The organism is Streptosporangium oxazolinicum (genome assembly GCF_039537505.1).
In the GTDB taxonomy this organism is placed as follows: domain Bacteria; phylum Actinomycetota; class Actinomycetes; order Streptosporangiales; family Streptosporangiaceae; genus Streptosporangium; species Streptosporangium oxazolinicum.
On the sequence record NZ_BAABAQ010000005.1, the window covers coordinates 115,344 to 171,776 of the forward strand.

The window sequence follows — 56,433 nt, forward strand, 5'->3', positions numbered from 1 at the left end:
GCGTCTCGGCCCCGCCCTCGCGGTTCCACACCGGCTTCCTCGGCACCGCCGACTGGCCGCCCAACAGCGTCGCCTGCGAGGAGCTCCGCGGCCTGGGGGCCGTCACCGGCTACAGCCACCCCTTCCACAATCCGTTCGCCGACACCGACGCTCCGGACAAGGCGCTGCAGTGGGGGCGCAACTGCTCCTCCCGGGAGATCGTCGCCGACGCGGCACTCGGCCTCGTCGACACCCTGGACGTGCTCAGCCAGACCTCGATCACCGCGACCGCCGCCGTCTACCGGCGCCTGATCGGGGCGGGCAACCGCGTCGCGGTCACCGCGGGCACCGACGCGATGGTCTCCTTCGCCCGGCGGGGAAACCAGTCCAACCCGCCCGGCTGGGCGCGCGTCTACGCCAGGGTGGACGGGCCGCTGACCGCCGCGTCGTTCGCCGAGGCGGTCAGGCGGGGCCGTACCTTCGGCACCACGGGACCCTGGCTGGAGCTGTCGGTCGCCGGTCACGGCCCCGGCGCCACCCTGGACCTGTCACCGGGCGAGCGGATCACGATCACCGTCAGGTCGGTCGGCCCGGAGGTGGAGCGGCTGGAGATCCGCACCGCCGACGGCGTGCTGGCCGAGGGGCCGCCCGGTGAGCTGACCGCCGAGCTGACCGTCGGCGACCCCACCTACGTCGTCGCCGTCGCCACCGGCGGCCCGCACGAGCGGTCCTTCACCGGCGAGGTGTACGCCCACACCAGCCCGGTCTACCTCGACGTGGGCGGCCGTCACGTGGCCAGGGCCGAGGACGTCGGCTGGTGCCTGGAGTGGCTGGACACCCTGGAGACGCTGCTGCGTGAGGAGGGCACCTTCGAGACCGCCGGGCAGCTCGACGACCACCTTGTCCTGATCGGCCGGGCCAGGGAGATCTACCGGGGCCGCCTGGCCTGACGGCACTGCGGCGGGTACGGACATGCGAGGCTTGTCGGCATGAACCGCCTGTCTGAGGTCGACCTTTCGCAGAAGCTCTCCAAGAAGGACGCCTCCGAGCGCCTCGACGCCGCGCTGGACCGCCTGCTCCGCCTGCGGCTCACCCTCGGCGGCCAGGTCGGTGAGCAGCGCATCGGCCCGCCGCTGTGCGTGGTCTTCGAGGGCTGGGACGCCTCGGGCAAGGGAGGGGCCATCAAGCGGCTGGTGCGCCCGCTGGACCCGCGCCACGTCCGCGTCTCCCAGTTCGCGGCGCCGACGTACGACGAGAAGCGCCACCACTTCCTGTGGCGGTTCTGGCCGGTCCTGCCCGGCTGGGGCGGGATGGCGGTGCTCGACCGCTCCTGGTACGGCCGGGTGCTGGTGGAGCGGGTCGAGGGCTTCGCCACCGAGGAGCAGTGGTCCCGCGCGTACGGGGAGATCGTGGAGTTCGAGCGGACCCTCGCCGCCGAGGGCATGATCATGGTCAAGTTCTGGATGCACGTCTCCGAGGAGGAGCAGCTCAGGCGCTTCCAGGATCGGGCCGGTGACCCGCTCCGGGCCTGGAAGCTCACCGACGAGGACTGGCGCAACCGCGAGAAGCGCCCGCAGTACGAGGCCGCGGTGGAGGAGATGCTCGCCCGTACCGACCACGAGAAGGCGCCGTGGTACGTGGTCCCCGGCGACGACAAGCGCCTGGCCCGCGTCACGGTCGCGGAGACGGTCTGCGCCGCGATCGAGGCCGAACTCGCCGCGAGGGGCCACCGGCCGGTGGCCCCCTTCCCGGCGGGCGGCGCCGCGGACGAGTAGCGGGGCGCGGCGGGCGTCGTCGGCGCCGTTCCGGTGAGAACTATGGGAGCGGCGGAAACGCCCCGGGCGCGGGGGTACGCGGCAGAATCGAATGGCTGTCCGCGCGTTCGTCGTGGCGGTTGGCCGTTGTGGTTCGTCATTGCTTTTTGTCATTGCTTTTTCGTCATCGCAGGAGGGTGCGGCGCATGCGGTTGGGCTCGCGGCTGAGCAGGCTGGACCGGCGGGTGTTCGCCATGGTGGCGGGCGCGAGGTTGCCCGGTCTCGAACGTGTCGTCCCCGCGCTGTCGCGCGCGGCCGACAACTCGCTCCTGTGGGCCGGGGTGGCCGGGGCGCTGGCGGTCAGCGGGCGGCGGCCCCTGCGCCGGGCCGCGACCAGGGGACTGCTCGCGGTCAGCCTCGCCAGCCCGCTGGTCAACCTGGTCGGCAAGCAGGCCTTCCGCAGGAACAGGCCGTCGGCCGAGGGGCTCCCGCTCGCCCGGCTGATCAAGATGCCCGCGTCGGCGTCGTTCCCCTCGGGACACTCCGCCTCGGCCGGAGCCTTCGCCGCGGCCGTGGCCCTGGAGGCGCCCCGCACGGTCGCGGTCCCCGTCGCGCTCCTCGCGGCGGCCGTCTGCTTCTCCCGCGTCTACACCGGCGTGCACTATCCCGGCGACGTGCTCGCCGGAGCCGGGATCGGGGTGGCGGCGGGGCTGATCACCCGTCGCATCTGGCCCGACGCCGGTGAGGCGGGGCAGGCGCGCGCCGCCCTCACGGCACCGTCCGCGCGGCTCGACCCGGAGGGCGAGGGGGCGATCGCCGTGGTCGACGGCTCCGCCGACGCCGTCACGGGAACGGCCGAGGCGCTGCGCGCGGCCTTCCCCCGGGCCGAGGTCGTCGAGGTGGCACCGGGCGACGACCTCGGAACCGCCGTGCGCGACGCCGCCTCACGGGCCAAGGTGCTCGCGGTGGCCGGGGGAGACACCGTGGTCAACCTGGCGGCCCAGGAGACGGCGGGCGGGGCGACCCCGCTGCTGGTCGTTCCCGCGAGCACGCACGGCCAGTTCGCCCGCGCGCTCGGGGTGGAGACCCCGGACGAGGCCGTGACGGCCTACCACAGCGGCGACCTCGTGGCCGTCGACGTCGGTGAGGTCGCGGGCCGGACGTTCGTCAACACCGCCAGCGTGGGCGTCTACCCGGCGCTGGTGGAGCGCAGGGAGCGGCGGCAGAGCCGGATCGGCAAGTGGCCCGCGCTGTTCTGGGCGATGGCCGAGGTGCTCGGCCCGGGGGGCGCGCAACCCGTCGATCTCGTCGTGGACGGTGTGCCCCGGCGCGTCTGGATGGTGTTCGTGGGCAACTGCCTTTACGAGGCGCGCGGCGGAGCCCCCGCCAGGCGGCAGCGTCTGGAGGACGGCCTGCTGGACATCCGGGTGCTCGGCGCCGCCGACCGGCTGCCCCGGCTGCGGGTGTTCCTCAGCCTGCTGGCGGGACGGGTGAAGCTGTCACGCCACTACCAGCAGTGGCAGGCCGACACGCTGCGCGTCTCCGCGCCCTCGGGACGGCTGCCGCTGGCACGCGACGGTGAGACGTTCACGGTCACGGGCGAGGTGGAGTTCACCAAGCGCCCGCGGTCGCTCCTCGTGATCCGACCGGCCGGCTGACCTTCCGGGTGACGTCCCGGCCGCGTCCGCCGTCGGCCGTGGTCTGTCGTTTCGATGTCCCGGCCGTGTTCGCCGTCGCTCCCGGTCTGTCGCTCCCGGTCTGTCGCTCCCGGTCTGTCGCTCCCGGTCTGTCGCTCCCGGTCTGTCGCTCCCGGTCTGTCGGTCCCGGGATCGATCGCGTCACCCGGCGGTTGCGCGCGGGCCGGGAGGGGGCGCTGTCAGAGATTGCCGATTCTCCGGCACTGTTTGACGCCCAGTGATCGATCCGGCGATAGTTGTGCAGGTGACTTCCCCCCGTTTGCTCGCCTGTGCCATGGTCACCCTGGTGGCCCTGACCGCCTGCACCTCGTCCCCGGGTGAGCCCGTGGTCGGCCCGGCCACCGCGGGTGGCACGGTGGGGACGGGACAGAGGTCCGGCGGCCCGGTCTCCTCACCCGCCGCCGCGACGCTGACGCCCGACGAATACCGGGCCGAGCTGGAGGAGGCGCGCGGCCCGGTGCGCGCCGAGGTGAAGAAGCTGGCCGCGACCGGCGGGCTGAAGACCCTCGGCAAGCAGTTGCAGAAGACCTCCGGCGCGGTGGAGGGCGCGGTGACCCGGCTGTCCGCCCTGGCTCCTCCCGCCGAGGTGAAGGCCCAGCACGACAGCTACGTCGAGGCCCTGGGCCGGCTGCGGACCTCCTTCGACACCGCCCTTCAGGACGCCGAGGAGCAGCGGGTGTGCACCGGCCCGGCCGTGCTGACCGGCATGGCCCAGGCGGACCAGCTGTCCGACGTGGAAGACGTCGCCAAGACGCTGAGCGGGTATCCGGCGAGCGTCATCCCGGTCAAGGCGGTGAAGGAGCGCGACCGCCGGCTGTCCAACGGCAGCTTCATCGCCTCCGAGGGGCGTCCGGGCCGCGCCTACCTCGAACTGCGCAACGGCACCAAGCAGGACGCCGTCGTCGTCCTGGTGCGCGGCAAGAAGAAGGCCATCACCGTGTACGTCCGAAGGAAGTCCAACTTCAAGATCCGGGGCGTGCGGGACGGCAGCTACAAGATCTACTACACCCTCGGCGAGGACTGGGACGCGAAGGCACGCACCTTCACCCGGTCGTGCACCTTCGAGCAGTTCGGCAAGACCGTGCGGTTCAAGACCACCCACACCGCGACCCAGATCCGCTGGACCGACTGGACGATCACCCTGCACGCGGTGAGCGGGGGCACCGTGAAGCCCAAGAAGGTCAAGCCGGGCGACTTCCCCACCTGACGCGCTCCTCGCCGGTGGCCGGGCGGAGGGGCGTCCTTCCCGTCGGGGCGACGCTCCTCCCGCGAGGCCGCGAGGCCGCGAGGCCGCGAGGCCGCGAGGCCACGAGACCGCGGGGTCGCGGGGTTGCGAGACCGCAGGGTCGCCAGGCCGCGGGGGCGCCGCGAGCCGGGGGCGCCGGGAACGCGAAGACCGCGACCTCGTGACGAGGCCGCGGTCTCGGTGTCGCCTCGGTCGATCAGGTCGAGACGTAGGTCGAGATCAGGTCGAGATCAGGTCGAGAAGAGCATCCCGACCCAGCTGCGCTGGCGGTGGTGACCGTAGTGGCCGTGGTGCTGTGCACCCCAGGCGGGAGCGCCGTAACCGGGAGCGCCGTGCACGGGCGGCGGCGGGGGAGGCGGCGGAGCTGCGTGGGACTGCTGCGACCACTGGCTCTCCATGCGGGTCAGCGTCTCGAGCTCGCCGTAGTCCAGGAAGATTCCGCGACAGCTCTCGCACTGGTCGATGTGGACGCCGTTGCGCTCATAGGTGCGCATGGCGCCCCGACACTTGGGGCACTGCATCTGGCTGGTCTCCTTGTTCTGGCGTGGTAACCGAGTAACCACAACCTACTGCGTGGGCACACTATGGCAGGCGCTTCGATGCCGGACAATCCTCAGGCAGGACTCGACCAGCATCTCCTCCACCTCGTCCAGCGCACGCCCCGCCCGTTCCGCGGCGGCCACCGCGGCCGCCGCGAGCTGCACGGTCATCGCCTGCGCCGGAATCTCCAGCCGTCCCCACGGGTCGCCGTCCGGCGGGACGGCGACCCCGCCCTCGGCGCGGTAGGCCCCGAGGAAGCGGTTCCACACCTCGGGCTCCAGCAGTCCGGCCGCGAACCAGGCGGCGGGCCTGGACAGATCCCAGGCCTGGTCGCCGAGGCCCAGGTCGTCGACGTCGATGAGGATCCACCTGTCCGGCGCGCGGACCATCTGGCCCATGTGCCAGTCGCCGTGGGTCAGGCCGGGAGCAGCCGTACCGGAAAAGTCACCGGGAGCCGTACCGGGGGAGCCATCGGGAGCCACGACGGCGGAGTTCGTACCGGCGGGTGAGGAGGGGGAGGGCAGGCAGGTGAAGGCCCGGCGCACCGTCAGCGCGGCGGCGGAGCGGTCGCCCAGGCGGGCGACGGTCGAGGCCACCCGCGCCGGTCCTCCCGCGGCCCGCAGCGGGGGCAGCGCCCGCGCCGGTACGGCGTGCAGCCACGCCAGCAGCCGGGCGGCGGCCTCCCAGGGCGCCGCGTCCGGATCCGCGTGGTCCACCGGCGTCCCGGCCGGCCAGACGGTGACCAGCCGGTCCCCGGCGGTCATGACCTCCTCGGTCACCGGTTCGAGCATGATCCCGCGCAGCGCCGGGTGCGCGGTGGCCCGCATCCGCTCCACCAGCGGTTCCCGTTCCGCGCCCGGCGCGTGCGCCTTGACCACCACGGAACCGGCCCGCACGATGATCACGTCCGGCCTGGTCGGCAGGACCGTGCCGGGCACACCGCCGTACCGGGCGCCGATCCGGCGCAGTTCGTCGATCAGGTCCTCGCTGTCCATCCGGCAAGTGAACCACCGGTCGGCGCTCCCGCCCACCGGCGGAATAAAGTGCGAGGTATGAGGATTGGTTTCGCGGTGCCGATGTCGGGGTCCTGGGCGACGCCGGGCAACATGGCGCGGGTCGCCCGAGGCGCCGAGGATCTCGGCTACCACGAGCTGTGGACCTTCCAGCGCCTGCTCTACCCGCAGGGCCATCCCATGGGCCCGGCCTACCGCGACGTGCACGACCCGGTGGTCACGCTCGCCTACCTGGCGGGCCTGACGAGCCGCGTCCGGCTGGGGGTGGCGGTGCTCAACCTGCCGTTCGCCTCGCCCGCGCTGATGGCCAAGCAGCTGGCGAGCCTGCAGTCGGTCTCCGGCGGGCGGCTGGACGCGGGGTTCGGGCTGGGGTGGCTGCCCGAGGAGTTCGTCGCCTCCGGGGTGCCGATCGAGCGGCGCGGGCGGCGCGCGGAGGAGTACGTCCCGCTGCTGCGGCGCCTGTGGACGGAGGAGACCGTGGAGCACAAGGGCGAGTTCTACGAGCTGCCCCCCGCGCACCAGGGCCCCCGGCCGCCCGTCGCGCCGCCGATCCTGCTGGGCGGTTCCGCCGACGTGGCGCTGAGGCGCGCGGGGCGGCTGGCGGACGGCTGGATCAGTTCGAGCCGCGAGGACCTCGGCCGCATCGGCGAGAGGATCTCCATCGTCAAGGAGGCGGCCCGTGCCGCCGGGCGCGACCCCGAGGCGCTGCGCTTCGTCACCCGAGGCGTCACCCGGGTCCGCCCGTCGGGAGCGCCCGGCCGCGAGCCGCTGACCGGCTCGTTCGAGGAGATCAGGCGGGACGTCGACGAGCTCGCGGCCAAGGGGGTCACCGAGGTCTTCCACGACCTCAACTTCGACCCGGAGATCGGGTCGCCCGACGCCGACCCCGGCGAGTCGATGTGCAGGGCGGAGGTCGCGCTGGAGGCACTCGCGCCCTGACCTGGGCCCCCGGCCACGGCCCCGGCGTGCGGGAACCGGTCAATGAAGGGCCGCGCGGTGGCCGGAGGCCCGCGTGGACGACCGTTCATCTCCGCGATGTTCTGATGTACGGATCTGATGACGCGTGTCCGGCCCGGCCCTGTCATCCTTGTTCCGGTACGTACCCGGCCCAAACAGGGGAGAACGGTGGACGAGCGCAAGCCGATCGAGTGCTGGCTGTCGGACATGGACGGGGTTCTCGTCCACGAGGGACATCCGGTGCCCGGTGCCGACGAGTTCATCCGACGCCTGCGCGAGTCGGGCAAGCGCTTCCTCGTGCTGACCAACAACTCGATATACACCCCGCGCGACCTGGCCGTACGGTTGCGCGCGGCCGGTCTGGAGATCCCGCCGGAGTCGATCTGGACCTCCGCGCTGGCCACGGCCAGATTCCTGGACGGCCAGCGCCCCGGCGGCTCGGCGTACGTGGTGGGGGAGGCGGGGCTGACCACCGCGCTGCACGAGATCGGCTACGTCCTGACCGACATCGCCCCCGACTACGTGGTCCTCGGCGAGACCCGCACGTACAGCTTCACCCAGATCACCCGGGCGATCCGGCTCATCGAGGGCGGTGCCCGGTTCATCGCCACCAACCCCGACCCGGTCGGGCCGTCGAACGAGGGGTCGCTGCCCGCCTGCGGCGCGGTCGCCGCGATGATCACCAAGGCGACCGGGGTGGAGCCCTACTTCGTGGGCAAGCCCAACCCGATGATGATGCGCAGCGCGCTGCGGGCCATCGACGGCCACAGCGAGAGCACCGCCATGATCGGCGATCGGATGGACACCGACATCGTCTCCGGCATGGAGGCCGGGCTGCACACGATCCTGGTGCTCAGCGGGGTCGTCAGCAGGGACCAGGTCGATCGCTACCCGTTCCGCCCGTCCATGGTGGTCGACTCGGTGGCCGACCTGATCGAGCTGATCGACTAGGCCGCCTCTGTTCTCCACATGTCGAACCGGCGGCGCGGTGAGGAAGATTCAAACGCTCGGCACATCCGGGCGCTCTAACCGGACTTCGCCTGTTATGAGTTTTTGTGCGTTCTTCTTTGATTCCTGTTGCCGCGCTTTGGTGATCTTCCGCCTACGTTGGGGACCATGGCCGAGAAAAATGTCACCTTTGTGCTGGACAAGAACCTTGGGCTTCCGACGGACCAGGAACCCCTGAAGGGCATTCTCACCGCTGCGGGCGTCACGGCGGAGGCCACGACCGACCTTGTCGCCATCGACGAGCGGCTCGCCGGTGACGGTCCCGACATCGCCTACGTACCCGGGGCGGACTTCTGCAGGCTCATGCTTCAGGGAAACCAAGCCTATCTCGGCCTGGTGATCGCGACATCGAAGTTCACGGGCGAACCGGGCCAGCGCACGCTGCTCGTCGTCCGCAGGGACGATCCTGCAAGCGGTATCGGTGATCTCGCCGGTGCGGAGTACGGATACATGAACGAGTCCTGCTCGTCGAGTTACTTCCCACCCGCCATTCTCCTGAACAAAATGGGCGAGAGGCTGGACGAGTTCTTCACGATGAAGGAGGTAGCGGGCTGGCAGGAACGGGTTGACGCCGTCGTGTCCAGGGAAATCCGGGCGACAATGATCCTCCAGGACGTCTGGAAGATGACACCGCGCAACCCTGAGAACGCCAAGGTGATCGGTGAGTACGCGCCGAGCCCGCCGGCGATCCTGGTCGTCAGAAAGGAGCTCGACGGCAGGGTCGTCAGTGCGCTTCGGGAGCACCTCCTGCTGTGGAGGCCGGACTGGAGGAATATCTACGGCGCGTTCCGCCCGTACTGCTTCGCGGACGTGCAGACCTTCTACCATGACCTCGGCGAGCTTCCCGCCGACATCCGATCCCCTCGGTCCTTCGACCACCGGTGAACCTTCCCCGTGATCGTCGATCACGCCGCACGGCCCCCGGGTCGTCCTCGCCCGGCTCCGGCCTCTGCCGGAGCCCACGGATCCGGCCGGCCGCGTGGTCACCGCTGGTGCGCCGCCCATTCGTTGTCATCATACGGTGTGGGTGACGACGTTTCTCGTTTGTCCGCCATATCCGTATCGATGCTATTTAAGGCTAACAACAAGACAAATCCACTTTCTGTGGATTAATTATTGTTTTCGATGCAGCGCTGTTGGCTTGCTCCTTTCTTTGTCGTGGAACCGTTTTGCGACTCTGTCCATGTGGGTATTCCTGGCCTCGTATGCCTATTCCGGTGATTCAAGTAGAAGAATCTCACCCATATGACGAGTCAGGAAGCCCAGTGGTCGTTCGAAGCAACCGTGGATTCGAGCAGGCGGACAGGTGGGCGCGCACCGCCGTGGATGACCCCCGCCGGGCGCCTCGACGATGTGGTCCCGGATCTTCGCGAGGCCCGCCACCACCGTGAGACCCGGGGAGACAGGGATTCCCGGGTCGCCCATGCCGGGACCGGCCTTCGTGGCGGCGATCGCGCACGTGGTTTCCCGGAACGCCGACGTCGGTCGCACCGCGGGCGCGACACCCGGCCGGACGGCGGCGTGGGTCTTCGTACCTGGCTGTCCACCGCCGCCCCCCGCTGTTCCGTCATGCGAACGAGGGTCCTTGCGATGCACGACGACAGGTCCGACGCGGATCGTCCCCCGTACGAGATGGTGATTCCCGTTTCCCTGCCCAGGATACGGATCAGATTTTTCGCCTTCGCCGTTCTGGCCGTCGGCTCCGCGTTCTCCGGCGCGTCCATCTGGCTTCCCCTGGCGTTGACGCTCACATGTGTCGCGATTCTCCTCGCCGTGGCGGCTACGGGGGGAAGGCGATTGGTCCACTCCCTTTTCCTGATGCCGTCGAAGCAGTGATCGAAAAATGATTCGAAAGGATGACCTCATATGACCAGATCCACGCGGTCGGAAATTCCACAGCCGCAGCGCGACGGCAAGGGTGGCACCGACACCGGCCCGCGGAACATCGACCTGGACCTGCAGAACCCCGACATGCTCACTCCACCGGAAACCGACCACGGCACCATCCCGAACATGAAGTTCTCCTTCGCCATGACCCACACCCGGATGGAGGAGGGCGGCTGGACCCGTGAGATCACCCAGCGCGAGCTACCGATCGCCACCACGCTCGCCGGTGTCGACATGAAACTCAACCCTGGCGCCTACCGCGAGCTGCACTGGCACAAGGAGGCCGAGTGGGGCTATGTGCTGGAGGGAGGCTGCCGGATCGGCGCCGTCGACCAGGAGGGCCGCAACTTCCTCGAAGACGTGGAGAAGGGCGACCTGTGGTTCTTCCCCAAAGGCGTGCCGCACTACATCCAGGCGCTGGAGGAGGGGGTGGAGTTCCTGCTGGTCTTCGACGACGGCGGGTTCTCGGAGAACTCCACCTTCATGATCAGCGACTTCTTCGCCCACACCCCGAAAAGCGTGCTGGCCAAGAACTTCGGCTGGACGCCGGAGCAGATGGCGAACATGCCGGAGAAGGAGAAGTACATCTTCCAAGGTCAGGTTCCTCCTCCCCTGGACTCCGACCGGGTCGTCAGCCCCACGGGTGACGTGCCTCGTACGTTCAAGCACAGGATGCTCGCGCAGCAGCCGCAGCGTTTTTCCGGCGGGTCCGTCCGGGTCGTCGACTCCACGAACTTCAAGGCGGCCACCACGATCGCCGCCGCGCTGGTGGAGGTCGATCCGGGCGGCCTGCGCGAGTTGCACTGGCACCCCACCGATGACGAGTGGCAGTACTACATCTCCGGTTTCGGCCGGATGGGGGTGTTCGCGAGTTCGGGGTTGGCTCGTACGTTCGACTTCCGGGCGGGTGACGTCGGCTACGTGCCCTTCGCCTACGGGCACTACGTCGAAAACCTCGGTGACGAGCCGCTGATCTTCCTGGAGATGTTCCGCAATCCCCGGTTCGAGGACATCTCGGCCACCCAGTGGATGGCCAACCTCCCACCCCAGGTCAGCGCCGACACCCTGAACATGCCTCGATCGATGATCGAGGCGCTGCCGCAGGACAAGCGCCCCGTCGTCGCCTGAACCAGAGCCCCGGCGAAGCATGCTCGGCGGGGTTACCCCGGGGCGGTCGTCGGAGAAGGTCAGGTGGTCCGCGCCGAAGACGGGGAGCGCGCACTGGAGCGGCGGGATCGTGGTGGAGCCGCACAGGGGGATCCGGGCCGTCGCGTCGGTCGCGTCAATGGTGTGAAATAGCGCGATGTGATGGGTGTCGTAGAAAAGAACAGGGCCCGGTCCCGCCTGCCGGAGGCGATCCCGGCGGTGGCGGCGGTGCTGATCGGGCTCTGGGGCATCACCACGCCCTCGTTCTGGCGCGACGAGTCGGTCAGCACGCTGGCCGCCGCGATGCCCATCGCCGACCTGTGGTACCTGCTCGACAGCATCGACCGGGTGCACGCGCTCTACTATCTCCTGCTCCGGCCGGTCGCCGCGTTCTCGACCGGTGAGCTGGCCATGCGCCTGCCCTCGGTCGTCGCCACGGCCGCCGCCGCGTACGGCATCGCGGTCCTGGGCAGGAAGCTCGCCGCCCCGGGGGTGGGTCTTCTCGCCGCGTCACTCTACGTCGTGCTGCCGATGGTGAGCCGGTACGCCCAGGAGGTGCGCAGCTACGCGATCGTGACGGCGGTGGCCGTCCTGGCCACCTGGGTGCTGGTCGAGGCGACGAGGCGATCGAGCCTCCGGTGGTATCTGGCCTACGGGGCCTGCCTGGTGCTGCTCGGCTGGTTCCACGTCTACGCCCTGCTCCTGGTCGCCGCGCACGTGGTGACGGTGCTGTGGTGGTACCGCGCGTCGTCGTCCCGGCCCGATGTCGCGCGGTTCGCCGGGGCGCTGGCCGTGGCCGTGGCCGGGATCGCCCCGCTCGCGCTCCTGGCGGCCGGTCAGCGCGAGACCCAGCTGTCGTGGCTGAAGCCGCCGAATCTCGGCGACCTGCCCTGGCTCGGGGAGCAGGTCGCGGGCAACGTGTGGCCGGCGCTGCTCCTGGTCGCCCTCATGGTCGTCGGGGCGTTCTCCGGGGGGCGGCTGACGGCGGTCGCGCTGCCCTGGGCGCTGCTGCCGTTCGTGTCCATGGCGATCTCTCTGGTCCATCCGGTCTACAACCCGAGATACGTGCTCTTCGCCGTCCCCGCCATGACGCTGCTCGCGGGGGCGGGCCTGAACGCCCTGCGGCCCCGGGCGCTGGGCTGGATCGGGCTGGTCCTCGTCGCGGCGCTGACCGTCCCGACGCACCTGACGATCCGCGAGCCGGACGCGCGGCCCGACAACCTGCGTGACATGGCGGCCACGCTGCTGGCCAGGCAGCGCCCCGGCGACGCCGTGCTCTACGTGGAGGAACGCAGGCGCCTGTTCGTCGCCGTGTACGAGGACGCGTACCGGAACCTGCGTGACCTCACCTACGCGCCCGGCCGGCGTACGCCGAGAACCGCCGCGCAGCTCACGGCGGCCCTGGACGGTGTCGAGCGCGTCTGGCTGGTCACCGGCGGCAGGAAGCACAAGAACAGGGCCTTCGTCGAGGACGACGAGCGCTATCTGGCCCTCATGGCCAACCGCGACTTCACCCTGAAGTCCACCGACGACTTCGGCTACTCGTGGTTCGGCCTCTACGTCCGCAAGCGGCGCTGATCCTCCGGGGCTCCCGTGCGCGGGAAGTCAGGAGGTCAGGAGGTCAGGAGATCAGGGCGGGCAGGCGGGTGACGGTGTCGGCGAGGTAGGCGCCGAGCTCCGGGGGGACGAGGTTGATGGCGGAGATCTCGGCCGGGTCGAGCGGGAGCCGCACCACCTCGTACTCGCCACGGGCGGGGTCGTCGAACTCCGGGCCACAGCGCAGCGCGGGATCCATGGAGACCAGGCGGCAGCCGTAGACGTGCTGGGTCTTGACCCCCTCGTCGCGCAGGCACTCCAGGGTGGTCAGCGGGGTGACGCCGGAGACGACGGCACCCAGCTCCTCCATGACCTCGCGGTGCAGGGTGTGCTCCAGGGAGGCGTCCTCGGGCTCGACGTGGCCGCCGGGGATGGACCAGTAGAGCTCCTTGCCGGGGACCGTGCGGCGGAACACCACCAGCCGGTCGTCGTCGAGGAGGACGGCGCGGACGCTCGGGACGTCGGACATGGGGCCATTGTGCCACCGCCCCGGCGACGCGACCGGCATCCGGGGACCGGGGCCCGGGATTTCGGTGTGGCGCGTACGGGCCGCACCCCCGGGGAGTCCCAGGGCCTGTTTTGTGGATCCTCGCCGTAGCGAGGATCCACAAAACAGGCCCTAGTGGTGGTCTCTGCGCAGGCGCTTGAGGTCGGAGCGCTGCTTCTTGGCGGCGATCCGCCGCTCGACCGCGCCCCTGCTCGGCTTGGTCGGGCGGCGCTTCTTGGGCGGCGGGGCGATCGCCTCGCGCAGGATCTGGGCCAGGCGCGTCTCGGCGGCCTCGCGGTTGCGCAGCTGGGAGCGGAACTCCGAGGCGGCGATGGTGATCACCCCGTTCACCAGGCGGGGACCGAGGCGTTCGAGGGCGCGGGCCTTGAGGGCGGGGCCGAGCGTCTCGGTGGCGGCCAGGTCGAAGCTGAGCTCGACCCGGCTGTCGGTGGTGTTGACCCCCTGGCCGCCGGGGCCGGAGGAGCGGGAGAACCGCCAGCCGAGCTCGGCCTCGGGGACCGAGACCGAGCCGCTGATCTGGAGCGGACCGGGCATGGCGGTGACTTCCTTCGCGAGAGGGGGTGTGTTGCCAGGGTATCGAGGAGCCATCGGCGTCAATCAAATGGTTTTATGCCCAGTTTGATGCCTGTTGATGTTTTTGGGGTTGCCGCCGTCTCCGCGAGAGCCGCCTCGGCCTTGTGGGGCGGGGCTTTCTTCCGCCACAGTTGCCCGGGGGACGTGTTGTCAAACACCCGTGAGAACAGGGCATCCGAAAGCAGGAGGCGGGGGCGCGTGAACACCATCGTCGGCGTGCACGGCATCGGAAAATACCGCTACTACCGCGACGCGGGTAACTCGGTCACCGGCGCCGCCGCCGCGATGCGCGACAAGTGGGACCGCTACCTGCACAAGGGCCTGACCGGCGGCAAGCCGCACGCCAAGGAGCGCTACGTCACCGAGATCGCCTACTACGCCCACCTGCTGGGCGAGAGCAAGGACGACTCCGTACGCGCGGTGCGGAGCATGGACGTCGGCGCCCAGGAGGTCTTCGTCGCCTGGGCCAAGCAGCTCGACGTGGTGGGGGAGGGGCTGACCGGCGCCCTGCACCGGCTCACCGGCTGGCTGCTGGACCGGCTGGAGGTCAACGCCGCCGACTTCGCCAGGCTCTTCTGCCCCGAGGTCGCCGCCTACATGGCCGCCGGGGGCGAGACGCGCGCGAAGTGCCGGGCCGCCGTGGCCGAGGTGATCAGGCGCAACCGTCCCAAGGTGGTGATCGCGCACTCACTGGGCAGCGTGGTGACGTACGAGACGCTCTGGGCCAACCCCGACCTGGAGGTCGACCTGCTGATCACCCTCGGCAGCCCGCTCGGCATGCGCAATGTGATCTTCGAGCGCCTGATGCCCGCCCCGGTCAACGGCTGGGGCGAGCGGCCCCGCAAGGTCAAGCGGTGGGTCAACATCGCCGACAAGGACGACATCGCGGCGATCCCGCCGGGGCTGAGGGGCCGCTTCACCGGGATCGACCAGGAGTCCATGGTCAACCTCGACTGGATCGACTTCCACACCGTGGAGAAATACCTGGGCTGCGGCGCCCTCAACCCCCACCTCAAGCCCTACCTGCGCTGACCTCACCCCCGCTTCCCACCTCACCGCTCCGGGCCGTCCCCGAGTCTCCGGCTCGCCGTCGCCCGCGTTCGTCCCGGCTTTCGTTCACCGCCCCGGGTCATCCTCGAGTCTCCGGCTCACCGTGGTCCGCGTTCGTCCCGGCTTTCGTTCACCGTCCCGGGTCGTCCCCGAGTCTCCGGCTCGCCGTCGTCCGCGTTCGTCCCGGTCCTCGTTCACCGTCCCGGGCCGCCGTCACTCCCGGTGCCGCGTGGCCACCGGCGGGAGGCCGGACCTTCGTCACGATGTCGCCGGAAGGTCGGCCGTTGTTCAATCACCGTGGGTAAGGCACTTGTCTGTGCAACGGCTGTTCATCTCGCCTTGATTCGCAGGCCACGACGGGGAAAGCTGGAACGGTTGCACTGATGACGTGGAGCAGAAGCCGTCACGCAGAGTGTTCCTTTCCGTCGCCGCCGCCGGTACGGGCGGCCTGTTGCTGACCGGGGCGGGGCTCGGCCCCTCCCGGACCCTCGCCCGCGACCCGTTCACCCTCGGCATCGCCTCCGGCGACCCGTCGAAGGACGGGGTCGTGCTGTGGACCAGGCTCGCCCTCGACCCGCTCGGCGCGAACGGCCGGGGTGGCATGCCGGTCAGGGACGTGGACGTCGAGTGGCAGCTCGCCACCGACGAGCGGTTCTCCAAGGTGGTCCGCAAGGGCACCGAGAGCGCGCGCTGGAAGGAGGCGCACAGCGTCCACGTCGAGGTCGACGGCCTGGAGCCCGGCCGGGAGTACTTCTACCGCTTCCGCGCCGAGGGCCACCTGTCGCCGACCGGCCGCACCCGTACGGCCCCCTCCGCGGTGTCCTCGTCGGCCCCGCTGACCTTCGCCGTCGCCGCCTGCGCCCACTACGAGCACGGCTTCTACACGGCGTACCGCAGACTGGCCGAGCAGGACCCGGAACTGGTCGTGCACCTGGGCGACTACATGTACGAGTACGGTCCCCAGGGGTACACGGCGCTGGGCGGGAGCGTCCGGCAGCACACCTGGGGCAAGTGCGCCACGCTGGCCGACTACCGGATGCGCCACGCGCAGTACAAGAGCGACACCGACCTGCAGGCCGCGCACGCGGTCGCGCCGTGGCTGGTGGCCTTCGACGACCACGAGATCGAGAACAACTGGGCGGGGGACGTCTCCAGCTCCGGCGCCCCGGCGTTCGCCCGGCGCAGGGCCAACGCCTTCCGGGCGTACTACGAGAACATGCCGCTGCGCAGGACGAGCGTGCCCGGAGGGGCGTCGATGCGGGTCCACCGCCGGGTGGACTGGGGGCCGCTGGCCCGTTTCCACCTGCTCGACACCCGGCAGTTCCGCGACGACCAGGCGTGCGAGGACGGGCTCAGGTCCGGCTGCGACGACCGGCTCGCGACCGGCCGTACCCTCCTCGGCGAGGACCAGCGGCGCTGGCTGCTGGACGGCCTCGCGAGCTCGGGCGCCCGCTGGAACCTGGTCGGCCAGCAGATCCTGATGGCCCAGCGCGACTCCAAGGTCGGGCCGGGAACCGAGGTCAACATGGACTCCTGGGACGGCTACGCCGCCGAGCGCACCCGGCTGCTGACCGGTTTCCGCGACTCGGGCGCGGCCAACCCGGTCGTGCTGACCGGCGACGCGCACATGCACCACGCGGCGGACCTCAGGCTCGACTTCGACGACCCCGACTCGCCCCGCGTGGCGGTGGAACTCGTCACCTCCTCGATCGCGAGCGACGGCGACGGCTACCGGGACGAGGGCCGGATCGCCGAGACGGTCGCGGAGAATCCGCACATCTCCTACCTCGACCAGCGGCGCGGCTACATCGTCTGCCGGGTCACCCCGGAGGAACTGCGGGCCGACTTCCGCACGCTCGACTACATCAGCAGGCGCGGCGCCCCCGCGAAGACCGGCGCCCGGTTCACCGTGCCGTCAGGACAGGCGTCACTGACCTGAAACGTGAGAGGAATTCCGGAAAATTTAGTGGATGATGCCGCTTATGAGTCCCCTCACCACGAGGCTCACCGCCGCGGCTCTCGCCGCGGCGCTGGGCGGCACCCTCCTCGCCCCGACCCCCGCCACAGCCGCCGGATCCGCGTTACCCGCCTTATCCGCCGCACCCGCGGTCGCGCCCTCCGCCATCGGGTACACGGTCACCTTTCCCGCGCACGTCCGCCGAGGCCAGTCCCTCGTCTACTCGGTCAAGGTCAGCAACAGGAAGGCCAACGGCCAGCGCTACGTGGCGCTCATCGGGGACTTCTCGAACCGCTTCCGCAAGATCAAGGTGGTCTCCAAGCCGCGCAGCGTCAAATGCTCGGTGAAGGGCCGTGACCTGTCGTGCTGGATCACCTCCCTCGACAAGGGCGACTCGACGACCGTGCGGATCCGCGCCTGGGCCGGTTCGCGCCGGGGCACCGCGACCGCCGCGTTCGGCGTGATCGCCACGTCCGACGGGAACGCCGACCTCCGCAAGCTCAAAAAGGAGATCAGCCGCAAGATCAAGGCCACTACGCGCATCCGCTGACCTCGACCCCGCTCCGGAACCGGGCCGGGATCAGATCCCGGCCCGGTTCCGGTGGCGCGGAGAGAGACCGTTCGGCTTCGGGGCCGGGTTCGCCTGCAGGAAATCCTCGATCACGAGGGTGGCGGCGCCCAGCGCGACCGAGTCGACGCCGAGGCGCCCCAGGCCGATGGAGACCGTCTTGTACGGCTGCGCCAGGCAGTTGTCCGCGGCGACCTTCCTGATCCTCGGCAGCAGGTGCTCGCCGAGCAGCACGCCGGCCCAGCCGCCGATGATGATCCGTTCGGGATTGAACAGGTTGATCAGGTTGGCCAGCCCGACGCCCAGGTAGGTGACGGTCTCGTCGATGACCGGGGAGCCCGCGGCCACCAGCGCGGCCAGCGCGGCCTGCTCGTCGACGGTCTCCGTCCAGACCCCGGCGCGTTCCAGGATGCCCCTGGCCCCCACGTACGCCTCCAGGCAGCCCTGGCCGCCGCAGCGGCACCTGTGCCCGCCGACCATGATCTTCGTGTGGCCCCACTCGCCCGCGCTGCTGTTGGCCCCCAGGTAGGTGGCCCCGTCGGTGATGATGCTCGCCCCGACTCCCGAGCCGATCAGCACCACCACGGCGTGCCTGGCCATGCGCCCGACGCCGAACCACAGCTCGGCCTGCCCCATCGACTTGGCGCCGTTGTCCACGAAGAGCGGCAGGTCGGTGCCCGCCCGCAGCAGCCTGCCGAGCGGCACCGCGTCCCACCCGAAGGTCGGGGCGTGGATCAGGGCGTCGGATCCCATCTCGACGACCCCGGGAACGCCCACCCCCACGCCGAGCACCCGCTCCCTGGGCACGCCGCTCTCGCCGAGGACCACGTCGATGCCCGCGAGGATGTGGCGGACGACCAGATCGACGTCGTGCCCGGCCGGGCGCAGCGCGTACTCGGCCCTGGCCTGCCGGTTCATGTCCAGGTCGAAGAGCTCGACGCGCACGTGCGTCTCGCCGACGTCGACGCCGATAGCGTAGCCGTGGGTGGTGTTGACCCGCAGCAGTACGCGGGGCCTGCCCCCGTCGGAGTCCGCCAGACCGGCCTCGACGATGATCCCGCTCGCGAGCAGGTCTCCCGTCACGTTGCTCACGGTGGCGGGGCTCAGCCCGATGGTCTCGCTGAGCTCCTGACGGCTGGCGGGCCCGTGGAAGTAGAGGGCGCGCAACACGATGGCTCGATTGCCCCGGCGTAGGTCGCGGACGGTCCTCTGCTGTGCGTCGAACATGCTCATCATCTTAGGTAACGACGTGAAAAAAGTGGCTGGCAATCTCCTGCCACCGGTGGTGAAAGCTCATATCGATCAGGCTGGTTTGAGCCGCGAATTAAAAAAGGGACCCTCTATCGCGAGGGCGGGGCCGGTCCCCCTCAGGTTTTCACCGCCGCTCCACAAAAAACCTCCACCTGCTCCACAACGGACCTCCACCGCCGGTCCGCCTCAGGTCTCTATCGGGGAGAGGACGGACTCGCGAAGGTGTAGCCGAACAGGGTGTCCTTGGGAGCACTCGCCAGTGACCTCGCCGACGACGGGCGGATGCCCGGGTAGGAGCCCTTCCGTACGGTTCCGCGCAGCAGGGTGAGCCTGCCGCTGCCCGGGGCGGCGACGACCAGGCCTCGGCCGGGGACCGTGGCCAGGGCTCCGCCGAAGTCGCCGCCCTCACCGGTGACCAGCAGGTTGTGGTTCCTGGTGAGGCCGCCGGAGCGGGTCCCCGCGAGCACCTGGACGGCGTTCTCGCCCGGCACCCCGATCGCCAGTTCGTCGTCGCCGTCGCCGTTGAGGTCCCCGGCGGCGAGGGCGGCGCCGAAGCGGTCGAAGTAGCGCGGCTCCCCCTTCACGGAGCGCTGCGACCAGGCCTCGGAGACCGCCGTGCGCAGCCCCGAGCGGGAGCCGTAGACGACGTGCACGGTGCCGTCGCCGTAGTCCATCGCCCGCTGGTTGCCGCTGAGTCCCTCCCCCGGCACGCCGATCGCCAGGTCGTCGCGGCCGTCGGCGTTGAAGTCACCGGTGGCCAGGGCGGTGCCGAAGAAGTCCCAGACCTCGGCGAGGCCGCTGATCCCGGGGCTGTCCTGGGTGAGTATGGTCGCCCTGCGGCGCCGGACGTCGAGGACGGTGACCGAGCCCTGGCCGTTCTTCAGCACGGTGTCCGCGGGGGCGCCCACGGCGATCTCGGCCCGGCCGTTCCCGTCGAAGTCCCCGGTGGCGAGCACCGCGCCGAACTGGTCGGTCTTCCGCTCGCGCTGCCCCACCCAGCCGGTCTCCTGCGTGATCATGTACGGCTCGCGCCCCTTGAGCCCGTACACCCCGACCGCGCCGCCGCCCAGCCCGGGGGCGCCGATCACCAGCTCGTCGTCGCCGTCGCCGTCCAGGTCCCCCGCCGCGAGCGCGGCGCCGAACCGGCCCGGCTCCCGCTTGCGGCCCAGGTCCCCGGCGTCGATCAGCTTGCCGGGCCGCAGGCCGTCGGGCGAGCCGTGGAACAGCTGTACGGCGCCGTCGCCGTCCTCTCCCGGCCGGGAGCGGTCCTCCTCCGAGACGCCCACGGCCAGGTCGGCGCAGCGGTCGCCGTCGAAGTCGCCGGTGGCCAGCGCCGAGCCGAAGGAGTCCCCGGTCTCGCTCTCGCCGGGCACCCCGGCGTTGTCCTGGGTCAGCTCCCTGGCGGTGCGCATGCCGTACAGCACGGTGACCGACCCCGCGCGGGCGTGGTCGCCGGAGCGGGTGTAGGGCGCGGCGACCGCGAGATCGGCCCGCCCGTCGCCGTCGAAGTCGGAGGGGACGCCGGAGCAGGCGGCGGCCGAGGCGTGGGCCGGGAAGGCGGCGGGGACCAGCAGGGAGGTGAGGACTGCGGAGGCGAGGAGCGCGGCTCTCATATCTGTGATGGTTTCCGGTGATTCGGACACGCGGCCCACCGGGACATGAAATTCAAGTGGCCGGTACGCGTAAAGAACATGCCAGGATTGGCGGCATGGAAATCGACCTTGCCGACCTGGGATTCTGGCGGCGGCCGCTCAAGGAGCGGCATGAGGCGTTCGCGCGGCTTCGGGATCTCGACAAGCCGGTGTTCTTCGAGGAGAAGCGGGTCCCGCTGCTCCGCTCGGGCAAGGGTTTCTACGCGCTGGTCCGGCACACCGACGTGGTGGAGGCCAGCCGCAACGCCAAGGTGTTCTCCAGCGAGCCCGGTGTGACCAGCCCCGAACCGCCAGGCTGGGTCAAGCACGTGTTCGGCGAGTCCATGGTCAACATGGACGACCCCCGGCACGCCCGGCTCCGCCGCATCGTCTCCCGCGCCTTCAGTCCGAAGATGCTGGGCAACCTGCAGGGCGACATCGACGCCGCGTGCGCGCGGATCGTCGACGACGTGACGGCCTCCGGGCCCGGCGACTTCGTCGGCCAGGTGGCCGCCAAGCTGCCCATCCACGTCATCTGCGACATGATGGGCGTCCCCGACGACGTGCGGGCCAGGGTCCACCAGCACGTCGACGTCTCCACCGCCTACTCCGGCGTACGGCCCAGCCTGGCGCACACCGTCAGGATGGCCGCCCAGAACACGCTCGCGCTGCTCGCCCTGCAGCGCCTGGTGATCGACCTCGGCAAGGAGCGCGCGCGGACGCCGCGCAACGACCTCGTCTCGGCGCTCGTCACCGCCAACGTCGACGGCGAGAGGCTGACCGACCGCGAGCTGGGATCGTTCTTCACGTTGCTGCTCGTGGCGGGCAACGAGACGGCCCGCAACACCATGGCGCACGGCATCAAGCTGCTGACCGACAACCCCGAGCAGCGGCGGCTGCTCGCCGGCGACTTCGACGCGCACATCGGCGGCGCGATCGAGGAGATGGTCCGTTACGTCTCACCCATCATGCAGTTCCGCCGTACCGTCACCGAGGACTACGACCTGCGCGGCCTGCGCCTGAAGGCGGGCGACAAGGTGGTGCTCTTCTACGGCTCGGCCAACCGCGACGAGACGGTCTTCCCCGACGCCGACCGGTTCGACATCACCCGCGACACCAAACCCCACGTGGGCTTCGGCGGCCCCGGACCGCACTTCTGCCTGGGCGCGAACCTCGCCCGGCAGGAGATCAAAGCGATGTTCCGCGAGCTGTTCACCCGGCTGCCGGAGATCCGCTCGGTCGGCGAGCCCGAGCTGCTGGTGTCCAACTTCGACAACAGCGTCCGCAGCCAGGCGTTCGCCTTCTGACGCTCACTTGCCCGGCTGGGGGGCCGTCACCGGGCAGCCCAGCTTCGGCTCCGCCTGGATCAGCACGTTCTCCCGGATGGTGAGGAAGGTGAGCAGCGCCGCGACGCCCAGCATCGACGCGCTGACCAGCATCGTCGTGTGGAACCCGGTGGTGAAGATCTCGGGGGAGTCGAAGGCGTCGCCGGTCAGCCCGGCCAGCGGGGGGATCGCGGCCACCGCGAGCAGCCCGCCGGTCCTGGCGACGGCGTTGTTGACGCCGCTCGCCACCCCCGCGTGGCGCTCCGCGGCGGTGGCCAGCACCGTCGCGGTGAGCGGCGCGACCGCCGCCGACAGGCCCAGCCCGAACAGGGCCGTCGGGAGCAGCACGTCCACCACGTACGACGAGCCGGGGCCGATCCGCGACATCAGCAGCAGGGCCCCGGCGCAGACCAGGATGCCGGTCGTCATCGGCAGCCGGGGCCCGAGGCGCTTGGCCAGCTCGCCCGCGCGCGCCGACAGCAGCAGCATCAGGATCGTCACCGGGATCATCGAGGTCCCGGCCAGCAGGGGGGAGAAGCCCGCCGACACCTGCAGCTGGACGACCAGGAGGAAGAACACCACGCCCATCGCGGCGTACATGATGAAGGTGACGATGTTGACCGCGGTGAACACCCTCGACCTGAAGACCTCGACCGGTACGAGCGCCCCGGGCGAGCGCCTGATCTCCAGCCAGACGAACGCCGCGCCCAGCAGCACGCCCGCGGTGATCGGGACGATCGCCAGGTCGATCAGACCGTAGGTGATCCCGGCCAGCGCCAGCGCCGCCAGCATCGCGCCCAGGACGTCGAACCGGCCGGTGGCCACCGGGTTCCTGCTCTCCGGGACGTGCCGTACGGCGACCGCCACGACGAGGGCCGCCAGCGGCAGGTTGATCAGGAACACCCAGCGCCATCCGGCCGTCTCGACCAGCCACCCGCCGAGCAGCGGGCCGACGGCCGCGGCGACCCCGCCCAGGCCCGACCACGCCCCGATCGCCCGGGGCCGGTCATCGCGGTCGAAGGACGCCTGGATGATGGCGAGGGATCCCGGGGTGAGCAGCGCCCCGCCGACGCCCTGCAGGGCACGGGCCGCGATCAGCGTCTCCACGTTGGGCGCCAGGCCGCACAGGGCCGACGCGAGGGCGAACCAGACGACGCCGACGAGGAAGACCTTGCGCCTGCCGTACCGGTCGCCGAGCGATCCGCCCAGCAGGATCAGGCCCGCCAGCGTGAGGGTGTAGGCGTTGACCGTCCACTGCAGCCCCGCCATGTCGGCGCCGAGATCGGCGCCGAGCGCGGGCAGGGCCACGTTGACGACCGTGCCGTCCAGCATGGCCATGCCGGAGCCGAGCACGGTGGTCAGGAGAACCCAGCGGCCCGTCGCGGAGTTGAAACGGATGTGACCATTGTCCATGCTGCTGTCCATGCTGCTCATCATCGCCGACCTTACGCACCGCTCTGACCGGTGCCGACGGCTCCGGGAGCGGGGCGGCCACCTCGACGATCACCCCCGGACCCGCCCGGCAGGCGTTCTCGGTTCCGAGAGGGGCGCACCTCTGATAGGACGGTCCGGTCACAGTCGAGCCTGACGGGGAGCCTCCGATGGAGTACAGCGAGTTCAACGACGACGTCGACGGTCTCTACCGCGGAGACTACGCGGGCCTGCCCATCGTGAGCCTGCGTCCCCCGGGCGCCCCCATGCCTCCGGCGGGCGAGGCGGCGTGGCGGGTCTCGGTCCACGTCTACAACGCCAAGGAGACCTTCGAGGAGCACTTCGCGCGCTTCACCGAGACCGTCGACACCACCGAGGTCAGGGCACTCATCGTCGGAGGCTGGACCGAGGCGTACGAGAAGGACGCGTCGGGGCCCATCCGGTTGCTGACGGAGAACGCGGCGCGCCTCCCCGCGCTGCGCTCGCTCTTCTTTGCCGCGATGCCGCAGGAGGAGTGCGAGATCTCCTGGATCCAGCAGAGCGACGTCACGCCGCTGCTGGAGTCCTTCCCGTCGCTGGAGCGGCTGGAGGTCCGGGGCGGGACGGGCCTGGAGCTGCGGCCGGTCCGGCACGAGCACCTCAGGGTGCTGCGCTTCGAGGCGGGCGGGCTGCCCGCCTCCGTGGTCAGGGGGGTCGGCATGAGCGAGTTCCCCGCGCTCGAATACCTGGAGGCCTGGCTCGGCACGAGCGAGTACGGTGGCGAGACCACCGCGGCCGATCTGGAGAACATCCTGTCCGGCGAGCGGCTGCCCGCGCTCAGGCACCTGGGGCTGCAGAACAGCGAGATCCAGGACGAGGTCGCCGCTCTCGTCGCCGCCGCCCCCGTCGTGGCCCGGCTGGAGTCGCTCGCCCAGTCGATGGGGGTGCTCAGCGACGAGGGCGCCGAGGCCCTGCTGTCGGGGCGGCCCCTCACCCACCTCGAACGCCTGGACCTGCACCACCACTACCTGACCGACGCCATGGTCGAGCGTCTCACCTCGACGTTCTCCGGCTCCGGCGTCCAGCTCGACGTGTCCGACCAGAAGGAGCCCGACGGCGAGTGGCGCTACGTCGCGGTCGCCGAATGAGCGGGTCGCGGGTGAGCATGTCCCAAGTGGGCGGGGCGTGGGTGAGCGGGTTCTGGGTGAGCAGGTTCCGAGCGGGCGGGTCGCGGGTGAGCGGGTTCCGGGTGGCCGGGTTCTGGGTGGCCGGGTTCCGGGTGGGCGGGCACGGTCGCGGCCGGTGTTCGGCCACCCGGCGTGTCGCGGTCGCCGCGTGACCGCCCTCGCCGTCGTGGGCACGCCGGGCGACCGGCGGGTGACCATGTTCGCCGACGCCTGCGCCCGGCAGGGACTGGACGGCCCCGCCGTCGTGCCGTGGACGTCCGTGCTGCGCGGCGAGGAGATCCGGCTCGCGCCGGAGACGCTCGTGCGGATCGACTCGCCGGGGGAGGACGCCGAGGCGGACGCGCTGCTGCGCGGCCCCGGCGAGCCGTCCCGGATCGGCGGCGGTGCCCGCTGGTACGCCGGGTTCGTCGCCGGGTCCGCCCGGGTCCGCCGGGCCGTGGCCGCGACGCCGGGGGCCGTACTGCTCACCGACGTCGAGGACGTCTCGGTGATGTTCGACAAGCGGCGCTGCCACGCCAGGCTGTCGGCGGCCGGGGTGCCGGTGCCACCGGCCCTCACCGGGCCGGTCGGCGGCTACGCCGAGCTGCGCGAGCGAATGGACGAGGCCCGCTGGTGCCGGGTGTTCGTCAAACCGGCCCACGGCTCGTCGGCCTCCGGCGTCATCGCCCTGCACGCGTCGGGCCGCCGGGTCAGGGCGGTGACCTCGGCGGAGCTGGCCTCCGGCGAGCTGTACAACTCCCTGAGGGTGAGGTGCTACGAGGACGAGCCCGATCTGGCGGCGATCGTCGGCCTGCTGGCCGCGGACGGCCTCCACGTCGAGCGCTGGTTTCCCAAGGCGAGCCTCGGCGGGCGCGCGATCGACCTGCGGGTGGTCGTCGTGGACGGCACGCCCACCCACGCGGTCGTCCGCGCGGGCCGGGGCCCGATGACCAACCTCCACCTCGGTGGCGTACGGGGTGATCTGGGCGCCGTCACGGCCGGGCTCGGCCCCCGGGGGTGGGAGCGGGCCCTGGAGATCTGCGCGCGGGCGGCGGCCTGCTTCCCCGGGAGCCTCGCCGTCGGGGTCGACCTGATGATCGGGGTCGACTGGCGGGAGCTCGCGGTGGCCGAGGTGAACGCGTTCGGCGACCTGCTTCCCCGGCTGGAGGGCCTGCCCGGCGGCGGGGCCGAGGGTCTCGACACGTACGGCGCCCAGGTCCGCGCGATCCTCGCCCGGCACACGCCCCGGGGTCTCGGCGGTCTCGGCGGCGGGGCGGGGGCGTGACATGAACGCGGCGGTGGGCGGCCATGCCCTCCGGGCCAGGTCCCGTACGGGCGTTCTCCCGGCCGCTGCCTGGATCTCGTCGTGCGCGTGACGGCCGTTCCCGCGGAGGCTCAGATCCCGTCAGGGGAGCCGAGGGAGCCGGGGGAGCCAGAGGGGCCGGGGGAATCCGGGACGCTCCGGGAACCGAGGCCGCGGAGCACGAAACCCGAGACGATCCTCTCGGCCTCCTCGGGCGTCACCTCGCCACTGAGCAGCGGTACCCGTTCGGCGCCGATGACGGCGAGGATGATCCGGGCGGCGGCGGCCACGTCGGGGGCCCGGAAGTCGCCCGACGACACGCCGCTGTCGATGATGCCCGTCAGGATGCGCTGCATCGGCTCGACGTGGTCGGCCAGGCGCTGGTAGGCGTCGGGGCCCAGTGCCGCCGACAGGTCGGCGGGGCCGGGGTGGGGGTGGGCGAGCAGCCCGTCGAGCTGGAGCCTGACGAAGACCCGCAGCCGTTCGGCGGGCGAGGCCCGGTCGGGCAGCTCCCGCTCGTAGCTGTCGATGAAGTAGTGCGTCACCCGCTCGGTGAAGGCGAGCAGCAGCGCCGCCTTGTCCGGGAAGTAGTTGTACAGGACGGTACGGGTGATCTCGGCCTCGCTCGCCACGTCGGTCATGGAGATGGCGTCGATGCCCTGGTCGCGCGAGAGACGGGAGACGGCCCGCAGGATGCGATCCTGGGTCTGGGCGCGGTGCTCGCCGATGGTCGCGGCCGAAATCCGGGGCATGGCCCCATGGTCGCACAGTACCGGCACCTCGGTCAGACGCCGTCGTGCGGTCCCTCACGGCGGGGTCAGCGATGAAGCCGGGCCGTGAGCATCGCGTTGCGCATGTCCTCGGCGCTGGGGGCCGGGGGGAGCGGGGGAGCGATCCGGTCGGCGCGGCCGGCGCGGCACGCGTCGAGGATCAGGCCGATCAGCCGCCGCCACGCCTCCGGGGCGGCGCAGCGGGTGGAGCCGAGCACCCCGGCGTTGGCCATCATGATCAGCATCAGGTCCTGGCCGGTGAAGTCGGCGCGCAGCGCCCCGGCGTGACGGGCTCGCTCGATCACCCGGTCGACCGCCGCCAGCGCCCGCGCCCTCGGTGCCTCCAGCGCCTCCCCGGGGAAGCAGGAGGTGAAGCCCTCGGTCACCCCCTGGTCGGCGGCCTGCATCCCGCAGATGTGCTCGACCAGCCCGGCGAACGCCTCCCACGGGTCGTCGACGCGCTCCGCCGCCTCGGCGGCCTCGACGAACTCCGCCATGCGGTCGGCCAGGATCGCCTCGATGAGCGCCTCGCGGTCGGGGAAACGCCGGTAGAGGGTGGCGATGTTCACCTCCGCCCGGCGGGCGATCTCCTCCAGGGGCACGTCGAGGCCTCCCTCGCGGAACGCGACGCGCGCCGCCGCCACGATCCGCTCCCTGTTGATCTCGGCGTCCTTGCGCAATCCCCGCCGTTTGCACGCGTCCATGAGCCGATTCTACAAAGTGAAGGCGATCCTGCGGTTGTGCTACGGTGACTCCAAGCGAAGGGCATCCTTCACTTATTTCCTCGGAGCGCATCATGAACGTCGCCCTCTGGATCGCGCAGATCCTGCTCGCCGCGGTCTTCCTCCTCGCCGGTTTCATCAAGGCCACCAGGTCCCGCCAGGATCTGTCCGGCCAGATGCCGTGGGTGGAGGACTTCTCGGACGGCCAGGTCAGGATCATCGGGATCCTTGAGCTGCTGGCCGGGCTCGGCCTCATCCTGCCCGCCGTCACCGGCATCCTGCCCGTCCTGACCCCGCTCGCCGCCGTCGGCCTGGTGATCACGATGATCGGCGCCATCGCCGTGCACCTCCGCCGCAAGGAGTACCCGGGGATCGCGGTCAACGTGGCCTTCCTCCTGCTGGCCGCCTTCGTGGCCTGGGGCCGCTTCGGGCCCTATGCCCTCTGAGGTCCGGTCCTCGGTTTCGGAGAGGGGCCGCGCCCTCCGGGCGCTCCGGGCCTTCGAGGCCCCCGGACGTGGAAACGCTCCGGTACGAGATCTCGTACCGGAGCGTTTCCACGTCCTCGAAGCCTGAAGATGTCCTTGAAGGCGTCCTCGAAGCCGTTCCGGGGGACGTTCCGGAAGACGCCGGGAAGATGGGCGGGGCGTCAGGCGACGAGTTCGGAGCGGGCCACCCGGCCGAGCTCGCCCAGGACCTCGGTGTTGAGCAGGTACGCGAGCCGGGTCTCGCGGATCAGCCGCCCCTTCTCCGCCTCGTTCAGGGGGAGCGCGTCCAGCCGGGCCCGATACTCGTTCTTGAAGCGGGGCAGGCTGCCGATCCCGTCGAAGAGGTAGAAGTCGACGCCGCCCCCCGGCTGGTAGCCGTAGATCTTCTGCAGCTCCATCCGGATGAACTGCCCGCCGGACAGGTCGCCCATGTAGCGGGTGTAGTGGTGGGCGATGTAGCCACCCGGCCAGGTGGCCACCTGGTTGATGCGGGCGACCAGGGTGAGGGTCGGCTTGGAGGGCTCGATCCTGGACCTCCAGCCGGACCCGTAGATCGTCTCCAGGTCGCGGACCAGCGCCTCCTCCCGGTAGAGCTCGGGAATGACGAACGGCGCCGCGACGGGATCGGCGGCCAGCGAGCGGGAGGCGCTCTCCAGGGCCACGTAGGCGAAGTAGTGCTGGGCGACCATCTCCCCGTAGGCCTCGGGGCTGAGACTGCCCGCCATCAGCGCCTTGAGGTAGCTCTCGTCCTCGGCGGACTCGTGATCACCCCAGGTGGCGTTCCTGAGGACTTCGGAGAAGGGCGAATCGCTCATGATCACTCCGCGACGAGAGAAACTTTATGACGCAGTGTCACAAAAATCGTGCCGCCTCGTCAAGCCGATGGCGACACCCTGTCATTACATCGCCCGCGCACCGATCCCGGAAGCCAGGCGAGCGCGAGAACGGCCGCGAACACCGGCAACCAGGCCAGCCGGTGCAGCAGCCAGACCGGCTCGTCGGGTACCGCCAGCAGACCGGGCACGTCGCCGAAGCGCAGGGCGGCGACGGCGATCACGGTCGCCGCGCTCTGGTGCCACAGGAAGAGCGTCATCGCCGACAGGTTGGCCAGCGCGACCACCGCCCACAGCCGGGGACGCCGCATCAGCCGGGCCAGCGGCGCGCGGACGAGCAACGCCAGCCCCACCTGGGCGAGCCCGAAGCAGACCGCGGCCAGGCTGGGCGGGCTGAGGTTGGAGACCGCGTCCCCGGTCACGCCCACCATGCTCGCCGGATACCCGAACCCGCCAACCAGCAGCGCCGCCCCGGCCACCCCGCCGGCCAGCAGGCCCACCGCCACCCGCCGCGAGGCGAGCAACCCGCCCGCCCAGGCGATCCCCAGCGCGTACGGCACCAGCCACCCGGCCGCCAGGTTCGCCCACCCCGTCCAGGCGGGGGCGCCGAGCCCGAACCTGGCCAGGTCCACCCCGAGCACGACCGCGAACGCCACGGCGGCCGTGACGACCGGGTGCGCGCGCAGGAGAAGGGGAGTGGCCGCGGTCAGCGCGGCGAAGACGGTGAGGAACCACAGTGGCCCGATCGCCGGGACCACCATCGCCCTGATCGTTCCCACCGAGGTCCCGCGCAGCGCCATCCCCACCGCGATCCCCGCCCAGATCAGGACCAGCGGCACCGCCGGTCCCAGCAGCCTCCCCATCCTGGCCCGCACCCAGGTTCCTGAGGCGCGGGCCGCCGCCGAGCGGAGGCCGCGCGCCGCCGCGTAGCCGCCGACGAAGAAGAACACCGCCAGCGTCTGGAACACCCACGACAGCGGCGTGAACTCCGGCAGGTGGGCGAGCGGGCTGGACATGTGGACGGCCCCCGCCGCGCCCGGTGCCCACGCCGTCACCAGCCAGTGCCCCAGCACCATGCCCGCGATCGCCAGCGCCCGCAGCGCGTCCACCCCGCGGTCCCTGCCCTCGGGGGTGGCCGCCTCGATCCCGGCCGCGAGACTAGCCACGGGACACCTCGCCGCCCCGGCCGAGCGCGATCAGGGTCAGGTTGCGCAGGGACTCGCCGCCCGGTTTGAGATAGTCGCTGTGCCCGGCGGAACCGGTGCCGAACAGGCGCGCGCCGAAGGCCGGGGCGGTGGGATCGGGGCCGAATCCGAGCGGCCCGATCCTGAGCTTGGGCACCCCACGCATCCAGTCGCGGGCGCCGCTGCCCGCCCACAACCGGGTGCCGCCCAGTTCGGCGGCCGACGAGACGCCCAGCCCCGGGCTGCCGAAGACGGCCGTGTCCGCGACCCCGGAACCGGGCACGGCCCCGGCGCACACCACCGAGCCGTAGCTGTGGCACAGCAGGCTGACCCGTTTCCCCCTGAGCGTCTCGCTGACGTATCGCCGCAGGTCGGCGGCCCCTCTTTCGGCGGCCCCGATGGTCAGCACGCCGATGCTGAGCGTCGCCGGGCTGTCGTAGCCGAGCCAGGCGACCACCGCCAGCCTCGCCCCCGGGTCCAGCGTCCGCGCCTCGGCCAGCAGCGCCCGCGCCCCGCCCCCCGGTGTGATGTACGTCCTGACCCTGCCGCCGTCGAAGGTGGCGGCCGTGGTGTCGGAGCCGGGGACGACGACCGCGACGTACTCGGCCGTACCGAGGTCCCCGTAGACCCGCACCACCCGGTCGCCCACGGGCTCCGGCACCGTCACGTAGGCGAGCGACGCGGCGGCGGCCACGGCGAGCGTGCGGCGGAACATGCGAGCCTCCTGTCCGGTCTGAGGAACCGGGCAGAACGCTAGGAATCACGGCCCGTAACCCGCGTCACCCCGAGGGGGCGCCTTTCCCGTCCCTCCCGGGAACGAGGGGGCTGAGGCCGGACACGCGCCGGATGGTGAGAGGCTGCCGCGCGTCCGACCGACGCGAATCTCGTTGCCGACGTATCTTCCGCTCCTCCACTGTGAGGCGGCCCGTTCCGCGCTGAGGCCGAATCATGAGCGCGATTCCGTTGGACCACGTGGGAGAAGGCGGGATCGCCATCGATGCGCCGATCTTGCGGCCTTCGTGGAACGCCACGGCGGCACGTCGCCGGATGAAGTATGAAAGTTGGCGGCGCCTCGGAAATGTCGCAGAATAAAAAACCGGAATCTGTTCTCGTGCCGTAGTCCACGGCCGAGCCGCGCACGTCTTATACGCATTGACTCGACGGCGGGCATGCCGTCGATCCGATGCCGGAGGAAACGATCAGGGAGCACCCCTATGCCTTCAGCGAATATTCTGTCCTCTTTTTGGTTGGAACGGCGAAGTGTCCGGATCGGCGCTTCCATTGTGACGGGACTGGTGCTTTCCACGCTGCTCGCCGGGTGTTCGAGTGAGGGGGCCGCCGAGGTCGACCCGCCCACTCCCAGCGCCGCTCCCGTCCGCTCGGCGGAGCCCGTGGAAACCGTCAGCGAATTCACCGACGACGCGGCCGACGCGGATCGGCCCACCGAACCCGCGATCGAGCAGAACATGATTCCTCTGTCCGACCACGCGTCCGAAGATCCGGATGATTCGTCGGTCCTGGAACGCTGGTCTGACGATTCCGCGGAGGACGAGAACGACGATTACGTCGATGGTGACCCTGTGGAGGAGTCCGGTGGTGAGGAGGACGAGGAGGACGGTTATGAGGAGGACGAGGAATGAGACGAGCGATTCTCACGGCTCCGTCCCCGACCTGTCTTCCGCGCACCCGTTGACCCGCTTTCGTCACCGGCTCGCCACACTCCTGGCTCCCGATCCGGGACGGACGCCCCCGCCTCCGTCTCCCTCCACGCCTCCGTCTCCCTCCCCGTCCCCATCCCCGCCGTCCCCGTCCGTCCCGATCGCGTCGCCTCCGGCGGCCGCGGAGGGACCCGGAAGCCGGTCCGTCGCGGGGCTCTGGGAGACGGTCTCCGCGCTGGGCGGCTTACTCACCGTCGGCGCGGCCCTGCTCGTCTACTTCGGCTGGGTGCGCACCGCCACCCTGTCCGACTATCTCGGCTTCGACGACTCCCTCATCGGCATGTCGATCCAGGACTACATGCTGCGCAGTGTCAACGTGCTCTTCGGAGTGTTCGCCGTGGTGATCGGTCTGGCCCTGGGTGCCTTCCGGGCGAGCGCGCTGCTGCGCCGTAGCCTCGCGGACCGTCCAAGGCGCGCTCGCCTGGTCCGGGGGGTTCTGGCGTCCGCGCCGGGGAGCCTGCCCGCCCTCGCGTGGTCGATCACCCGGGCGGATCCCGGCTGGTGGCCGCTCGCGGGGCCGTGCTCGTTCACCCTGGGGCTCGTGTCGCTCTGCCTGGCCCTCTCCCTCCCGCGAGCGCGGGATCCGGATCCGGCCGGGTGGTGGCGTACTCCAACGGGAGTTCTCCTCGCCTTCCTCCTGATCCTCGGTGTCTTCTGGTCGGCGGGCAGATACGCCGAATACGTCGGGCGGGCGAACGGAGCCGAGATCGCGAGGGAGCTGTCCCAGCGCACGTCGGTCGTTCTCTACAGCGCCAGGAACCTGCAGATCAACGTCCAGGGCGTGCGGGTCGCCGTACTCGGGGATCCGCCCAGGCCCGCGGCGACTCCAGCGCCCAAGGGCGACGGCCCGCCGGAGCTGCGATTCCGCTACACGGGCCTCCGGCTGCTCGCCAGGTCCGGCGATCGCCTGCTGCTCCTTCCGGACGGGTGGACCTACCAGCGGCCCCGGTTGATCGTCGTCAGGGACGACGAGAACGTGCGGCTTGACTACGGCCGCTGGCGGTAGTCCCCCCATGGGTGGGGGTGGGGGTGGGGGTGGGGGGCGGGGGGTTCACTCGCCCGGACGGACCAGGCCCGTCTCGTAGGCGTGGACGATCGCCTGGGCGCGGTCGCGCAGGTTCAGCTTCGCGAGGATCCGGCCCACGTGGGTCTTGACCGTCTGCTCCGACAGCATGAGATCCTCGGCGATCTCCTGGTTGGACCTGCCCCGCGCGATGAGCGCGAGCACCTCCGTCTCCCGCTCGGTGATGTCGTCCAGCCGCCCGCGCGGGCGGCTCGGGCCGACGCGGGCGAACTCCGCGATCAGCCGCCGGGTCACCGAGGGCGCCAGCAGCGCCTCCCCGGCCGCCACCACCCGGACCGCCTCGGCCAGTTGCTGCGCGGAGGCGTCCTTGAGCAGGAAGCCGCTCGCCCCCGCGCGCAGCGCCTCGTACACGTAGTCGTCGAGGTCGAACGTGGTCAGGATCAGCACCTTCGGCACGGAAGGCCGAGCGCCGGGATCGCCAGGCGAACCAGAGGGGCCAGACGGGCCGGAGGACGCGGGGGAGCCCGGCCGTGCGGAGAGGGCGGAGAGGTGTGTGGACGCGACGGGGCCGGGGTCCGGCCGTCCGGAGGAGACCGGGGGAGGGGTGGGAACGGCGAGGATGTGGCGGGTGGCGGTCAGGCCGTCCATCACCGGCATGCGGACGTCCATCAGCACCACGTCGGGCCGCAGCTCGGCCACCCGCGTCACGGCCTCGGCGCCGTTGGCGGCCTCGCCGACGACCTCGATGTCGGGCTGCGAGCTCAGGAACACGGTGAAACCGGTCCGTACCATGCCCTGGTCATCGGCTATGAGCACCCGGATCGTCATCGAATCCCCTTGAGCGTGGAGACCCCGGGTTCCGGCCCGGGGGAGGAGGTCATGCGTCCTCGGTGATCGGCAGTATGGCGGTGACCGCGAAGCCCGTCCCGGCCGGCCCCACCCAGAGCTTCCCGCCGAGCATGGACACCCGTTCCCGCATCCCGATCAGGCCGTGTCCCATGTGTCCCCGTTCCTCGGTGGAGCGGTGCCCGGAGTTGTTCGTCACCTGGATGTGCAGCTCGGTGCCGTACCGGGCGATCTTCAGCAGGACGGTCGAACCGGGGGCGTGCCGCATGGCGTTGCTGAGCGACTCCTGGGCGATCCGGTAGGCGGACAGGCTCACCGCGGTGGGCAGTCCCATCAGGTCACCGATCAGTTTGAGCGTCACGGTGAGCCCGGCGGAACGCGCGGTGTCGACGAGCTCCTCCAGGCGGCCGAGGCCCGGCTGCGGCGCGGTGTCGGCGTACCCGTCCCCCTCCCTGAGGACGCCCAGCACGCGGCGCATCTCGGTCATGGCCGCGAGGGACAGCGCGCGGATCTCCTTCAGCCCCTCCTCCAGGCGCCGCGCGTCCCCGGACGCCTGCAGCGGGACGGCCTCGGCCTGGATGGCGATCACCGACATGTGGTGGGCGACGACGTCGTGGAGCTCCCTGGCGATCCTGGCCCGTTCCTCCAGCGCGGCCTGGGCCGCGAGGGCCCGCTCGCTGCGTCGCTCCTCCTTGGCCAGGAGCCCGGCGGCCAGCCGCCGGGCGCGCACGTTGTAGCCGAACAGGACGGCCACCGTGACCATGCCGGTGACGACGGCCATCGAGTCGGGGTGGATCATCCAGGCGCCGAGGACCGAGACGATCCACACCCCTATGGTGATGTGCCGTTCGCAGCGGACCGCGACCGAGTAGACCACGAGGATGTACATGATCGCGGAGGCCGCGGTGTAGGGGATGCCGCTGAGGAACTGCCGTGAGACGACCGTCCCGAGGGGAATGAGCAGGGCCGCCGACCGCCAGGCGGCCAGCGGCCATCGGTCGCGCAGCGCGAGCGGCAGGGAGAAGGCCAGGGCGGCGAACATGATCCACTGCGGGTCGAGGGGCGAGCGCGCGTCGGCCGCCTGGCTCTCCAGGGAGGAGAGGCCGGAGCCGAACAGCGTGAAGGTCAGCAGCAGGTCGCCCAGCAGGACCAGGTCGATCGTCTGGAACGGCAGCAGTCCCAGCATGCTCGGCACGCGGGCGCGGGACCGGGGTCGGGCCGGATCGGCCCTGCCGGTCACCAGCGCCTCGGTGAACGGGCGTGTCAGCCGTACGACGGTCTCCCACACCCCCCGCGTACGCCGTGCGAGGGACTGCCGCGCGGGACTGGGAGTCATCGGAACAGCCTAGGCAGCGCGGACATACTCCGCGTCCCGCCGTGGGGTGACGCCTCGGCGTCACCCCACGGAGCCACGGAGCCACGGAGCCACCGAGCTATGGAGCCACCGAGCCACCGGACCACCGGGTGTCCGGAGGACCGTCCGGGTGTCCGGGTGTTCGCGGGTGTCTGGTGATACCCGCGAGTGACGAAAGCGCTTGAAATGATAACTTAAAGTAACGATTACACGATTACGATCGCTCACAGCGAACACGCTCAACCTCGGGAACATTCGCTGGCTCCCATTAATTGAGTGTGTATAACTCAACCCTTGGAGTTCACATGAGTGAGAGCTTGATCCTCCCGGTCCTGCCGCTCGACGACGAGGTCGTGCTGCCGGGCATGGTCGTCCCGCTTGACCTGTCGGAGACCGAGGTCCGGGCCGCGATCGACGCGGCGCAGGCTCTCGCTGACAACAAGCCTGAGGTCCTTCTCGTTCCCCGGATCGACGGACGATACGGCTCGGTGGGCGTGAGGGCGATCGTCGAGCAGGTGGGCAGGCTGCCCGGAGGCGAGCCCGCGGCCGTGGTGCGCGGTGTCGACCGGGTCCGCGTGGGCACCGGCACGACCGGCCCCGGCGCGGCCCTGTGGGTGCAGGCCACCCGCATCCCCGCCGTCGCGGCGGGCGAGCGCGCCCACGAGCTCGCCAAGGAGTACAAGGCGCTGGCCACCACGATCCTGCAGAAGCGGGGCGCGTGGCAGGTCGTCGACGCGGTCAACCAGATGGACGACCCCTCGATCCTCGCCGACAACTCCGGGTACGCCCCCTGGCTGAGCACTCCGCGCAAGGCCGAGATCCTGCAGACCGCCGACCCCGCCGACCGCCTTTCGATGCTGGTCGAGTGGTCGCGTGAGCACCTGGCCGAGCTCGACGTGGCCGAGACGATCCGCAAGGACGTCCAGGAGGGCATGGAGAAGCAGCAGCGCGAGTTCCTGCTCCGCCAGCAGCTCGCCGCGGTCCGCAAGGAGCTCGCCGAGCTGAACGGCGACACCTCCTCGGAGGAGGAGGACTACCGCTCCCGCGTCGAGGCCGCCGACCTGCCCGGGAAGGTGCGCGAGGCCGCGCTCAAGGAGGTCGACAAGCTGGAGCGGACCTCCGACCAGTCTCCCGAGACCGGCTGGATCCGCACCTGGCTCGACACCGTCCTCGACATCCCGTGGAACGAGCGGACCGAGGACTCCTACGACATCGCCGCGGCCCGCGCCGTCCTCGACGCCGACCACACCGGCCTCGACGACGTCAAGGACCGCATCATCGAATACCTGGCCGTCCGAGGGCGCAGGGCCGAGAAGGGCCTCGGCGTGGTCGGCGGGCGCCGCAGCGGCGCCGTGCTGGCGCTCGCCGGTCCCCCCGGGGTCGGCAAGACCTCCCTCGGCGAGTCCGTGGCCCGCGCCATGGGCCGCAAGTTCGTCCGGGTCGCCCTCGGCGGCGTGCGCGACGAGGCCGAGATCCGCGGTCACCGGCGCACCTACGTCGGCGCCCAGTCCGGCCGGATCGTCCGGGCCATCCGGGAGGCCGGTTCGATGAACCCGGTCGTGCTGCTCGACGAGGTCGACAAGGTCGGCTCCGACTACCGGGGCGACCCGACGGCCGCGCTGCTCGAAGTGCTCGACCCGGCGCAGAACCACACCTTCCGCGACCACTACCTGGAGGTGGAGCTCGACCTCAGCGACGTGCTCTTCCTGGCGACCGCCAACGTGCTGGAGGCCATCCCCGGCCCGCTGCTGGATCGCATGGAGATCGTGACGCTCGACGGCTACACCGAGGACGAGAAGGTCGCGATCGCCCGCGACCACCTGCTCCCGCGCCAGCTCGACAAGGCCGGTCTCACCGCGGAGGACGTCACCCTCGACGAGGGCGCGCTGCGCAAGCTCGCCGGTGAGTACACCAGGGAGGCCGGGGTCCGGTCCCTGGAGCGCTCGATCGCGAGGATCCTGCGCAAGGTGACGGCCAACGTCGCGCTCGGCGAGAGCGAGCTGCCCGTGACGGTGGAGGACCTCGTCCCCTACCTGGGCCGTCCGCGCAACGTGCCGGAGTCCTCGCTCCCCGAGTCCAGCCAGCGTACGGCGGTGCCCGGCGTGGCCACCGGCCTGGCGGTCACCGGGGCGGGTGGTGACGTCCTCTACGTGGAGGCGTCCCTGGCCGACCCCGAGACCGGCGACACCGGCCTCACCCTGACCGGCCAGCTCGGCGACGTCATGAAGGAGTCGGCCAAGATCGCGCTCTCCTACCTGCGCTCGCGCGGCGCGGAGCTGGAGCTGCCGGTCGCCTCCCTCAAGGACCGCTCGGTGCACGTCCACTTCCCGGCCGGAGCCGTTCCCAAGGACGGCCCGTCCGCGGGCGTCACCCTGATCACGGCCCTGGCCTCGCTGCTATCCGGCCGCCAGGTCCGCGGTGACGTGGCCATGACCGGCGAGGTCTCCCTCACCGGCCGGGTGCTCCCGATCGGCGGCGTCAAGCAGAAGCTGCTCGCCGCCCACCGGGCGGGCATCACGACCGTGCTGATCCCGGCGCGCAACGAGCCCGACCTGGACGACGTCCCGCAGGCCGTCCGCGACGAACTCACCGTGCACACGGTGAGCGACGTGCGCGAGGTCCTGGAGATCGCGCTCACCCCGGCCAAGGTGGCCGAGCACGCCGCCGCCTGATCCCCGCTCCCCGCGCGGCCCGTCCTCTCCCCGGAGAGGGCGGGCCGACGTCGTTTCCGTACGGAACGGGCTTATCAAATATAAATGGGCAAATCATCAAGTCGCTTGACCGAATGATTCGTTCATGCTGGCATGGACTCCATGCTGTACGGAACGCCTCCCCTGGAGGCCGTCGACGAAGCGGTCCTCGGCGAGATCGAAGAGATGCGCCGCGACCTGAAATACCGCCTCGCGGAACCCCACCGCTGGGACGGCCAGCTCCGGCGCCAGCTTCAGGCGCGGGCCATCCAGGGATCCAACTCGATCGAGGGCTACCGGGCCAGTGTCGAGGACATCGAGTCCATCATGGCCGGTGAGGACCCTTTGGAGACCTCCGGTGCGGTCGCCAGGGAGATCTCCGGTTGCCAGCAGGCGCTGACCTACATCCAGGTGCTCTCCCGGGCGCCGGTGTTCGCGTTCGACGCCGGTCTGCTCCACGCGCTCAACTTCATGATGATCGGCCACCACCACGACAAGACGCCGGGCGCGGTGCGGCCCGGTGGCATCTACGTCCGTAACTCCGCCACCGGGGAGGTCGTCTACGAGGGGCCCGACGCCGAACGGGTGCCGGAGCTCATGGCCGAGCTGGTCGGCTGGCTCAACGAGGGCGACCTGGAGGCGCCGAGCTACGTACGGGCGGCGATGGCCCACTTCAACCTGGTGAGCATCCACCCCTGGCGGGACGGCAACGGCCGCATGTCGCGGGCGCTGCAGACACTTGTGCTCGGCAGGGACCGGATCACGACCCCGGAGTTCTCCTCCATCGAGGAGTGGCTGGGACAGGACAGGAACACCTACGACTACTACGACGCTCTGGCCGGGGCGCAGCGGCGGCACTGGAGTCCGCACGGGGACACGCTGCACTGGGTGCGCTTCTGCCTGCGCGCCCACCACCTCCAGGCCCAGCGGGTCGGACGCAGGCTCTCCGAGGCGGGGGAGGTGTGGATGCTCCTGGAGAAGCAGGTCGACGCCGACGGGCTCAACGCCCGGACCGTCTCGGCGCTGTACGAGGTGTTCGTCAACCGGCGGCTGCGCCGGAGCAGATACCAGCTGGACGAGTCGCTCAGCCAGGGACAGGCGGCCAGGGACCTGCGTGACCTCGCGGCCAAGGGGTGGCTGACGCCGTACGGGGAGACCAAGGGGCGCTTCTACGCGCCCGGGGCGAGGATGCGGGCTATCAAGGAGGACTTCGCCCAGAGGGTCGTCCCCCTGCGGGACCCGTACCGGTGAGGACCTGCTCGCCGGAGACGGGAACTCGTGGCGGGTGATCGGTCTCACATAACATGTCGGGAATGAGGGCAAATAAGGGTCGCGTTGGTGACCAGCTGTGATCGATGTATCTGGCCTGCGGAAGGTCTATCAGGATCGGGGCCGCGAGGTGGTCGCCGTCGACGGGGTGGATCTCCACGTCCGCGAGGGTGAGATATACGGCGTGCTCGGGCAGAGCGGCGCCGGGAAGAGCACCCTGCTGCGCTGCGTGAACCTGCTGGAGCGGCCCACCTCCGGCACCGTCTCGGTGGCGGGGCAGGAGCTGACCGGCCTGCGCGAGGGTGACCTGCGCAGGGCCCGGCAGCGGATCGGGATGATCCACCAGCACTTCGCGCTGCTCTCCTCCCGTACGGTCGCCGGGAACGTCGCCTTCCCGCTGGAGGTCATGGGGGTGGCCAAGGCCGAGCGCGTCAGGCGTACGGCCGAGCTGCTGGAGCTGGTCGGGCTGGCCGACAAGGCGGGGGCGCACCCCGCGCAGCTGTCGGGCGGGCAGAAGCAGCGGGTCGGCATCGCCCGCGCGCTGGCCGGAAGCCCTCCCGTCCTGCTCTCGGACGAGGCCACCTCGGCGCTCGACCCCGGCACCACGCAGTCGATCCTGGCCCTGCTCAAGCGCCTCAACCGCGAGCTCGGCCTCACGATCCTGCTGATCACCCACGAGATGCAGGTCGTCAAGTCGATCTGCGACTCGGTCGCCATCATGCGGGACGGCCTGGTCGAGGAGTCGGGGACCATCGCCGAACTGCTCTCCAGGCCGGGCTCCAGGCTCGCCGCGGAGCTGTTCCCGCTGCCCGATCCGGAGCCGGGCCACGTCACGATCACCTTCACCGGGCAGGCCGAGGAGCCGGTGGTCTCGCAGGTGGTCCGCAAGTTCGACGTGGACGTCAACATCCTCGGCGGAGCCCTGGAGGAGGTGGCGGGCGTCTCGACGGGACGGCTGCGCCTGCTCGTCACCGGTGACGAGCGCGCCGCCGCGCTCACCTACCTGGCCGAACGCGGCCTGCTCGTCGAGGAGGCCCGATGACCTGGGAAGAGATGTTCCCGCTGCTGCTGGAGTCGACCGGGCAGACCGTCCAGATGGTCCTGTGGTCGACCCTGTTCACGGTGATCCTCGGCCTCCCGCTCGGGGTGGCGCTGGTCGCCACCGACCGGGGCGGGCTGTTCCCCTCGCCCGCGCTCAACCGGGTGCTCGGGCTGATCGTCAACATCGGCCGCTCGCTGCCCTTCATCGTGCTGATGATCGCGATTCTCCCGCTGACCAGGCTGATCGTCGGCACGACCATCGGCACCATCGCCTCGGTGGTCCCGCTCACGCTCGGCGCGGCGCCGTTCTTCGCCCGGCTGGTGGAGACCGCGCTGCGCGAGGTCGGCAGGGACAAGGTGCAGGCCGCCCAGGCGATGGGGGCCGGACGGGGGACCATCGTCGGCAAGGTCCTGCTGCCCGAGGCGATGCCCGGCCTGGTCGCGGGGCTCACGGTGACCGTGGTCGCGCTGATCTCGTACTCGGCGATGGCCGGGGCGATCGGCGGGGGAGGGCTGGGGGACCTGGCCATCCGCTACGGCTACCAGCGTTTCGAGACCACGCTCATGATCGTCACCGTGGTCGTGCTGGTCGTCGTCGTACAGCTCGTGCAGACCCTGGGGGACACCGTCGCCCGCCGTCTCGCGCGTAACTGACCGGATTATCAAACTGATCATTTAGCGCTATTTTACGACTTATCCGGCAAGTAATATGATTTGATCATTGGCATGACCTCGTCTTTTAAGTGAAGTGAAAGTTACGGTCAATCGGCGCATCGTACAACTTGGGCGTCAAAATCCTCACTCCCGAGAGGAACCCCTCGAAATGCGATTCGCCAGCCGAATCCTCCTGGGCGCCGGTACGGCCGCCCTGCTCGTCACGGCTACCCCGGCGATGGCCAACGCCGAGACCGTGACCCCCGTCCAGACCGTCGCCGCGAGCACCTCCGCGACCCCCGTCTTCGCCGACACATGGGGTCCGTACTACTCCGGTGACAAGAAGGCGGAGGCCGAAGGCAAGGTCACCGTGGAGAAGAAGTCACAGAAGCACTGGTACTGGAAGAAGTACTCCAAGATCGTCAAGAAGTGCACCTGGTACAAGGGTGAAAAGAAGTGCAAGTGGGTGAAGCAGTGGTTCAAGAAGCGCGCGTGGAAGTGGGAGAACGAATACCACTACACCGTCGACACTAAGCTCACCAACCACAAGTGGTGGAGCAAGCCCAGGCACTTCTGCGCGTGGGAGACCTTCAAGGTCGTCGGCTTCGACGGCTCGACCAGCTACAAGAGCTTCAAGAACTGCTCCAAGAAGCCCGGCTTCTACTCCTTCTCCGGTGAGGGCGCCGAGCACATCTACGTCAAGGTGAGCCGGGGCGACCACGGCCGCCCCCACGGCTACCAGAGTGGCTGGGAGCACATCTACAGCCACGCCTGATCCATACGGTCTGATCTACCGCTGGGCCGCGATCTCGTCCACGAGGTCGCGGCCCAGCCGCGTGCGGGCACTTCTCGCAGCCTCCGAGGGGCCTGGGGGAACTTCGGAAGGACCCAAGGCCGGCACCGGGGGCCCGGCCGCGCGGACACTTCTCAGCACACTTCTCACCGAGTAATGTTCGGTTTCATGCACCCGGGAGCGATCGCAGCCGTCTCGCCGGACAAACCCGCTGTGATCATGGCGGACTCCGGGCGGGTCGTCACCTACCGTGAGCTGGATGAGGAGTCCAACCGCCTCGCCCACCTCTTCCGCGCCGCGGGGCTGCGGCCGGGTGACCACATCGCCTTCATGCTGGAGAACCACCCGCTGTTCCTGGTGGTCGCGTGGGCCGCGCACCGCTCGGGCCTGTACTACACCGCGATCAGCTCGCGCCTGAAGACCGACGAGCTCGCCTACATCGTCGACAACTGCGGCGCCCGGGTCTTCGTCTCCTCGGCCGCCCTCGCGGACGTGGCCGCCTCCATCGTGGACCGCACGCCCGGCGTCGGGCTCCGGCTCATGCTGGACGGCGTGGCCCCCGGCTTCGACTCGTACGAGAAGGCCGTCGCGGCCCACCCCGCCACCCCCGTCGAGGACGAGTGCCAGGGCGCGGACATGCTCTACTCCTCGGGCACCACCGGACGGCCCAAGGGCGTCAAGCCCACCCTCTCCAGGGCTCCGCTGGACACCCCGGGGCCGCTGCTGAAGCTCATCCGTTTCCTGTTCGCGCCCTCCGCCGACAGCGTCTACCTCTCCCCGGCGCCGCTCTACCACGCCGCCCCGCTGCGCTACTGCATGAGCTTCCAGCGCATCGGCGCCACGCTCGTCGTCATGGAGAGGTTCGATCCCGAGCGGGCGCTCGCGCTCATCGAGAGGCACCGCGTCACCCACTCGCAGTGGGTGCCGACCATGTTCATCAAGATGCTCAAGCTGCCCGAGGAGATCCGCGCCCGCTATGACCTGTCGTCGCTGACCTGCGCGATCCACGCCGCCGCCCCCTGCCCCGTCCCCGTCAAGGAGAAGATGATCGACTGGTGGGGGCCGATAATCCACGAGTACTACGCGGGGACCGAGGGCAACGGCCTCGTGTACGCCGGACCGCAGGACTGGCTCGCGCACCGGGGCACGGTCGGCCGCCCGCTGCTCGGCGTCGTCCACGTCTGCGACGAGGACGGCAACGAGCTGCCGCCGCGCGAGCACGGCACTGTCTACTTCTCCAAGGGTCCCCGGTTCGTCTACCACGGCGACGAGGACAAGACGCGGGCCTCGCGCGACCCCCTGGGCCGGGGCTGGACCACGCTCGGGGACATCGGCTACCTCGACGAGGAGGGTTTCCTCTACCTCACCGACCGCCGCTCATACATGATCATTTCTGGTGGGGTCAACGTCTACCCGCAGGAGGCCGAGAACGTCCTGTCCGTCCATCCGAAGGTGGCGGACGTGGCCGTCTTCGGCGTCCCCGACGAGGAGATGGGCGAGCAGGTCAAAGCCGTCGTCCAGCCGGTCTCCATGGACCTGGCGGGCCCGGAGCTGGAGGCCGAGCTGATCGAGTACTGCCACTCGGCGCTCGCGCCCTACAAGTGTCCCCGGTCGGTCGACTTCCGCGAGGAACTGCCCAGGCATCCCACGGGAAAGCTCTACAAACGCCTCCTGCGCGACGAGTACCGGCCCACCTCCTCCTGAGCCGCCCGGTGGCGGCACCTTCCCGCGAGATGTCCGCCGGTGATTTTCAGTGGCCGTGACCCGTGTTGAGCACGGCGGATAAAGCCGTTGTCAGAGGATTCCGATCGTCGCGATCAGGCCCTTAACCAGGTCTTATGCGGGATCAGGCATTGTTTTCCCTAATCGGTGAACACCGGCCTCCGCCCCGTCGAACCCGGGGGGATGTAGGACTTGGGGGAAGACATGGACCCGAACAGGAACGAGCAGCAGGGCACACCGGCCGAGGCGACCCCCGGGAACGACGGCTGGACCCAATTCGGCAAGGTTCCGCCGCGCGTCGGCGCCTACCGCGCCGACGCCGATGCCGACACCGGGCCGCAGCCGACGCTGATCCACCCGGTGCCGGAACAGCTCGCCGCCGAGGCGCCCGGAGGGGCCGGAGGGCCCGGGGGGCTCGGGGGATACGGGGGACCGGGGGCGGTCCCCCCGCAGCGAGGGCGGCTCACCGCCGGGCAGAAGATAGGCACCGGTCTCGCACTGGCGGCCATGGCCGTCGGTGGCGGGGTCGCGGGGGCCTTCGTCGCGACGAGTCTTAACAGCGGCGCCACCGCCCAGGTCTCGTCGTCCAGCCCGGTGGTCAGCCCGGTCGGCAACGCGACCACGGTGGCCGACATCGCGCAGGCCGTCCAGCCCTCCGTGGTGTCGATCGAGATCAGGACCGCCGCCGGAGGGGGCGAGGGGTCCGGGGTGGTGCTGTCCGAAGACGGCCTGATCCTGACCAACAACCACGTGGTGGAGGCCGGGGGCCAGGGGGGTCCGGGCAGCCAGGTGACCGTCAAGTTCAGCGACGGGAAGTCCGCCACCGCGAAGATCATCGGCACCGATCCGGCCACCGACCTCGCGGTCATCAAGGCGGAGGGCGTCTCCGGCCTCACCAAGGCCTCGCTCGGCGACAGCGACCGGCTGAAGGTGGGAGACTCCGTCCTCGCCATCGGCAGCCCGCTCGGCCTGTCCGGCTCGGTCACCGCGGGAATCGTCAGCGCGCTGAACCGTACCCTGACCGTCGGCGGCGACCAGGGCCAGCAGCAACTCCCGCCCGGCTGGGGCAGGCAGCAGCAGAGCGGGAGCGGGAGCACCACCATCGGCGGCGCCATCCAGACCGACGCGGCGATCAACCCCGGCAACTCGGGAGGGGCGCTGGTCAACGCGGCCGGGCAGGTGGTGGGGATCAACACCGCCATCGCCACCAACGGCGGGGAGGGCAGCATCGGCGTCGGCTTCGCCATCCCCATCACCACCGCCAACCAGGTCGCCCAGCAGCTCATCGAGAGCGGCAGGGTCTCCCACGCCTTCCTGGGCGTGAGCGTGACCGACGCCACCGGGGACGCGGGCGGCGCCCTGGTCGGCCAGGTCACCGAGGGAAGCCCCGCGGCCAAGGCGGGCATCGAGCAGGGCGACCTGATCACCAAGATCAACAACACGACCGTGGACGAGGCCGCCACCGTGGTCGGAGCCGTCCGCGGCTTCAAGCCGGGCCAGCAGGTGACCATCGCCTACGTCCGCGACGGACAGCCCGGCACCGTCACCGTGACCCTCGCCGAGAAGACCGGCGAGTAAGCCTCAGCGGCGGGCGTGCCGCCGGGGTCATGGCCATGCGCCACGACCCCGGCGGCACGTTCAGAGCCTCCATCGAAACCGGAACGCTGGTCGTCGGCCGGGTACGGCAACGCAACCCTGGGAGGTCTCTCGCCGCACCCGACCAGTGATCATTTGATGTCGTCGGTTCTCAGCGGGTGTTTTCCGCGACTGCCCGGAGTGCGGTGGTGGAGCTGGAGGCGGGTTATCGCGGCATCGACCAGGCGGCCGAGGTTGCCCAGTTCGTACAGCATTCGGTGGCGCTCAGCCTCCTCCCACGCCCTGATGACCGACCCGATGTCGCCCGACTTGTCGGCCGTGACGACGACCTCCTGGCCGTTGACGCGCTTGGTGGCCGCATCGCCCAGGATGACCCAGCCGTGCACGGTCACGACCTCCGAGCGGCCACGATCAGGGCGACCACCTGTTCGGGATGCTCGCTTCGTACCGCCAGGAGATCGGAGCCGTCGCGCAGGGAGAGCAGATAGCTGCCCGAGCGCGGACCCATGGTCACCGTGGCCTCACGTCCGCCCCGGGCACCGATCACGGCCAGCTCAGGCGGGTGGCGTTCCGTCCACCAGCTCACGGGCTTGTCGGGCGAAGGAGGTTCCGCCGCGCGACTGGCGAAAAGTCCGAGACTGATCGTGTGATGACGGTGGGTACGGATTCCCCGCTCCGCGAGCAGCCGCTGAACGACGCGCAGCGCCCTGTCGTGGATCTCCACTGTCGTCATCGTCAACGGCGGGCGGGACGGTTCTACAGTTGTCCATGGGTCGCACCTCCAGTGTGCGATCAAGGGACCCGTACGGCGTTACCGCGCCTGCGGGTTCCGTTTTTCCTGGTGCTCCCATGACATCGCCGAGTATCCCGCGCCGACAGTGAGAGTGGGGAGACTGGGGGAGACAGGAGGATTCGACGTCCCCCGAGGTGCACACAATGGGTAACGTTCCGGCCTGGGCGCTGCGGTTGCGCGCCGCGAGGCGTGGCGAGTTGTGGACGCAGCGGGAGATGGCCCGGCAGCTCGCCGAGGCCGCCGATCCGCGCACTCGTGCCCGCCTGCCCGAGCGGGATTCCCTGATCCGCGCCATCAAGGATTGGGAGGCGGGCAAGCACCGGCCCAAGGACCCGTACCGGCTGCTCTACTGCCGGGTGTTCGGCATGGAAGAAGCCGAGCTGTTCAGCGAGGAGCCGGACAGCGCGACGCCGGGCACCCCTCACTTCGCCGAGGAGATCGAGGCGCTGGAGCTGGCCCGTCGTGTCGCCGCCAGCGATGTGGGCACCGAAACGCTTGACCGGCTGGAGTCGGCCGTCGACGACCTCGCGATGGCCTACCAGGCGACACCACCGGCCGAGTTGCTGGAACGGGTGCGTCGGCACCTGTCGTACGTCTCACACCTGGTCGATGCCAAGAAGACGTTCGCCGAGCACCGCCGCCTTCTGACGGCCGGTGGCTGGCTGTCGCTGCTGGCCTCCACCTGTCACATCGACCTCCGTCAGTTCGGGGCCGCCGGAACGTGGCTTCGGACGACCGCGCAGTTGGCCGAGCACGCCGAGCATCCCGAGATCGCCGCGTGGTGTCTGGAGACGGAGGCGTGGCAGGCGGTCACCACCGGCGACTATCGCCGCGCCCTGACCCTGACCCGGGGGGCGCAGGCGATCGCACCGCGCACCGGTTCGGCCTACATTCAGGCGACCGCGCAGGAAGGCCGGATCTGGGCACGGCTCGGATCCGGCCCGGAGACGCGGGACGCCCTGAACCGCGTCGCCCGGTTGGTCTCGCCGCTGTCGGTGCCCGAGCATCCCGAGCACCACTACCGCTACGACCCTTCCAAGAGCGAGGCGTACGTGGCCACCACGCTGTCATGGCTGGGGGACCCGGCCGCCGAGCCGTACGCCCGGCAGGTGCTCGCCCGCCTGGAGTCGGCCGCGGACGGGCTGGTTCGCCCGCGTCGGGCGGCCTCCGCGCGCCTTGACCTCGCTCTGGCGCTTCTCGCCACCGACCAGCCCGACGAGGCGGGTCAGCTCGCCCTCACGACCATGACGAGCGGCGTGCTGGTGCCGTCCAACTACTGGAGGGCACGCGAGGTGATCGGCGCGATCGAGACGCGCCGCATGCCGGAAGCCGCAGAACTACGCGAGGCGTATCAAGAGCTGAGCGGCCCCGAGTGAGACTGAGACAGTCGCGCCACTTCTGAGTAGCCCAAGAGCGCTCTACCGGCTCGGACGGGCACATCACTGAGTGACCAATTGGGTGACGACGACCCTGGACGAAGCCGGATGACGGTGGATCACCGTGGACTGTATGTGCAGGTGGAGCCGGGTATCACCCTTAGCTTCGAACGCGCTCAGGGAGCGCTTCGGAGGCGCTCACCGCCCGGCGGTGAGCGCCTCCGAGCGCCACAGGTCGCGGTAGTAGCCGGGAGCGGACACCAGCTCCCGGTGGGTGCCCCGCTGCGTCACCGAACCGTTCTCCAGCACGACGATCTCGTCCATCGGCTCCAGCCCGCGCAGGCGGTGCGTGACGAGCAGCGTCGTATGACCGTGGGTGGCGTCCAGGAGGTCGGCCATGAGCGCGTCCGCCGTCGCCTCGTCCAGGGCCTCGGCGGGCTCGTCCAGCAGCAGCACCGGCGGGTCGTGCAGCAGCGCCCTCGCCAGCGCCAGCCGCTGCAACTGGCCCCCGGACACCGTACGCCCGTCCTCCCCGAGGATCGCGTCCCAGCCGGTCCGCTCCACCCACCGGTCCAGGCGCGCCCGCCGCACCGCCTCGGCCAGCTCCTCGTCACCGGCCTCCGGGCCCGCCAGCCGCAGGTTGTCCCGTAGCGACGTCTGGAAGACGTACGGATCCTGCGTCAGCCCGGTCATCACCCGCCGGGCGTCGTCGGCGGCCAGTTCCCGGACGTCCACCCCGCCGACCCGGATCGTCCCCGACTCGGGCTCGACGAGGCGCATCAGGGCCGACAGCAGGGTGCTCTTCCCCGCGCCGCTGGGGCCGACCAGGGCGACGCGCCTGCCGGGGGTGAGGGTCAGGCTGACGCCGTCCAGCGCGGGGGCGAGACCGGGGCCGTGCCGGACCACCAGGTCCTCGACCTCGACGGTCGGCGGCCCGTCGGGGACCGCGACGGGAACGGCCGGTTCGGCCACCGCCGGTGGGGTCGCGCCCACCTCCCGCAGGCGGCGCAGGGCGGCGAGCACCCCGGTCAGCCGCTCCCCGGCCGCGGCCATCGGCAGCACCGGTTCGAAGCACACCAGCGAGATCAGCGCGAGCACCGCGGTGGTCACGGCGCCCGCCCCGGAGTTCCTCGCCAGCAGGACGACGGCCGCCACGGTCAGTCCCTGGGTGAGCAGGCCCAGGGCCGAGGCCACCGCGTTCGCCCGCGCCTGCCTGCGCTCCAGCGCCGCCAGCCGGGCATCGGCCTCGGCGGCGGCGGCCAGGGCTCGCTCGTCCGCGCCGTAGGCGGCCAGGTCGGCCGCCCCGTGCACCAGGTCGGCGACCCGGGACGCCAGGTCCGCCCGCGCCGGGGCGATCCGCGCCGACCAGCGCCGCGCGGCGGCGGCCGTGCTCGCCGGGATCAGCACCCCGGCCACCAGCAGCCCGGCCAGGAGCGCCGGCACCGCCACCGGGAGCAGGAACAGCCCGATCACCACCGCGGCCACGCCGGTGACCAGCGCCGCGACCGCCGGGAGCAGGCAGCGTACGAGCAGGTCCTGTACCGCGTCGGTGTCGTCGACCATGCGGCTGAGCAGGTCGGCCCCCCGCTGGTTCGGCGACCCGGCGGGGATGAGCGCCCGGTAGAGCCGCTCCCTGGTCGTCGCCTGGGCCCGCAGCGCCACGTCGTGACCGGCCAGGCGCTCCCCGTAGCGGAAGACGCCCTTGGTCGTCGCGAACGCCCGCACCCCGACGATCGCCACGCTCAACGCTGCCAGCGGCGGCTGCTCGGCGGCCCTGGTGATGAGCCACGCGGCGGACCCGATCAGCCCGAGCCCGACCAGCTCGGCCGCCGCCCCCGCCGCGGCGGCGAGGACCAGCCGCCCGCCGCCCCGGCTCGCCGATCGCTCTACAGGCTTCTCGTCTGTCCGGCTCGTCGGCCGCCCGCCGGTGCGGTCCACCGGCCCCTGGTCCGTTCGGCTCGTCGGTCGTTCGTCCGTCCGGGGCACCGGTCGTCCACCCGTCCGGCCCGCCGGGATCCCGTTGCTGTCGGTCACGAGGAGATCTCCTCTCGTGTCCCCGCCCGGGGTCTCTCCCCGGCCACCACGCGGCCGTCGGCGATCCGGATCACCCGGTCGGCGAGGTCGATCATCGCGGGCCGGTGAGCGACGATCACGGCGGTGCGGCCCTCGGCGAGGTCGCGGGTCGCGCTCACAACCGCGCCCTCGCTGCGGCCGTCGAGCCGCGCGGTCGGCTCGTCCAGCAGGAGCAGCCCGGCGTCCGGGCGGCAGAACGCGCGGGCCAGCGCGACCCGCTGCCGCTGCCCGGCCGACAGGTTCGTCCCCCGCTCGCCGAGCACGGTGTCGTACCCCTCCGGCAGCGCCGTGACGAACTCGTCGGCCTGCGCGGCCCGCGCCGCGGCCCTGATCTCGCCGATGGTCGCGCCGGGGGCGCCGAGCCCGATGTTGTCGGCCACCGAGGTGGCGAAGAGGTGCGGGCGCTGCGGTACGAACGCGAGCCGCGCGCGCCAGGAGTCATGGTCGTCGATCTCGGCACCGTCGACCAGCACCCTGCCCTCCGAGGGGGTGACGAAGCCGAGCAGCAGGTGGAGCAGGGTGCTCTTGCCCGCTCCGCTCTCGCCGACCAGCGCCACCCGCTCACCGGGCGCGATCACCAGCGACACGTCCTCCAGCGCGGCCTCCTCCCGGTCCGGGTAGCGCACCGTGACGTGCTCCAGCCGGATCTCCGGAGCCCTTCCCGGCCCGGATCCCGGCGCCGATCCCGGTTCCGGTTTCCACGGCGTTCCCGCCGTACGCGTGCCCGCCCGCCCGCTGCGCGCGAGCCCCACCCCGGAAACGTCGGAGACCCTCGTCGCCCCGGCCTCGCCGTCGAGTACGGCGAACGCCTCGTCGGCGGCGGCGACCCCCTCCATCGCCGCGTGGAACCTGCCGCCCATGGTGCGCAGCGGCAGGTACGCCTCCGGCGCCAGGAGCAGGACCAGCAGCGCGGTCGACAGGTCCAGGGAACCGGACAGCAGCCGCAGGCCCACCGGGACGGCGACCAGGGCGAGCGACAGCGACGCGGCCAGCTCCAGCACCAGCGAGGACAGGAACGCCACCCGCAGGGTGCGCATCGTCGCGGCCCGGTGGGCGTCGGCCACCCGCCGGATCACCTCCGCCTGGTAGCGGGCCCTGCCGAAGGCGCGCAGCGTGGGCAGGCCCCTGACCACGTCCAGGAAGTGGCCGCCGAGGCGGGACAGGGCCCTCCACTGGCGTTCGGTCACGGCCTTGGTGTGCATGCCGACCAGCGCCCCGAAGATCGGGATGAGCGGCAGCGTGACCAGCACGATCACCGCGCTGGCCAGGTCGGCGGCGAACAGCCGGACGAGCACCGCGATCGGCACGACAGCCGCGACCGCCACCGCGGGCAGGTAGCCCGACAGGTAGGGGTCGAGGGCGTCCAGACCCCGGCCGGTCAGGGTCACCAGCTCGCCCGAGCGCTGGGAGGCCGGCCTGACGGGGCCCAGATCCCGCAGCCGCGCCAGCAGGCGGTGCCGCAGGGCGGACTTCACCCCGGTGGTCATCCGCCCGGCGGCGATCCCCTGCCCCAGGGTGAGCAGCGCCCGGACGCCGACGACCAGTGCCAGCAGGACCAGGGCCGGGGCCGCGAACCGCCCGGACAGCACCCCGGCGAGCAGCTCCGCCTGGACGAGGACGAGCAGCCCGGTCAGGACGGCGGCGGCCAGGCACACGGCCAGGTGACGGCGGACGGCCCGCTCACCCAGCGCCAGCCGTACCAGATCCTTGTGCATGCCAACCCTAGGGAGATCAGAAGAACGACGGAACCCGATCGGAGGCGGCGCGCCCGGGACCGAACGTCCGCCACACCCATACTTGCGCACCCACCATGACCGGCGCGAAGGGCAGAATCATGACACTCAACACACTTAGCGTCCCGGTGGGCGCCATCCGGTCGAGCAGCCAGGGGGCGAGTACGGCGAGCAGCACCGCGACGGGCGCCGCGGCGGCGCACGCCGACAGCAGGAGCGCCCGCCCGGTGCGGCGCGCGCCGGTCACCCGGCCGGGCAGCCGCCACGAGGCGAACGTCCACCCGTGGAAGGCGAGCAGCACGGCCACCGCCAGCCCGCCCGCCAGCCCCGGCAGGCCGATCGCGGATCCCGTCAGGCCGCCGGCCACCGCGACCAGGGCCATGCCCCAGCTCAGCGCCAGGCCGTACGAGCCGACGACGATCGCCCAGTCCCAGGTCGCCCGCCACGCGCTCCCGTCGGCGCGGCGGCGGAACCAGAGCCCGGCGTCGCGCACGATCCACGACACCAGCAGGGAGACCACCAGCGGGTAGAGGCCGAACAGCACATCTCCCTCGATCGAGGGGAACACGCCGAACAGCACGCCCGCCACGGCGACCAGCCACACCTCGTTGGCCAGGACGAACGGCGCCATCGCGGCGACGACCTCGTCCCGCTCCCTCCGCGTTCTGCCGAGTACGGGCAGCAGCATGCCCAGGCCGATGTCGAAGCCCTCCAGGGCGAAGTAGCCGATCAGCAGGAGGGCGAACACGCCAAGCCAGAGGATGTCCACGATCTCTCCCTGGAAGCTCTAGTGGCTGAGCGCGTGTGCGCGCTCAGGGGGGTCGGCCGGCGCGTCCGCGCCGAGGGTGACGGCGGCGGGGCCGCGTCGCACGGTGCGGGCGATCAGCACGTAGTCGATCACCGCGAGCAGGGCGAGTACGCCGCCGAAGGCGATGAGCGAGACGGTGACCATCCCGGGGGTGAGGCCGGGTGACATGGCGTCGGCGACGGTCAGCTTTCCGTTGACCATCCAGGGCTGCCGGCCGGACTCCCTGGCCAGCCAGCCGAGGATCGCCGCCACGAACGGCAGCGGGGTGAGCGCCATCAGCACGGGGTGCGTCCAGCGCCAGCGCGGCAGCCAGTACACGGTCGGCGCCAGCACGAACAGGATGAGGAGCTGGATCAGCTGGCCGATTGTGATCATGAAACCGAGTCCCAGTCCGGCGAGGCCCCCGTCGTCGAACTTGCCGGGCTGGAACTGGGAGATCGGGCTGAACTGGGCGTAGCCGAAGCCGACCGTGATCAGCGAGCCGATCAGCGAGGTGATCACTCCCGTGCGGAGCGAGCTCGTGAAGAACTCCCGCTCGGCGGTGCGCCGGAACAGCTGGTACGCGCTGGCCCCCATCACCACGAAACCGCCGGTCCACAGGCCCGCGCCGATGACGTGCGGCAGTGCCATGGTCAGCGTCGGGTTGGTGAGCAGCGCGCCGAAGTCGGTGAGGACCAGGTGGCCGTCCCGCTCCACGGCTCCGGCCGGGTTCTGCAGGAACGAGTTGGCCGCCATGATCCAGAAGGCGGAGACGTAGGCGGTCAGCGTCACCACCCAGATGCACGCCACGTGGAGCCACCTGGGCAGCCGGTGCCAGCCGAAGATCCACAGACCCAGGAAGGTGGACTCCAGGAAGAAGGCGCCGAGCGTCTCGATCGCGAGCGGCGCGCCGAAGATGTCCCCGGCGTAGTGCGAGAGGCCGCTCCAGTTCATGCCGAACTGGAACTCCATCACCAGCCCGGTGAGGATGCCGAGCGCGTAGTTGATCACATAGATCTGGCCCCAGAACCGGGTCGCCCGTTCGTGGACCGGCCTGCCGGTGACGGCGTAGCGGGTGTGCATGATCGCGATCAGGGGGGCCAGGCCCAGCGTCAGCACGACGAACAGGAAGTGGAGGCTCCCTGTCACGGCGAACTGTGTCCGGGCCAGGTCGAGCACGTCCACGGTCTCACCTCCTTTGTTATGTCTGTCTACCTATAGACACTCTACATGTAGAACGCCTACATGTAGTATGTCTATACGAGAGGTAGGCTGACGACGTGAGCGAGCGAAGCGAACGGACCGCCGGACGCGGTGACAGGGGACCCGCCCGGCGGGCGGAGGTGGCCGGGTGAACACCGACGCGCTCCGCGGTCACATGGACGCCCTGCTGCTCTCCGTGCTGGAGCACGAGCCGCTGCACGGCTACGCGATCATCGAGGCGCTCCAGGCGCGCAGCGGCGGCGCGCTGAACGTGCCGACGGGCACGGTCTACCCGGCGCTGCGACGGCTGGAGCAGGCGGGATACCTGGCCAGCGAGTGGGCCACAGTGGGCGGGCGCAAGCGGCGCACCTACCGGCTGACCGCCTCGGGACGCACGGCCCTCGCCGGAGAGCGCTCCGCCTGGCGGGAGTTCGCCGGAGTCATCGGCAGCGTCCTGGAACCGCGCACCACCCGCTGACGCCTCGCGGAGCCGCCGGTCACGCCTCTACATCCTCTACAGCCCGGTCCCGGACCCCCGGCGCCACGCGCGGGGGCTCAGGCGGTCACCGGCCTCAGGTGACCGCGGGGGCGGGCTCGCGCCGGGTGACCCTCAGGCAGTGGAAGGCCCCGTACAACTGCAGGAGCCAGACCGCGTAGCTCACCAGCGACGCGCCCATCCCCGGCGGGTAGCCGCTGAAGTCGGCCGACCCCCGCGAGCCGTACATCAGCGCCCCGCACAACACGAGCATGACCGGCAGCATGGCCCAGACGAACAGGGCGAGGGCCCGGGTGACGAGCCGGGGCCGCCTGATCCTGCGCAGGCCCCTGCGCAGCGCGAACAGCGTGAGCCCGCCGATCACCCCGATGAACATCTGGAGCATGTCCACACCGCGGGCGACCGGGACGAACCAGTCCGGCATGCTCTCGTACGTCGCCGGGGCGGAGGGAAAGATCTTCCAGATCACGCTCCACATGATCGCGGTGAGCGGCACGCTGACGAACAGCAACGCGGCCAGCCTCCGCCCCGCCGCGTTGGACAGCTCCTCCTGGTAGCCGGGCGCGATCTCGCGGATCGACCCGAACTCCTCGACGGCGGCCCGCTCGGCCTCCTCGCGCCTCAGGCCGCCGCCCTCCAGCGCCTCGGCGGTGTCGAGCAGGCTGTCGCGCGCCTCGGTGATCATGTCGAGCTTCGGTCGCCGAGGACCCCTGAGAGTACGGCTGAGGCCGGTCACGTAGTCCTCGATGACCCCGGTGCCTGCCATGTGCTCTCCAGTCGCCCGATTTCCATCCAGGGTATGCGTTTCCCATCCTGGTATCCCGTCCGGGACCGGCGCATCGGGGACCACCCTGAGAACACCCCGAGCCGACCTACGCCCACCTGCGAATACGCTCGAACCCAGCGACACCGGCGGGAGGGAAGGTTTTGTCGTGAGGATCAGGGACCTTGAGGTGCGGGAGGGCACCCTGGCCAACGGCCTGCCGTACTACGCCCTCGGCGACGGCACGCCGCTCGTCGTGCTGCGCTGGTTCACCCCCGCCCACACCAACCCGACCGGGGTGGCGCGCGGCGTGGAACTGCGGGTGCTGGCCCCACTGGCCCGCCACTTCCGGCTGTACGCCGTCGGCCGGGCTCCCGGCATGGTCCTCGGAACCACCATGGCCGACATCGCCGCCTGGCACGCCGAGGCCCTCCGCGCGGAGTTCGACGGCCCCGTCGACGTGATGGGCCTGTCGTCGGGAGGTTCGGTGGCGCTGCAGATGGCGGCCGACCACCCGGACGTGGTCCGCGCGCTGGTCGTCGCCGGGGCGGCCCACCGGCTCACACCGCGCGTCAGGCTCCTCCAGCGTCGCTACACCGAGGCGGTCGCCGCCGGGCGGCGCGGCCTGCAGCACCAGGCGGTCACGGCCGTCGCCTCACCCACCGGGCAGGCACTGGCCGGGGCGCTGCTGTGGCTGCTGGATCCGCTGGCGCGCCCCGACGACCCTCGCGACATGCTCGCCTTCGCCCGCGCGGAGGACGGGTTCGACCTGACCGGCCGCCTCGCCGACCTCGTCGCCCCCATCCTGGTCATCGGTGGCGAGAGGGACCTGGACTACCCGGTCGAGCTCTTCAGGGAGACCGCCGAGGGGGCCCGCGACGGCCGCCTGATCACCTATCCCGGTCTCGGCCACCTGGGGGCCTTCCGCAGCAGGCGGTTCGCCGGAGACGTCGCGGCCTTCCTGGCGGGAACCGGCCCGGGGGAGGCCCCCCGCCCGATCCCCTAGCCCCGGCTCTCCGCGCCGTCCCCCAGTCCTGCCAGTCCAGCCGGTCCAGCCCTCGGTTCTCCGTGCTGTCCTCCCGGCCCGGCCACGGGTTCGCGGGCCGGACCACCGTGGCCCGCGCGGTGCCGCGAAACGGTCTCACCCGTGGCCGGGGGCGCGCCACAGGGACCACCAGCGCGACCCCAGACGCGTCCCGCGCGGGACGACGGCGAGTGCGCAGCCGCTCATCCGCAGCCCCTCGGGGTGGCGGATGCCGGTGAAGAGGCAGGTGCTGAGGTCCAGGTCGGCGAGCTCCAGCTCCTCGGCGTCCACCTCGTGCAGCGAGGTCACCCGGGCGCCGTCCCGGCCCCGTACCGTGGCGGGGCCGTGCAGGGTCGCCCCCTCCAGGTCGGCCTCGGCGTCGTCGAGCCGGACGGTGAGCCGCCCGCCCACCTCCAGGCGCCGCAGGTCCACCGAGCACCCGCCCGTCGTCACGTCGAGACCCTTGCCCGCCCACGCCCCGGCGAGGGTCAGGTGGCGGCCGACCGAGATCGGGGCGAGGTAGCCGCCCGAGGAGAAACGCGCCCCGTCGAACCCGGCCAGCCCGCCGAAACTCGTCTTGCGGAAGGACACCGTACGGCGGAACCTGCACCCCCGCAGGGTCGCGTCGCCCGCGAAGCCGGTGCCGTCGAAGGTCACGAAGCCATGGAAGTCGGCGTTCTCGAACGACGCGGTCCGGTTGAAGAGGGCCCCTCCGAACAGGGCGTCACCGTCGATGGAGACCCGGTCGAAAGCGGCGTGCCCGGTGATGGCGACCCCGTGCAGGGACAGCCCCCGGTCGAACCTGGCCTCCCTGAACGAGGCGTTGCGCGCGAAACGGGCGTCGAAGAACGAGGCGAGGCGCCGGAAGTGCGCGTGGTCGAACGAGACGTCCCCGCCGAACGCGATGTCGCCGAACCGCACGCCCTCGGGAAAGGTCGCCCAGTCGAACCGGGCCCGGCCCAGGCGCCCTCGGGTGGCGGTGAGGATCCGTTCCAGCAGGTCCCTGCTGACGACGGTGGCCCGCAGGTCGACGGCGGAGCCGGGGGAGAGGCCGTGGACGACCTCGTCGAGCTCGGCGGTGTCCAGATGGGCCAGGCAGCGCCCGTACGGCTGCCGCGCGGATCCGGCGCACTCCGGGGAGGCGGCGCAGGTGACCCAACCCACGTCCAGAGTTCTCATATTCCAGTGATACCCGCAGACGGCGGGGCAAGCGACCTCCAGGTCAAGGAAAGCCATATCTGGCCAGGCTGGATATCGCCGTCTCCAGCCGACCAAATGGATCGGCTTCCCTCGGACCGACCCGCGCCGACCCGCGCCGACCCTGGTCGGTCACAGGGGTCGGTCACAGGGGGGCGCCGCCGAACCCGATCTCGTTCCCGTCGGGGTCCCGGTAGGTGGCCTTGCGCACGCCGTTGGCGTAGGTCTCCCGCTCCGCGGGGTCGAGTCCCCGCTCGGCGATCCGTGTGACGAGCGTGTCGAGGTCGTCGACGAAGATCGTGTGCATGGCGTGGCCGGCGTGCTCTGGCCGCCACTCGACGAACACGGACCGATGTTCCGCGAGTTCCCATACGGCCTCCGTGTCGCTCGCGACGAACGTCGGAGGGGAGCCCAGCAGTTGTTCGTACCACTTCAGGGCCGCCGCGTAGTCGGTGACCGGAATTCCCGCGTACAGATCGAGTGCCATGCCGTGATCATACAAATCCGGCTGATTCCGCGACCAGCGGCGGAGCCGTCCGCGCCGTCGCGTGCGCCCGGACCGGACACCGGCGTACGACCCCGTGAGCCCCAGCCGTCCCACCTCGTTCAACGGGGTTCCGTGCCCGGTGGGATGGCGGGATGGAATGCGCGGGGAGGGGAAGTGGTTATGCCAGCCATACAGACGTGAACGACAGGAGGAGCCACCGGTGGCCACCATCGAG

Annotated in this window: 53 protein-coding genes (2 of these 53 running past the window's edge); 30 read left to right on the top strand and 23 right to left on the bottom strand. The window is 71.0% G+C overall.

What is annotated here, in order from left to right:
* From ABD817_RS15970 to ABD817_RS15985, 4 genes are all read left to right on the top strand, one after another.
* A protein-coding gene (locus tag ABD817_RS15970; protein ID WP_344918695.1) for a CehA/McbA family metallohydrolase crosses the window boundary here: on the top strand, positions 1 to 929 show its 3' end. It extends 1,072 nt beyond the left edge of the window; 929 of the gene's 2,001 nt are visible here — the last part of the coding sequence; its start codon lies off the left edge, out of view; its stop codon occupies positions 927 to 929.
* Positions 930 to 968: 39 nt separating this feature from the next.
* Complete coding sequence (locus tag ABD817_RS15975) at positions 969 to 1,754, top strand: polyphosphate kinase 2 family protein (protein ID WP_344918696.1); 786 nt, start codon at positions 969 to 971, stop codon at positions 1,752 to 1,754.
* 185 nt (positions 1,755 to 1,939) lie between these two features.
* Positions 1,940 to 3,391, top strand: a complete 1,452-nt coding sequence (locus ABD817_RS15980) for a bifunctional phosphatase PAP2/diacylglycerol kinase family protein (RefSeq protein ID WP_344918697.1) — start codon at positions 1,940 to 1,942, stop codon at positions 3,389 to 3,391.
* 283 nt (positions 3,392 to 3,674) lie between these two features.
* Entirely contained in the window at positions 3,675 to 4,637 is a 963-nt protein-coding gene (locus ABD817_RS15985) for a hypothetical protein (RefSeq protein ID WP_344918699.1), read from the top strand.
* 269 nt (positions 4,638 to 4,906) lie between these two features.
* Here the strand turns inward: ABD817_RS15985 and ABD817_RS15990 are convergent, their stop codons facing one another.
* Entirely contained in the window at positions 4,907 to 5,197 is a 291-nt protein-coding gene (locus ABD817_RS15990; RefSeq protein ID WP_344918700.1) for a TFIIB-type zinc ribbon-containing protein, read from the bottom strand.
* Between the two features lie 45 nt (positions 5,198 to 5,242).
* Positions 5,243 to 6,211: an aminoglycoside phosphotransferase family protein gene (locus ABD817_RS15995; protein WP_344918701.1), complete on the bottom strand. Its 969-nt coding sequence runs from the start codon at positions 6,209 to 6,211 to the stop codon at positions 5,243 to 5,245.
* 57 nt (positions 6,212 to 6,268) lie between these two features.
* Here ABD817_RS15995 and ABD817_RS16000 point away from each other — a divergent pair, with 57 nt between their 5' ends.
* From ABD817_RS16000 to ABD817_RS16020, 5 genes are all read left to right on the top strand, one after another.
* A complete protein-coding gene (locus tag ABD817_RS16000) occupies positions 6,269 to 7,168 on the top strand; it encodes a TIGR03619 family F420-dependent LLM class oxidoreductase (RefSeq protein ID WP_344918702.1) in 900 nt (299 codons plus the stop codon).
* 186 nt (positions 7,169 to 7,354) lie between these two features.
* Positions 7,355 to 8,137, top strand: coding sequence for an HAD-IIA family hydrolase (locus tag ABD817_RS16005; RefSeq protein WP_344918703.1), 783 nt, complete (start codon positions 7,355 to 7,357; stop codon positions 8,135 to 8,137).
* Positions 8,138 to 8,302: 165 nt separating this feature from the next.
* The gene (locus ABD817_RS16010; protein ID WP_344918704.1) at positions 8,303 to 9,079 is read left to right on the top strand and encodes a phosphate/phosphite/phosphonate ABC transporter substrate-binding protein; all 777 of its coding nucleotides are present in this window, start codon (positions 8,303 to 8,305) and stop codon (positions 9,077 to 9,079) included.
* Between the two features lie 981 nt (positions 9,080 to 10,060).
* Positions 10,061 to 11,209: an oxalate decarboxylase family bicupin gene (locus tag ABD817_RS16015; RefSeq protein WP_344918705.1), complete on the top strand. Its 1,149-nt coding sequence runs from the start codon at positions 10,061 to 10,063 to the stop codon at positions 11,207 to 11,209.
* 180 nt (positions 11,210 to 11,389) lie between these two features.
* Positions 11,390 to 12,805 (top strand): glycosyltransferase family 39 protein, encoded by a 1,416-nt coding sequence (locus ABD817_RS16020; protein WP_344918706.1) that lies wholly within the window; start codon positions 11,390 to 11,392, stop codon positions 12,803 to 12,805.
* A gap of 43 nt (positions 12,806 to 12,848) precedes the next feature.
* Here the strand turns inward: ABD817_RS16020 and ABD817_RS16025 are convergent, their stop codons facing one another.
* Together ABD817_RS16025 and arfB are read right to left on the bottom strand one after the other, a co-directional pair.
* Entirely contained in the window at positions 12,849 to 13,292 is a 444-nt protein-coding gene (locus ABD817_RS16025; RefSeq protein WP_344918707.1) for an NUDIX hydrolase, read from the bottom strand.
* Positions 13,293 to 13,442: 150 nt separating this feature from the next.
* Positions 13,443 to 13,865 (bottom strand): alternative ribosome rescue aminoacyl-tRNA hydrolase ArfB, encoded by a 423-nt coding sequence (arfB, locus tag ABD817_RS16030; RefSeq protein ID WP_344918708.1) that lies wholly within the window; start codon positions 13,863 to 13,865, stop codon positions 13,443 to 13,445.
* 237 nt (positions 13,866 to 14,102) lie between these two features.
* Here arfB and ABD817_RS16035 point away from each other — a divergent pair, with 237 nt between their 5' ends.
* The 3 genes from ABD817_RS16035 to ABD817_RS16045 all read left to right on the top strand — a co-directional run bounded on the left by ABD817_RS16035 (position 14,103) and on the right by ABD817_RS16045 (position 17,461).
* Positions 14,103 to 14,936 carry a hypothetical protein gene (locus ABD817_RS16035; protein ID WP_344918709.1) on the top strand — a complete coding sequence of 278 codons (834 nt, stop codon included), beginning with the start codon at positions 14,103 to 14,105 and terminating at the stop codon, positions 14,934 to 14,936.
* 430 nt (positions 14,937 to 15,366) lie between these two features.
* The gene (locus tag ABD817_RS16040) at positions 15,367 to 16,893 is read left to right on the top strand and encodes an alkaline phosphatase D family protein (RefSeq protein WP_344918710.1); all 1,527 of its coding nucleotides are present in this window, start codon (positions 15,367 to 15,369) and stop codon (positions 16,891 to 16,893) included.
* A gap of 43 nt (positions 16,894 to 16,936) precedes the next feature.
* Positions 16,937 to 17,461, top strand: a complete 525-nt coding sequence (locus tag ABD817_RS16045) for a hypothetical protein (protein WP_344918711.1) — start codon at positions 16,937 to 16,939, stop codon at positions 17,459 to 17,461.
* A 30-nt stretch (positions 17,462 to 17,491) separates the two neighbouring features.
* On the opposite strand, the gene ABD817_RS16050 is transcribed toward ABD817_RS16045, so the two are convergent.
* A complete protein-coding gene (locus ABD817_RS16050) occupies positions 17,492 to 18,706 on the bottom strand; it encodes an ROK family transcriptional regulator (RefSeq protein WP_344918712.1) in 1,215 nt (404 codons plus the stop codon).
* A gap of 218 nt (positions 18,707 to 18,924) precedes the next feature.
* Positions 18,925 to 20,343 carry an FG-GAP repeat protein gene (locus ABD817_RS16055; RefSeq protein ID WP_344918713.1) on the bottom strand — a complete coding sequence of 473 codons (1,419 nt, stop codon included), beginning with the start codon at positions 20,341 to 20,343 and terminating at the stop codon, positions 18,925 to 18,927.
* Positions 20,344 to 20,438: 95 nt separating this feature from the next.
* Here ABD817_RS16055 and ABD817_RS16060 point away from each other — a divergent pair, with 95 nt between their 5' ends.
* A complete protein-coding gene (locus tag ABD817_RS16060; RefSeq protein WP_344918714.1) occupies positions 20,439 to 21,668 on the top strand; it encodes a cytochrome P450 in 1,230 nt (409 codons plus the stop codon).
* A gap of 3 nt (positions 21,669 to 21,671) precedes the next feature.
* Here ABD817_RS16060 and ABD817_RS16065 read toward each other — a convergent pair whose 3' ends face one another.
* Complete coding sequence (locus tag ABD817_RS16065) at positions 21,672 to 23,111, bottom strand: MFS transporter (protein ID WP_344918715.1); 1,440 nt, start codon at positions 23,109 to 23,111, stop codon at positions 21,672 to 21,674.
* 176 nt (positions 23,112 to 23,287) lie between these two features.
* Here ABD817_RS16065 and ABD817_RS16070 point away from each other — a divergent pair, with 176 nt between their 5' ends.
* The 3 genes from ABD817_RS16070 to ABD817_RS16080 are packed head-to-tail and all read left to right on the top strand — an operon-like array spanning position 23,288 to position 25,547.
* Positions 23,288 to 24,244, top strand: a complete 957-nt coding sequence (locus ABD817_RS16070) for an STM4015 family protein (RefSeq protein ID WP_344918716.1) — start codon at positions 23,288 to 23,290, stop codon at positions 24,242 to 24,244.
* Positions 24,245 to 24,255: 11 nt separating this feature from the next.
* The gene (locus ABD817_RS16075; RefSeq protein ID WP_344918717.1) at positions 24,256 to 24,435 is read left to right on the top strand and encodes a hypothetical protein; all 180 of its coding nucleotides are present in this window, start codon (positions 24,256 to 24,258) and stop codon (positions 24,433 to 24,435) included.
* Positions 24,432 to 25,547: an STM4014 family protein gene (locus ABD817_RS16080; protein WP_344918718.1), complete on the top strand. Its 1,116-nt coding sequence runs from the start codon at positions 24,432 to 24,434 to the stop codon at positions 25,545 to 25,547. The genes ABD817_RS16075 and ABD817_RS16080 overlap by 4 nt, the downstream gene beginning before the upstream one ends.
* A gap of 110 nt (positions 25,548 to 25,657) precedes the next feature.
* On the opposite strand, the gene ABD817_RS16085 is transcribed toward ABD817_RS16080, so the two are convergent.
* Both ABD817_RS16085 and ABD817_RS16090 read right to left on the bottom strand, forming a co-directional pair.
* Complete coding sequence (locus ABD817_RS16085; protein ID WP_344918719.1) at positions 25,658 to 26,317, bottom strand: TetR/AcrR family transcriptional regulator; 660 nt, start codon at positions 26,315 to 26,317, stop codon at positions 25,658 to 25,660.
* Between the two features lie 65 nt (positions 26,318 to 26,382).
* Positions 26,383 to 27,039 carry a TetR/AcrR family transcriptional regulator gene (locus tag ABD817_RS16090; protein WP_344918720.1) on the bottom strand — a complete coding sequence of 219 codons (657 nt, stop codon included), beginning with the start codon at positions 27,037 to 27,039 and terminating at the stop codon, positions 26,383 to 26,385.
* A 92-nt stretch (positions 27,040 to 27,131) separates the two neighbouring features.
* Here ABD817_RS16090 and ABD817_RS16095 point away from each other — a divergent pair, with 92 nt between their 5' ends.
* Positions 27,132 to 27,503 (top strand): DoxX family protein, encoded by a 372-nt coding sequence (locus ABD817_RS16095; RefSeq protein ID WP_344918721.1) that lies wholly within the window; start codon positions 27,132 to 27,134, stop codon positions 27,501 to 27,503.
* A 200-nt stretch (positions 27,504 to 27,703) separates the two neighbouring features.
* On the opposite strand, the gene ABD817_RS16100 is transcribed toward ABD817_RS16095, so the two are convergent.
* Genes ABD817_RS16100 through ABD817_RS16110 form a run of 3 tightly spaced genes read right to left on the bottom strand, consistent with a single transcriptional unit; the run spans position 27,704 to position 30,274 of the window.
* Positions 27,704 to 28,357: a biliverdin-producing heme oxygenase gene (locus tag ABD817_RS16100; protein WP_344918722.1), complete on the bottom strand. Its 654-nt coding sequence runs from the start codon at positions 28,355 to 28,357 to the stop codon at positions 27,704 to 27,706.
* Between the two features lie 59 nt (positions 28,358 to 28,416).
* On the bottom strand, positions 28,417 to 29,541 hold the full coding sequence (locus tag ABD817_RS16105) for an acyltransferase family protein (RefSeq protein WP_344918723.1): 1,125 nt from the start codon (positions 29,539 to 29,541) through the stop codon (positions 28,417 to 28,419).
* Entirely contained in the window at positions 29,534 to 30,274 is a 741-nt protein-coding gene (locus ABD817_RS16110; RefSeq protein WP_344918724.1) for an alpha/beta hydrolase, read from the bottom strand. Before ABD817_RS16110 ends, ABD817_RS16105 begins: the two co-directional genes overlap by 8 nt.
* A 499-nt stretch (positions 30,275 to 30,773) precedes the next feature.
* On the opposite strand from ABD817_RS16110, the gene ABD817_RS16115 reads away from it, so the two are divergent.
* The gene (locus tag ABD817_RS16115) at positions 30,774 to 31,199 is read left to right on the top strand and encodes a hypothetical protein (protein ID WP_344918725.1); all 426 of its coding nucleotides are present in this window, start codon (positions 30,774 to 30,776) and stop codon (positions 31,197 to 31,199) included.
* A 49-nt stretch (positions 31,200 to 31,248) separates the two neighbouring features.
* Positions 31,249 to 32,283 (top strand): hypothetical protein, encoded by a 1,035-nt coding sequence (locus ABD817_RS16120; protein WP_344918726.1) that lies wholly within the window; start codon positions 31,249 to 31,251, stop codon positions 32,281 to 32,283.
* A gap of 45 nt (positions 32,284 to 32,328) precedes the next feature.
* Here ABD817_RS16120 and ABD817_RS16125 read toward each other — a convergent pair whose 3' ends face one another.
* Complete coding sequence (locus ABD817_RS16125) at positions 32,329 to 33,129, bottom strand: response regulator (protein ID WP_344918727.1); 801 nt, start codon at positions 33,127 to 33,129, stop codon at positions 32,329 to 32,331.
* Between the two features lie 49 nt (positions 33,130 to 33,178).
* On the bottom strand, positions 33,179 to 34,483 hold the full coding sequence (locus ABD817_RS16130) for a sensor histidine kinase (RefSeq protein ID WP_344918728.1): 1,305 nt from the start codon (positions 34,481 to 34,483) through the stop codon (positions 33,179 to 33,181).
* A gap of 323 nt (positions 34,484 to 34,806) precedes the next feature.
* Here ABD817_RS16130 and lon point away from each other — a divergent pair, with 323 nt between their 5' ends.
* From lon to ABD817_RS16165, 7 genes are all read left to right on the top strand, one after another.
* Positions 34,807 to 37,173: an endopeptidase La gene (gene lon, locus ABD817_RS16135; protein ID WP_344918729.1), complete on the top strand. Its 2,367-nt coding sequence runs from the start codon at positions 34,807 to 34,809 to the stop codon at positions 37,171 to 37,173.
* A 132-nt stretch (positions 37,174 to 37,305) separates the two neighbouring features.
* Positions 37,306 to 38,442, top strand: coding sequence for a Fic family protein (locus ABD817_RS16140; protein ID WP_344918730.1), 1,137 nt, complete (start codon positions 37,306 to 37,308; stop codon positions 38,440 to 38,442).
* A gap of 97 nt (positions 38,443 to 38,539) precedes the next feature.
* Positions 38,540 to 39,502: a methionine ABC transporter ATP-binding protein gene (locus ABD817_RS16145; protein WP_344918731.1), complete on the top strand. Its 963-nt coding sequence runs from the start codon at positions 38,540 to 38,542 to the stop codon at positions 39,500 to 39,502.
* Positions 39,499 to 40,155 carry a methionine ABC transporter permease gene (locus ABD817_RS16150; RefSeq protein WP_344918732.1) on the top strand — a complete coding sequence of 219 codons (657 nt, stop codon included), beginning with the start codon at positions 39,499 to 39,501 and terminating at the stop codon, positions 40,153 to 40,155. The genes ABD817_RS16145 and ABD817_RS16150 overlap by 4 nt, the downstream gene beginning before the upstream one ends.
* A gap of 169 nt (positions 40,156 to 40,324) precedes the next feature.
* Positions 40,325 to 40,930, top strand: a complete 606-nt coding sequence (locus ABD817_RS16155) for a hypothetical protein (protein WP_344918733.1) — start codon at positions 40,325 to 40,327, stop codon at positions 40,928 to 40,930.
* A gap of 186 nt (positions 40,931 to 41,116) precedes the next feature.
* Positions 41,117 to 42,652 carry an acyl-CoA synthetase gene (locus ABD817_RS16160; RefSeq protein ID WP_344918734.1) on the top strand — a complete coding sequence of 512 codons (1,536 nt, stop codon included), beginning with the start codon at positions 41,117 to 41,119 and terminating at the stop codon, positions 42,650 to 42,652.
* Between the two features lie 222 nt (positions 42,653 to 42,874).
* Positions 42,875 to 44,248, top strand: a complete 1,374-nt coding sequence (locus tag ABD817_RS16165; protein ID WP_344918735.1) for a S1C family serine protease — start codon at positions 42,875 to 42,877, stop codon at positions 44,246 to 44,248.
* A gap of 149 nt (positions 44,249 to 44,397) precedes the next feature.
* Here ABD817_RS16165 and ABD817_RS16170 read toward each other — a convergent pair whose 3' ends face one another.
* Together ABD817_RS16170 and ABD817_RS16175 are read right to left on the bottom strand one after the other, a co-directional pair.
* On the bottom strand, positions 44,398 to 44,652 hold the full coding sequence (locus ABD817_RS16170; protein ID WP_344918736.1) for a hypothetical protein: 255 nt from the start codon (positions 44,650 to 44,652) through the stop codon (positions 44,398 to 44,400).
* Positions 44,653 to 44,654: 2 nt separating this feature from the next.
* Positions 44,655 to 44,990 (bottom strand): hypothetical protein, encoded by a 336-nt coding sequence (locus ABD817_RS16175; protein WP_344918737.1) that lies wholly within the window; start codon positions 44,988 to 44,990, stop codon positions 44,655 to 44,657.
* 212 nt (positions 44,991 to 45,202) lie between these two features.
* On the opposite strand from ABD817_RS16175, the gene ABD817_RS16180 reads away from it, so the two are divergent.
* Complete coding sequence (locus ABD817_RS16180) at positions 45,203 to 46,435, top strand: NsdA family TPR-like regulatory protein (protein ID WP_344918738.1); 1,233 nt, start codon at positions 45,203 to 45,205, stop codon at positions 46,433 to 46,435.
* Between the two features lie 198 nt (positions 46,436 to 46,633).
* Here the strand turns inward: ABD817_RS16180 and cydC are convergent, their stop codons facing one another.
* Genes cydC through ABD817_RS16200 form a run of 4 tightly spaced genes read right to left on the bottom strand, consistent with a single transcriptional unit; the run spans position 46,634 to position 52,213 of the window.
* On the bottom strand, positions 46,634 to 48,469 hold the full coding sequence (gene cydC / locus ABD817_RS16185; protein WP_344918739.1) for a thiol reductant ABC exporter subunit CydC: 1,836 nt from the start codon (positions 48,467 to 48,469) through the stop codon (positions 46,634 to 46,636).
* A complete protein-coding gene (cydD, locus tag ABD817_RS16190; RefSeq protein WP_344918740.1) occupies positions 48,466 to 50,223 on the bottom strand; it encodes a thiol reductant ABC exporter subunit CydD in 1,758 nt (585 codons plus the stop codon). The genes cydC and cydD overlap by 4 nt, the downstream gene beginning before the upstream one ends.
* Positions 50,224 to 50,239: 16 nt before the next feature.
* Positions 50,240 to 51,010, bottom strand: coding sequence for a cytochrome d ubiquinol oxidase subunit II (locus ABD817_RS16195; protein WP_344918741.1), 771 nt, complete (start codon positions 51,008 to 51,010; stop codon positions 50,240 to 50,242).
* A gap of 18 nt (positions 51,011 to 51,028) precedes the next feature.
* Entirely contained in the window at positions 51,029 to 52,213 is a 1,185-nt protein-coding gene (locus ABD817_RS16200) for a cytochrome ubiquinol oxidase subunit I (protein WP_344918742.1), read from the bottom strand.
* A gap of 166 nt (positions 52,214 to 52,379) precedes the next feature.
* Between ABD817_RS16200 and ABD817_RS16205 the strand changes: the two genes are divergently transcribed.
* The gene (locus ABD817_RS16205; RefSeq protein WP_344918743.1) at positions 52,380 to 52,709 is read left to right on the top strand and encodes a PadR family transcriptional regulator; all 330 of its coding nucleotides are present in this window, start codon (positions 52,380 to 52,382) and stop codon (positions 52,707 to 52,709) included.
* A 94-nt stretch (positions 52,710 to 52,803) separates the two neighbouring features.
* On the opposite strand, the gene ABD817_RS16210 is transcribed toward ABD817_RS16205, so the two are convergent.
* A complete protein-coding gene (locus tag ABD817_RS16210) occupies positions 52,804 to 53,493 on the bottom strand; it encodes a permease prefix domain 1-containing protein (protein ID WP_344918744.1) in 690 nt (229 codons plus the stop codon).
* A gap of 166 nt (positions 53,494 to 53,659) precedes the next feature.
* Here ABD817_RS16210 and ABD817_RS16215 point away from each other — a divergent pair, with 166 nt between their 5' ends.
* Entirely contained in the window at positions 53,660 to 54,496 is an 837-nt protein-coding gene (locus ABD817_RS16215; RefSeq protein ID WP_344918745.1) for an alpha/beta fold hydrolase, read from the top strand.
* A gap of 135 nt (positions 54,497 to 54,631) precedes the next feature.
* Here the strand turns inward: ABD817_RS16215 and ABD817_RS16220 are convergent, their stop codons facing one another.
* Both ABD817_RS16220 and ABD817_RS16225 read right to left on the bottom strand, forming a co-directional pair.
* Positions 54,632 to 55,693, bottom strand: a complete 1,062-nt coding sequence (locus tag ABD817_RS16220; protein WP_344918746.1) for a pentapeptide repeat-containing protein — start codon at positions 55,691 to 55,693, stop codon at positions 54,632 to 54,634.
* A gap of 163 nt (positions 55,694 to 55,856) precedes the next feature.
* On the bottom strand, positions 55,857 to 56,198 hold the full coding sequence (locus tag ABD817_RS16225) for a VOC family protein (RefSeq protein ID WP_344918747.1): 342 nt from the start codon (positions 56,196 to 56,198) through the stop codon (positions 55,857 to 55,859).
* 220 nt (positions 56,199 to 56,418) lie between these two features.
* Between ABD817_RS16225 and trxA the strand changes: the two genes are divergently transcribed.
* Positions 56,419 to 56,433: the 5' portion of a thioredoxin gene (gene trxA, locus ABD817_RS16230; RefSeq protein ID WP_344918748.1), read on the top strand. Its footprint extends 357 nt past the window's final position; 15 of the gene's 372 nt are visible here — the first part of the coding sequence; its start codon is at positions 56,419 to 56,421; the stop codon falls past the right edge of the window.

Coding starts and splice junctions, on each gene's coding strand:
- ABD817_RS15975 (WP_344918696.1), top strand. CDS start 969: ATGAACCGCCTGTCTGAGGTCGACCTTTCGCAGAAGCTCTCCAAGAAG.
- ABD817_RS15980 (WP_344918697.1), top strand. CDS start 1,940: ATGCGGTTGGGCTCGCGGCTGAGCAGGCTGGACCGGCGGGTGTTCGCC.
- ABD817_RS15990 (WP_344918700.1), bottom strand. CDS start 5,197: ATGCAGTGCCCCAAGTGTCGGGGCGCCATGCGCACCTATGAGCGCAAC.
- ABD817_RS15995 (WP_344918701.1), bottom strand. CDS start 6,211: ATGGACAGCGAGGACCTGATCGACGAACTGCGCCGGATCGGCGCCCGG.
- ABD817_RS16000 (WP_344918702.1), top strand. CDS start 6,269: ATGAGGATTGGTTTCGCGGTGCCGATGTCGGGGTCCTGGGCGACGCCG.
- ABD817_RS16010 (WP_344918704.1), top strand. CDS start 8,303: ATGGCCGAGAAAAATGTCACCTTTGTGCTGGACAAGAACCTTGGGCTT.
- ABD817_RS16015 (WP_344918705.1), top strand. CDS start 10,061: ATGACCAGATCCACGCGGTCGGAAATTCCACAGCCGCAGCGCGACGGC.
- ABD817_RS16020 (WP_344918706.1), top strand. CDS start 11,390: ATGGGTGTCGTAGAAAAGAACAGGGCCCGGTCCCGCCTGCCGGAGGCG.
- ABD817_RS16025 (WP_344918707.1), bottom strand. CDS start 13,292: ATGTCCGACGTCCCGAGCGTCCGCGCCGTCCTCCTCGACGACGACCGG.
- arfB (WP_344918708.1), bottom strand. CDS start 13,865: ATGCCCGGTCCGCTCCAGATCAGCGGCTCGGTCTCGGTCCCCGAGGCC.
- ABD817_RS16045 (WP_344918711.1), top strand. CDS start 16,937: ATGAGTCCCCTCACCACGAGGCTCACCGCCGCGGCTCTCGCCGCGGCG.
- ABD817_RS16050 (WP_344918712.1), bottom strand. CDS start 18,706: ATGTTCGACGCACAGCAGAGGACCGTCCGCGACCTACGCCGGGGCAAT.
- ABD817_RS16055 (WP_344918713.1), bottom strand. CDS start 20,343: ATGAGAGCCGCGCTCCTCGCCTCCGCAGTCCTCACCTCCCTGCTGGTC.
- ABD817_RS16060 (WP_344918714.1), top strand. CDS start 20,439: ATGGAAATCGACCTTGCCGACCTGGGATTCTGGCGGCGGCCGCTCAAG.
- ABD817_RS16065 (WP_344918715.1), bottom strand. CDS start 23,111: ATGGACAGCAGCATGGACAATGGTCACATCCGTTTCAACTCCGCGACG.
- ABD817_RS16070 (WP_344918716.1), top strand. CDS start 23,288: ATGGAGTACAGCGAGTTCAACGACGACGTCGACGGTCTCTACCGCGGA.
- ABD817_RS16085 (WP_344918719.1), bottom strand. CDS start 26,317: ATGCCCCGGATTTCGGCCGCGACCATCGGCGAGCACCGCGCCCAGACC.
- ABD817_RS16090 (WP_344918720.1), bottom strand. CDS start 27,039: ATGGACGCGTGCAAACGGCGGGGATTGCGCAAGGACGCCGAGATCAAC.
- ABD817_RS16095 (WP_344918721.1), top strand. CDS start 27,132: ATGAACGTCGCCCTCTGGATCGCGCAGATCCTGCTCGCCGCGGTCTTC.
- ABD817_RS16100 (WP_344918722.1), bottom strand. CDS start 28,357: ATGAGCGATTCGCCCTTCTCCGAAGTCCTCAGGAACGCCACCTGGGGT.
- ABD817_RS16110 (WP_344918724.1), bottom strand. CDS start 30,274: ATGTTCCGCCGCACGCTCGCCGTGGCCGCCGCCGCGTCGCTCGCCTAC.
- ABD817_RS16115 (WP_344918725.1), top strand. CDS start 30,774: ATGCCTTCAGCGAATATTCTGTCCTCTTTTTGGTTGGAACGGCGAAGT.
- ABD817_RS16125 (WP_344918727.1), bottom strand. CDS start 33,129: ATGACGATCCGGGTGCTCATAGCCGATGACCAGGGCATGGTACGGACC.
- ABD817_RS16130 (WP_344918728.1), bottom strand. CDS start 34,483: ATGACTCCCAGTCCCGCGCGGCAGTCCCTCGCACGGCGTACGCGGGGG.
- lon (WP_344918729.1), top strand. CDS start 34,807: ATGAGTGAGAGCTTGATCCTCCCGGTCCTGCCGCTCGACGACGAGGTC.
- ABD817_RS16140 (WP_344918730.1), top strand. CDS start 37,306: ATGGACTCCATGCTGTACGGAACGCCTCCCCTGGAGGCCGTCGACGAA.
- ABD817_RS16150 (WP_344918732.1), top strand. CDS start 39,499: ATGACCTGGGAAGAGATGTTCCCGCTGCTGCTGGAGTCGACCGGGCAG.
- ABD817_RS16155 (WP_344918733.1), top strand. CDS start 40,325: ATGCGATTCGCCAGCCGAATCCTCCTGGGCGCCGGTACGGCCGCCCTG.
- ABD817_RS16160 (WP_344918734.1), top strand. CDS start 41,117: ATGCACCCGGGAGCGATCGCAGCCGTCTCGCCGGACAAACCCGCTGTG.
- ABD817_RS16165 (WP_344918735.1), top strand. CDS start 42,875: ATGGACCCGAACAGGAACGAGCAGCAGGGCACACCGGCCGAGGCGACC.
- ABD817_RS16180 (WP_344918738.1), top strand. CDS start 45,203: ATGGGTAACGTTCCGGCCTGGGCGCTGCGGTTGCGCGCCGCGAGGCGT.
- cydD (WP_344918740.1), bottom strand. CDS start 50,223: ATGCACAAGGATCTGGTACGGCTGGCGCTGGGTGAGCGGGCCGTCCGC.
- ABD817_RS16210 (WP_344918744.1), bottom strand. CDS start 53,493: ATGGCAGGCACCGGGGTCATCGAGGACTACGTGACCGGCCTCAGCCGT.
- ABD817_RS16220 (WP_344918746.1), bottom strand. CDS start 55,693: ATGAGAACTCTGGACGTGGGTTGGGTCACCTGCGCCGCCTCCCCGGAG.
- ABD817_RS16225 (WP_344918747.1), bottom strand. CDS start 56,198: ATGGCACTCGATCTGTACGCGGGAATTCCGGTCACCGACTACGCGGCG.